The sequence below is a fragment of the Mesorhizobium sp. B2-4-13 genome (assembly GCF_006658535.1).
Classification (GTDB): domain Bacteria; phylum Pseudomonadota; class Alphaproteobacteria; order Rhizobiales; family Rhizobiaceae; genus Mesorhizobium; species Mesorhizobium australicum.
Genome location: NZ_VFVB01000017.1, coordinates 1 through 52,446, shown reverse-complemented (window position 1 = coordinate 52,446; position 52,446 = coordinate 1). Strand labels below are relative to the sequence as shown.

The following is a 52,446-nucleotide window of genomic DNA, read 5'->3' as shown; positions in this document are numbered from 1 at the left end:
AAGCAGTTTCTTCATTGTATTTCTCCTCCACTTTTGGTGTCCGGTTGCACCGATCTCTCCGGAATCCCCGTTCTGCCTGGGGAATCTCTCCCGATTACCGTCTCTCTCCCCGGGTTGCGCCTGCCGTTTGCTGGAACGCCAAGGCCTCTTGATGAAACAGATGTTCCGGAACGAAAGAACCAAAATACGTGACTGGTGAAATATTTATTCCATTTGCTCGGGAGGCGTCAAGGGAGATTCCAGAACCGGATGTGCGATTTTGGCGGACACGGGAATGCGGTGCGGAGCCGACGGCGTCTGCGCGCCGGGTCCATTCCTTGGATGCCGTCGGCGGGCGATGGCATGGCGTTCAGAAATGCCAGATGTCTCTCTGCAACAAGAGGTCGAGCGGCGCTCTCCAGACCCTGCACGACGCCGCCTGCTTCACCTGCCGTTCGACACTGAGCTTGCCGTTGAGATCGAAGAAAGCTCCAATTCGCCTTCGGGCATGGAGCTTCTTTCCCCTGGTACTGTAGTTGCGGATCGGCAGCCAGTGGCGGCTGATCGTTCGCCCATCCTGGGATAGCGCGACGCCGGTACAGAATTGTTCCGGGGTGTGCAAATGCACGATTTCACTGACTTTCTCGCTGGCCGCGTATGCTCGCTCCAGCGCCGGAATGTTGTGATGATGAACGCCAAGGACGCCGCTCGCCCACATCGTTTCATCTCCGATCAGGATGCGGCCTCCAATGGAGAGCCCCTCGCCTTCGAGCGAGCGATAGGGAGCCTTTGGGCGCCCTTCGCACCGCCACATTATCGAGGACAAGGCTGAAATTCGGTTGAAACAGCGCGATATGTCGCCGGTCGGATACATGTCCGCATCCATGAAGAACAGGCGCTCGCAACGTTGAAGCAGATCGATGATGCCGGCGGCCTTGATGCCAAATCTGTATCGATTGCCGAAGGACATCTCGGTCTGTCTCTGGGCCGTGAGCTCGATCGCTTCGATGGGGTAGCCGTCGAAAATGGAGGGTCGGTCGGTCAGCACCGTGATCCTGGCACCCGGGCAATAGTGAAGCAAGCGAAGCGCGCTGAACAGCGCGCCGCGCGCATAGAGCTCGTCGCTCCCAAAAGCGATATACCCAAACCCATCCCCGTCCATTGGGTATGTATATATTAGCGATCGGTAATGCGTCAATTTGGATGCAGGTCGGGCGCTATGCTTTAGGCCAAAGCTCGCTAGATGTTCTCGGGCAGGTAGATGTCGAACGGCAGGAAGGTCTGGCCGGGTGCGTTGGCCGCGCCCGTCTCGATGGCATGCGCCATGAGGCCGAGCAGTTCGCGGCACAAGGCAGCCAGCGGCGTGGAGATCACCATGGTCAGCACCCCATCCGCCAGGGCGGACCGCGAGACCGCCGATATCTCGTTGCAGACGACCGCCGGCATCTCGGCGGGCCTAGCCTGCCGCAGCGCCGCGACCGCGCCTTCCATGCCGCCGCCCGCGACGTAGCAGCCGACGAGGTCCGGGTGGCGGCCGAGCAGGTCGAGCAGCGTGTCCTGCGTGATCTGGTTGGCCTCGAGATTGACCAGCGTTTCCAGCAAGGTGAAGTCCGGCGCCTGCTCGCGGAAGAAGGAGCGGAAGCCGATCTCGCGCAGTTCATGGCCGTGGAAGCGGTGGCTGCCGACGAAGAGCGCGACCTTGCCCGGCCGCTTCGCCGCCTTGGAGATCATCCAGGCCGCGGTGCGGCCGACCTTGCGGTTGTCAAGGCCGACATAGCCCTCGCGAATGCCGGCCGCGAAGTCGGACAGCAGGGAAAAGACCGGCAATCCCTTGGCCTTCATCTCCTCGACGGTGACCGTCAGCGCCGGATGATCGGGCCCGACCAGGGCGACCGCCCTGCATTTGGCCGCCAGCTTGCGCGTGCGCTCGACGATTTCATCCGGCGTCAGCGAACTGGCGAAGTCGATGATGGCGACGCCGCGGAAGCGCTGCGATTGCGACACCGCGAGTTCGAGCTGCCGCGCGAACTCCGTGTAGAAGACGTCGTTGCCTCTCAAAAGCAGGAAGCCTAGCCGGTATTCCGGCAGCTCGTGGCGCATCCTCTGCTTGATCAGGCCGGCGGCATGATAGCCGATCTCGGTCGCGGTCTCGTAGACGCGGCGCGCCGTTTCCTCGCGCACCGGCAAGCGATTGTTGAGCACGCGGTCCACCGTGGCGACACTGACGCCGGAGACGCGCGCCAGATCAGTGATGGTCGGCCGTTTCGCCATGATCGTCCCCGCTCGATTGCCTGATATCGATACCTTACTTTGATAGGAAATGATAGAAACTATCTTTGTGATGTTGAGTCTATCATGGCGCGGCGTTATTTCTGGGTATCGAGCCCGTTGCCTTGGGAGGCAATCATGACCGCAGCGCCGTCCCGGCGTGACTACAGCCTGATCGGCCGCGACGCCCGGCTTGCCGTCGAGAACGGCCTGTCGGCGGCCGAGTGGTATCACACCGACATTCCCCGCAAGCAGATGAAGGAGTTGATGCAGCGCTCCGATGGCCCGGCGATCCGCGACACCGCGATCTGGCTGGCCGCACTCATCGTCAGCGGCGCCGGCGGTGCCTGGTTCTGGGGTAGCTGGTGGTGCGTGCCCTTCTTCTTCGTCTATGGCGTGCTCTACGGCTCGTCGACCGATTCACGCTGGCACGAATGCGGCCACGGAACCGCGTTCCGCACACAGTGGATGAATGACGCGGTCTATCAGATCGCCTGTTTCATGATCATGCGCAACCCGGTGACCTGGCGCTGGAGCCACACGCGCCATCACACCGACACCATCATCGTCGGCCGCGATCCCGAGATCTCGGTGATGCGGCCGCCGGACCTGGCGCGCCTCGTCCTCGGTTTTGTCGGCGTGCTCGACGCCTGGCACGCGATGTCGGACATGCTGCGCAACGCCGCAGGCAACATCAGCGCTGCGGAAAAAACCTTCATTCCCGAACAGGAGCAGCCCAAGGCGATCCATATTGCCCGCATCTGGACGGCGATCTATGCAGCGACTATCGCGCTGGCACTCTATACCGGGTCGTTCCTGCCTTTGATGCTGGTCGGCCTGCCCCGGCTCTACGGCGCCTGGCATCATGTGATGGTCGGCCTGCTGCAGCATGGCGGCCTTGCCGACAACGTCACCGATCATCGGCTGAACAGCCGTACCGTCTACATGAACCCGATCAGCCGCTTCATCTACTGGAACATGAATTACCATGTCGAGCATCACATGTTCCCGATGGTGCCCTACCATGCGCTGCCCAGGCTGCACGCGCTGATCAAGCACGATTTGCCGGCGCCGACGCCCTCGATCCTGGCCGGTTACCGCGAGATGATCCCGGCCTTCCGCCGCCAGCTGCGCAACGAGGATTATTTCCTCAAGCGCGAGCTGCCGCCGACCGCCAGGCCGTACCGCGAGGAATTCCACAACGACATCGTCGCCGCGGCGGCGGAATGACATCCGACAACTCCAGGGGAGGACTGAATGAGCGATTGGGTCGAGGCCTGTGCCGCCGGTGACATCGACGAAGAAGATGTGATGCGCTTCGATCATGGCGGGCGTACCTTCGCCATCTATCGCAGCCCTGACGACGATTATTTCGCCACCGACGGACTTTGCACGCATGAGAAGGTGCATCTCGCCGACGGGCTGGTGATGGACGACATCATCGAATGCCCCAAGCACAATGGCCGCTTCAACTACAAGACGGGCGCGGCCAGGGGCGCGCCGGCCTGCGTCAACCTCAGGACCTATCCGGTCAAGGTCGACGCCGGCAAAGTGCTGGTTCAGATCGGGTAAAGGGCATGGCGCCGGGAATGGTGATCATCGGGGCCGGCGAATGCGGCGGACGGGCAGCACTGACGCTGCGCGATCTCGGCTATGACGGGCCGGTGACGCTGGTCGGCGACGAGCCGCATCTGCCCTATGAGAGGCCACCTCTGTCCAAGGAGGCGATGGCCAGCGACGCGCCTGCAATCAAGGCGATCGCCAGCGACGAAATCCTGGCGGGAAAAGCGATCCGGCATATCCATTCCGTTCAGGCGATCGCGATCGATCGCGCGGCGCACACGGTGCGCCTGTCCGACGGCTCGGTGCTGCCCTACGACAGGCTGCTGCTGGCCACTGGCTCGACCCCACGCAAGCTGCCGATGCCTGGCCTTGGCGGACGCTGTGTCTATCTCAGGACCTTCGCCGATGCGCTGGCCATCCGCGCTCATCTCAGCGCCGGCAATCGCATCGCCGTCATCGGCGGCGGCTTCATCGGCCTCGAGCTTGCCGCGGCGGCGCGCAAGCTCGGCGCAGATGTCACCGTCATCGAGGCGCAGTCGCGCATCCTGATGCGCGGCGTTCCGGCCGAGATCGCCGAAATCATCCATGACGCGCATGTCGCCGAGGGTGTCGACGTGATCTGCGGGGAAGGCATCTCCGCCGTCGCCGACGACGGCGAGGAGGTGCGGGTGACGCTTGCCGGCGGGCGCGAGATCATTGCCGACCTCGCCGTGATCGGCATCGGCGCCGTGCCGGTGACCGGGCTGGCGGCGGAGGCCGGCCTGGCCATCGAAAACGGCATCGCGGTCGACGCAGAACTGCGCAGCAGCGATCCCGACATCTTCGCCGCCGGCGACTGCTGCTCGTTCCCGCTTGCCATCTATGGCGGCCGCCGCGTGCGGCTGGAAGCCTGGCGCAACGCGCAGGAACAGGGCGCACTGGCGGCCAGGAACATGCTGGGCGCCGGCGAGCCGCATGCCGCTGTGCCGTGGTTCTGGTCGGATCAGTATGGCCTGTCCCTGCAGATCGCGGGATTGTCCGACGAAGGCCGTAGCACCGTGCGCCGCGATCTCGGTGACGGCGCCTTCATCCTCTTTCATCTGGCCGAAGACGGCAGGCTGGTGGCGGCCAGCGGCATCGGCCCGGGCAATGCGGTGGCGCGCGACATCAGGCTGGCCGAGATGCTGATCGCGAAGCGGGCAAAACCGTCGGCGGACGCGCTGGGATCGCCTGAAGTCAAGCTGAAGGCGTTGCTGGCGGCATAGGGGTCGTGCACCTTGTGGATGTCGGCGCCGCCCCTCATCTGCCTGCCGGCATCTTCTCCCCGTAGAACGGGGAGAAGGGGCTATGGCAACCTCACCGCAATTCATCACGATTGGCGAGATCGTTGATAACAGCACATTTCTCCCCGTCACTATACGGGGAGTTGAGAAGTGGTCCGCGCAGCGGACGAAAAGCCAATTGCTTGGCTTTTCGAACGACGAACGTCCGGCAGGACAATGAGGGGCGACGCAGGCGTCGACGAGTTAATGCAAGCGCACCTGAGCCGCTAAAACAGCGCCTTCAGCTCCGGCAATTTGTCGTTGACCAGCCAGCCGTAATAATTCTCTTCCGGCAGCTTCTCCGGCTCGCCGGTGGCGCGGCGTTTTTCGTTTTCCACCTTCAGCGCATAAGCGCGCTGTTCCGGATTGCCGACATTGTAGAGCGTGGCGGTCAGGCCCGGATTGCCCGAAATGTCGAAGCCGGCGATGCTCTTATAGGCGTCGATCGACTTCCTGATCGTCGCGGCGACGTAAGGAAGCGTCAGGTCCGGATCCATGATGGTCTTGTAGACCGAATTGGGATCGGAGACGTCGAGCTTCGGCAAGCCGGAGACCTTGTGCACGAGATCGCTCATCTGCAGGGCGGTGAGCGGGTTGAGCTGGCCGAGGCCGAAGGTCTGGCCGGCATAGTAGGGCTGGAAGAAGGTGGCGCCGAACCGGTTGTCGGGGAAATCCTCGCCGCCGACGGTCTTGCCGCGAAACGAGCGGTTCCAAACCTGTTCACGGCATTCCCACAGATCGTAGCTGTCCGAAATCGCGGCGCACTTCCTGAATTCCGGCCGCTGCACGAAATCGGTAATGTCCTCGCCATCATAGGCGAAGGAGAGCTTGCTCGAGAGGTAGGAGATCGCCTTGACATAATAGGTCTGCAGCCGGTCATAGGCGTCGACATTGTAGGTGTGCTCGCCAACGATGGCGCCGACGATGTGCATCGGGTCGATGCCATAGGCGCTTGCCGCCTTCTTGATCTTGCCGCGCAGGTCGGGGTCGTTCTGCAACAGCGCGTAGACCTTGCGATACTTCGCCTGGAAGCTGGTGTTGGTCGCCTGGGTGCGGCGGCTGGAGGCGCCGGGAATGTCGGGCTGCTCGGCATTGCGGTTTCCCGGCGGCACCAATGTCGCCGCGTCGGCGGCGAACAGCGTCGCCGCCAGCGTCAAGCCGAGAATGACCAGGATGAGTTTTTTCATGCGCCGCCGCCTAGAGAATTGCCGCGCAAACTAGGTAAAGCACCTGGTCGAGTCGAGAGCGCCTCTTCATCCGGCGAGACGAAAGGTGGCCAGATGGTACCATCTGGCCACACATGGCTCCTGCCGGAGTTGTTACTCGATGCCGCGCCGGACTGCTCCGGCGTCTTCGTTCAGAGGATGAACCGCGACAGATCGGTGTTTCTGGAGAGGTCTCCGACATGCTTCTGCACATAGGCGGCGTCGATGGTGACGGCCGTGCCGTTGCGGTCGGGCGCATCGTAGGAGATCTCGTCCAGCACCCGCTCCATCACCGTCTGCAGCCGCCGCGCGCCGATATTCTCGATGCTGGCATTGAGGTCGACGGCGACGCCGGCCAGCGAATCGATGGCGTCGTCGGTGAAGGTCAGCTCGACGCCCTCGGTTTTCATCAGCGCGATATACTGCTTGATCAGGCTCGCCTCGGTCTCGGTCAGGATGCGGACGAAATCGTCCTTCTCCAGCGCACGCAGTTCGACGCGGATTGGCAGGCGGCCCTGCAATTCCGGCAACAGGTCCGACGGTTTCGAGACGTGAAACGCGCCCGAGGCGATGAACAGGATATGGTCCGTCTTCAACGGCCCGTATTTGGTCGCCACCGTGGTGCCCTCGACCAGCGGCAGCAGGTCGCGCTGCACGCCTTCGCGCGACGGGCCGCCCGAAATATCCGACCTGGCGGCAATCTTGTCGATCTCGTCGAGGAAGACGATGCCGTCATTTTCCGCTGCGTCCAGAGCCCGGCGCACCACCTCGTCCTGGTCGAGCAACTTGTCGGACTCGTCGCTGACCAGCAGGTCGTAGGACTCCTTCACCGTCGTCTTGCGCAGCTTGGTCTTCTTGCCGCCCATTGCCTTCGACAGCATGTCGTTGATGTTGAGCACGCCGATATTGGCGCCCGGCATGCCGGGAATTTCGAAGCCGGGCATGCCACCATTGCCGGTGTCGGCCACCTCGATTTCGATTTCCTTGTCGTCGAGTTCGCCGTCGCGCAGCTTCTTGCGGAAACTATCGCGCGTCGCCGGGCTCGCCGTCTTGCCGACCAACGCTTCCAGCACGCGTTCCTCGGCGTTGACGTGGGCGCGTGCCTTCACGTCCTCGCGCATCTTTTCGCGCACCAGCCCGATGGCGATTTCGACCAGATCGCGGATGATCTGCTCGACGTCGCGACCGACATAGCCGACTTCGGTGAACTTGGTCGCTTCGACCTTGACGAAAGGCGCGCCGGCCAGCCGGGCCAGGCGGCGCGAGATCTCGGTCTTGCCGACGCCGGTCGGGCCGATCATCAGGATATTCTTCGGCATCACCTCTTCGCGCATCTGGCCTTCGAGCTGCTGGCGGCGCCAGCGGTTGCGCAAGGCAATGGCCACGGCGCGCTTGGCGTCCTTCTGGCCGATGATGAAGCGGTCGAGTTCCGAAACGATTTCGCGGGGAGAAAATGTGCTCATATCACTAAATTCCACTTTGCCACTGCTTGATGGCCTCGAACGGATGCAGCAGCATGATCACGTTGAGTGTAAGATTGTCCCGGATAAGGTAGCCGGTACCCAGTTCGAAGAGGATGGCGAGGCTAACGATCACCCATATAGGTAGCCTTCGCGCCATCACAAATCCCAGCACCATGGCCAGTGTGTCGGACACCGAATTGATGATCGAGTCGCCGTAATAATCGAGCGAAATGGTGCCGGCGCGGTAGCGCTCGATGATGAACGGGCTGTTTTCGAGGATTTCCCAGCCGCCCTCGACGAGGACGGCGAATGCCAGCCGCAAGCCGATCGGCGAGCGCGGGAACAGGAACCGGGCCAGCGCATAGAACAGGAAGCCGTGGATGATGTGCGAGAAAGTGTACCAGTCCGAAATGTGCTGGGAGTTCTCCGAACTGTTCACCACGCCATGCCACAGCTTGACATAGCCGCAGGTGCAGATCGGCGGATGGCCCATCAGGTAGAGCGTGAGAGCCTGGGCGACGAGCAGGCCGGCGACGATCAGCAGCCCCATCCGCCAGCTGTCTTCGTAGGCCGAAAGGCCCTTGTCCTCGCTGGATGTGACCATGCCCTGGATTACCCCTCTTGCGCGTCTTCGGCATCGATCGCCATCAGCACGACGTCGCCATGGATCGACTGCCTGCGATCAATGGCCCGGAAACCCGCCTTTTCATAGGCGCGGATGGCCCTGAGATTGGCGGGGTCGGGATCGATGATGACACGCGGCACGCCTTCCTCGAACAGGTCTTCGACGAACTGACGCACGATGGCAGAGCCATGGCCGATGCCGATCAGTTCCGGCCGGCCGATCGAGACATCGATGCCCAGCGTGCCGAACGGCTGATCGGCATAGGGATGGCCGTCTTCCATGTGCGGGTCATAGCTCTGCAGATAGGCGATCGGCTTTCCGTCGAGCTCAACGATCAGCGGCTCGACGGAAATCGAGTCTAGGTGATCGGCAATCTCCGCGATTTCCGTCTCGGGATCGTCCCACCACTCCGCAACATGAGGCTCGGCGAGCCAGCCGGCGATCATCGGCAGGTCCTTTTTGGTCACCGGCCGAAAATCGTAGCTACTTTCTTGTTTGACCATGATCTTTTCCGAAAACCGGTTCCCACCTTGCGGGGTCATGGTCTGCTTCAGGCGGCATCGAGCGTTTCGACGACGAAATTGTTGTTGGTGTAGACGCAGATGTCGGACGCGATCTGCATCGCCCTGCGGGCGATCTCCTCGGCATCCTTGTCGGTGTCCATCAGCGCGCGCGCCGCAGCGAGCGCGTAATTGCCGCCCGAACCGATTGCCATGACGCCATGTTCGGGTTCCAGCACGTCGCCATTGCCGGTCAGCGCCAGCGAGACCGACTTGTCGGCGACCAGCATCATCGCCTCCAGCCGGCGCAGATAGCGGTCGGTGCGCCAGTCCTTGGCGAGCTCGACGCAGGCGCGCGTCAGTTGGTCGGGATATTGTTCGAGCTTGGCTTCGAGGCGTTCCAGCAGCGTGAAGGCGTCGGCGGTGGCGCCCGCGAAACCGGCAATCACATTGCCGCCCTTGCCGATGCGGCGCACTTTGCGGGCATTGCCCTTCATGATGGTCTGGCCCAGGCTGACCTGGCCGTCGCCGGCGATCACCACCTTGTTGCCCTTGCGCACCGTCACGATGGTCGTGGCGTGCATGGTCAATTCATTGGACATTTCTCTTGGCTCCGATTCGCACCATCCCTTCAAAAGGCGATTTGGCGCGGTACGAGTGACTTTGATCGGCCATATGTATGCACGGGGCCAATGATTGCAAACCGCTCGATAGCGGCCGGGATCGCAACTGGCAATCGCCGGATCATGCTGCTAGAAGGCTCTCGTTTTCAAGCCAGCGAGCGCTTGAGACCCGTGAACCGGTCACGATCTGTACCACTGGCACAAGGATAGAGTGATGGCGCCTCGTTCCGCCGATGCAAGCCGCAAGACTGGGGAAACCGACATCTCCGTGTCGGTCCATGTCGACGGCTCCGGCAAATCGGACATCGCCACCGGTGTCGGCTTCTTCGACCATATGCTGGACCAGCTTTCCCGCCATTCCCTGATCGACATGACCGTCAGGGCGACGGGCGACCTGCACATAGACGACCACCACACGGTCGAGGACACCGGCATCGCGCTCGGGCAGGCCCTGACCAAGGCGTTGGGCGAGCGGCGCGGCATCATGCGCTACGCCTCGATTGACCTTGCCATGGACGAGACGCTGACGCGCGCGGCGATCGACGTGTCGGGCCGCCCCTTCCTGGTCTGGAACGTGTCGTTCTCGTCGCCCAAGATCGGCACCTTCGACACCGAACTGGTGCGCGAATTCTTCCAGGCGCTGGCGCAGAACGCCGGCATCACGCTGCATGTCACCAACCATTATGGCGCCAACAACCATCATATCGCCGAGACCTGCTTCAAGGCGGTGGCGCGCGCGCTGCGCGCCGCGCTCGAGCGCGATCCGCGCCAGCCTGACGCGGTTCCCTCCACCAAGGGTTCTTTGAAGGGATAGCCTCATGACCGCCTATGTCGTGATGGAGCCGCCTGGCCGCAGCGAGAAAGTCGACACGACGACCTTAGTCCGCGACGGCTTCACCTGGCTCGGCCTGCTGGTGCCGCCGCTGTGGCTTGCCTGGCACCGGATGTGGGTCGAAGCGGCGCTCGCCTTTGTCGTCATGGGCGTGCTTTCAATGCTTGGCCAGAGACTTGGCCTCGGTGTGGCCGGCTCGCTTTTGTCGCTGCTCGTCTCGCTCTATGTCGGACTGGAAGGACAGGGCTTGCGCATCGCGGCACTGCGCCGCCGCGGCTGGCATGAGTGGGGCGTCGTCGAGGCCGGCTGGCTCAGCGATGCCGACATGCGCTATGCCCTTGAGGTGGAAGGGCTTTCGGATGAAGCAGCACCCGCGCCGCGCATCATTCCCGATGCCGCTTTGGCGCGCCCGGCGCAGCCCGGCATGGCGCTGGGGCTGACCCACATTCCGGGACGGCGCTGAGATGCGGGTTGCGATCATCGATTACGGTTCGGGCAATCTGCGCTCGGCCACCAAGGCCTTCGAGCGCGCCGCGCGCGAGGCCGGCATCGCGGCCGAGGTCGACCTGACGGCCGATGCCGACCGGGTGCGCACCGCGGACCGCATCGTCCTGCCCGGCGTCGGCGCTTACGCCGATTGCGCGGCCGGCCTGCGTGCCGTGGACGGCATGTGGGAGGCGGTCGAGGACGTCGCCATCGCCAAGGGCCGGCCTTTCCTGGGAATTTGCGTCGGCATGCAGCTGATGTCCGAGCGCGGCCTCGAAAAGACCGTCACCAACGGGTTCGGCTGGATATCGGGCGACGTCAAGGAGATCACGCCTTCCGATCCGGCGCTGAAGATCCCGCAGATCGGCTGGAACACGATCGAATTGAGGCATAAGCACCCATTGTTCTCCGGCATTCCGACCGGCGCGGCGGGACTGCATGCCTATTTCGTCCACTCCTACCATCTCGACGCAAAAAAGCCGGACGAGATCCTCGCGGTCGCCGACTATGGGGGCCCGGTGACGGCCACGGTCGCCCGTGACAATCTCGCCGGCACGCAGTTCCATCCTGAGAAGAGCCAGGCGCTGGGCCTGGCGCTGATCACCAATTTCCTGCGCTGGAGGCCCTGAACCATGGGCAAGAAGGGCTATTGGCTGGTAATGCTGACGGTGACAGACCCGGAAGGATATCAGCGTTACCGCGACGCCATCGGCGACGCGGTTTCGTCTTTCGGAGGCCGCTATCTTGTGCGCGGCGGACAAGTGACCAATCCCGAAGGATCGGAATTTGACAGGCAGGTGGTGGTCGAGTTCGACTCTTATGAAACCGCGCTCAGCTGCTATCGATCGCCAGCCTACCAGACAGCGTTGCAGAACAGACTGGCGGCTTCGACCGGACATTTCGCGATCGTCGAGGGTGCCTAAGTGATCCTGTTTCCAGCCATCGACCTCAAGGACGGCCAATGCGTGCGGCTGAAGCACGGCGATATGGCGACCGCGACGATCTACAATGATGACCCCGCCGCGCAGGCAAAAGCCTTTGAAGAGCAGGGCTTCGAGTGGCTGCATGTCGTCGACTTGAACGGCGCCTTCCAGGGCCAGAGCGTCAACAGCGCCGCGGTCGGAGCCATCCTGAAGGGGACCAAGAACCCGGTGCAGCTCGGCGGCGGCATTCGCACGCTGGAGCAGATCGAGGATTGGCTCGACCGTGGGCTGGCCCGCGTCATTCTCGGCACGGTGGCGGTGCGCGATCCCGATCTGGTCAGGCAGGCCTGCAAGGCATTTCCGGGCAAGGTCGCCGTCGGCATCGACGCCAAGGGCGGCAAGGTGGCGGTCGAAGGCTGGGCGGAAGCCTCGAGCCTCGGCGTCATCGAACTGGCCAGGAAATTCGAGGGCGCCGGCGTCGCCGCCATCATCTATACCGACATCGACCGCGACGGCGTGCTGACCGGCATCAACTGGGACGCCACCATCGACCTCGCCGACGCGGTGTCGATCCCGGTCATCGCCTCGGGCGGACTGGCCTCGATCGCCGACATCGTGCGCATGACCATGCCCGATGCGAAAAAACTCGAAGGCGCGATCTCGGGCCGTGCCCTCTATGACGGCCGCATCGATCCCACAGAGGCGCTGGCGATCCTGCGGGGCCGGCCGGCGATGGAGGCGCGGTCGTGAAAGTTTCGCTCATCCTGGCCTCCTATGACAGCGGCCACTATCATGGCGGCATGGGCCAGGGGCCCGACGCGCTGATATCGGGCGGGCTTGTCGATGCCCTGACCCTTGCCGGCCACGACGTCACGGTCGAGGATATCGGCAGGGTCGGCGACGGCCAGGAGCGCGAGATCGCCACGGGTTTTGCCGTCTGCAACGCCGTCTCGGGCGAGGTCCGCATGGCCCGCGACAGGGGGCGGTTCCCCATCGTGCTGGCCGGAAACTGCCTGACGTCAGCCGGCGCGGTCGCCGGCGAAGGCGCCGACGCCATCATCTGGGCAGACCAGCACGGCGACCTCAACACGCCGGAGACGTCCGTCTACGGCTTTCTCGACGGCATGGCGCTGTCGACGGTGCTCGGCCTGTGCTGGCGTCCGATGGCGGCCGCCATTCCCGGCTTCAGGCCGATCGATCCCGCGCGCTGCGTGCTCCTCAACGCCCGCGATCTCGATCCGGCGGAGGAAAACCTTCTCGAAACATTGCCTGTCATCCGGACGGAATGTCCAGGCGTGGCGCAAGCGACGGAAAAACTGAAGGCCGCCGGCGCCAACAGCGTGCACATGCATCTCGATCTCGACGTGCACGACCCCAAGGCGCTGCAGGCCAACCGCTACGTCACATCGGGCGGACCGAACCCGGAGCAGCTGCGCGACGCGGCCTGCGCCATGGCGCTTGCGGTACCGGTCGTCGGCATCACCGTTTCCGCTTACGATCCGGCCTTCGATGCCCAAGCCGATGTGCCGCCGTTGGTCGGTCAGCTGCTCAAGGATCTGCTTGCCACGATAGAGGGCCGCTGATGCTGAAAGCCCGCGTCATCCCTTGCCTCGATGTCAAGGACGGCCGTGTCGTCAAGGGCGTCAATTTCGTCGACCTCATCGACGCCGGCGATCCGGTGGAGGCCGCCAAGGCCTATGATGCCGCCGGCGCCGACGAACTCTGCTTTCTCGACATCACCGCCTCGTCGGACAATCGCGAGACCATCTTCGACGTCATCGCCCGCACCGCGGAACAATGCTTCATGCCGCTGACCGTCGGCGGCGGCGTGCGCCAGGTGGCCGACATCCGAAAATCGCTGCTGGCCGGGGCCGACAAGGTCTCGATCAACACGGCGGCGGTGAAGAACCCGGATTTCGTCGCCGAAGCGGCCGACAAGTTCGGCAACCAATGCATCGTCGTCGCCATCGACGCCAAGAAAGTCTCCGGCCCCGGCGAGGCCGACCGCTGGGAGATCTTCACCCATGGCGGGCGCGAGAAGACCGGCATCGACGCCGTGGAATTCGCGCGGAAAATGGTCGATCGCGGCGCCGGCGAGATCCTGTTGACCTCGATGGACCGCGACGGCACCAAGGCCGGCTACGACATCGCGCTGACCCGCGCGGTGTCGGACGCGGTGCGCGCGCCGGTCATCGCTTCGGGTGGCGTCGGCACGCTCGACCACATGGTCGAAGGCATTCGCGACGGCCGTGCGGGTGCTGTGCTGGCGGCGTCCATTTTCCATTTCGGCACCTACACCATCGCCGAAGCCAAGGCGCATATGGCCAAGGCCGGCCTGCCGATGCGGCTGGACTCGCTGGGCAACAGGTCCTAGAGCATGCTCCCGAAGCCGGCTTTCGGGAAAAACCCGGCTTAAACAAGAAGATAGATCGACATGGCCGAGTTTTCGCTCTCCGACCTGGAAAAAATCGTCAGCGACCGCGCCCATTCCGGCGATCCGGATTCGTGGACGGCCAAGCTTTACGCCCGGGGCATCGACAAGGCGGCGCAGAAACTCGGCGAGGAGGCGGTCGAGACCGTGATCGCCGCCGTCAAGGGCGACAAACAGGGCCTCGTTTCCGAAAGCGCCGATCTTATATATCATTGGCTTGTCGTTCTCGGCATCTCGGGTGTCCCGTTGAACGACGTGCTCAAGGAGCTCGAAGCCCGTACCGGGCGTTCGGGCATCGCCGAGAAGGCGTCGCGGCCCAAGGGCTGATCGGGAGGAAGGGCAGGTATCTCGATGGATCAGCTCGCGCCAACCGAGAAATACTCTCCGTTTCGCTTCTTCTCGGCCGAGCAATGGTCGCGGTTCCGCGCCGATACGCCGCTCACGCTGAGCGAGGACGAGTTCCGCCGCCTGCGTTCGCTCAATGACCCGGTCGACCTCGAAGAGGTCAAGCGCATCTATCTGTCCTTGTCGCGGCTTTTGTCGGCGCATGTCGAGGCGAGCCAGCTTCTGTTCCGGCAGCGCCAGGCTTTCTTCAACGCCGCCGACGTGGCCAAAACGCCTTTCATCATCGGCATTGCCGGTTCTGTCGCGGTCGGCAAATCGACCACGGCGCGCGTGCTGAAGGAATTGCTGGCGCGATGGCCGTCGAGCCCCAAGGTCGACCTCATCACCACGGACGGCTTCCTGCTGCCCAACGAGGTGCTGCGCCGCGAAAACCTGATGGAGCGCAAGGGTTTCCCCGACAGCTACGATGTCGGCGCGCTGCTGCGTTTCCTCTCGGGTATCAAGTCGGCGTTGCCCGATGTCCGCGCGCCGGTCTATTCGCACCTTACCTATGACGTCATCCCCGGCGAGTTCGTCACCATCGACCGGCCCGACATCCTGATCTTCGAAGGCATCAACGTGCTGCAGCCGGGCAAGCTGCCGCAGGACGGCAAGATCGTGCCCTTCCTGTCGGACTTCTTCGACTTCGCCATCTACATCGATGCCGACGAGAAGCTGATCCACAATTGGTATATTTCCCGCTTCATGCGGCTGCGCGAAACCGCCTTCCGCGATCCGGACTCCTTCTTCCACCGCTATTCGCAGCTGTCGGAGGATGCGGCCAAGGCGATCGCCGAGGGCCTGTGGACCAACATCAACCTGAAGAACCTGCGCGAAAACATCCTGCCGACGCGTGCCCGCGCCGACTTGATCCTGCGCAAGGGCGCCGACCACCTGATCGAGGAAGTGGCGCTGCGCAAGTTGTAGCCGGTAGACTGGGGGTGGCGGGCGCTCCACAAGCCCGCCACGCCGCTGTTTATGTGTCAGCCATTGGCGAACGGCACGGCGACATAGATCTGGGTGTCGCCACGCTCCACCAGAAGCAGCACCGATTTGCGTCCGGATTTGCCGGCTTGGGCAATCGCTTGGGTCACCTGCCTGGCGCTCTTCACCGGAGCCTGGTTGACGGCGACGATGACATCGCCCGGCTGGATGCCGGCAGTCGCTGCCGGCTTGTCGGGATTGACGCTCGCAACCACCGCGCCGTGCTCGTTCTCGGGCAGGTTCATCTGCTGGCGGATGTCCGGCGTGATATCCATCAAGCCAAGGCCGACGGCCGGCACGCGGGAACCCTGTTCGGTGCCCGGCGCGCTGGAGTCATCCGTAGACGCCGTTTTCACATCGTCGCTGTTGCGTCCGACCTCCACCGAGATCTGCATGGCCTTGCCCTTGCGCCAGACATCCAGTCTCTCCTTGGCACCCGGCGCGACGTCGGCGACGGCTCGTGACAGGTCCTTGGGATCCTTGACGTCCTGCCCGGCGAAGCCGGTGATGACGTCGCCGGTCTCGACGCCGGCCTTGGCCGCGGGCGAGCCGTCATTGACCTGCGAGACCAAGGCACCGCTGGGACGGTCCAGCCCGATGGCGCTTGCCACATCCGGGGTGACGGGCTGGATCTCGACGCCGAGATAGCCGTATTCGATGTTGCCGCCCTTCATCAGCTTGGCGACCACCTTCTCGGCCTGGTCCGACGGAATGGCGAAACCGACACCGACGCTGCCGCCATTGGGCGAATAGATCGCCGTGTTGATGCCGACGACATTCCCGTTGACGTCCACCAGCGGGCCGCCGGAATTGCCGTGATTGATCGGCGCGTCTATCTGGATAAAATCGTCGAAGGGCCCGCTATGCAGGTCGCGGCCACGCGCCGAGACGATACCGGCCGTTACCGTGGTGCCGATGCCGAACGGATTGCCGATCGCCAGCACCTGGTCGCCTGTCATGAGCTTGTCGGAGTCGCCCCATTTCACGGTTGGCAACGACTTGCCGGCGTTGATCTTCAGCACGGCGAGGTCGTTCTTGGCATCGTGACCGACCAGCTTGGCCGGGAGCTCCGTGCCGTCGTCGAGCGTGACCTTTATCGAGGAAGCGCCGTCGACGACATGGTTGTTGGTGACGATGGTGCCGTCGGCACCGACGATGAAGCCCGAACCGAGCGCTTCGGCCCGCGGCAACCGCTGTTGCGGAGGCGTCTTGGGAGCGGGCATGCCCTGATCGCCGAAGAACTGGCGGAAATAGTCGTCGAAGGGCGAGGCGCCATCGAAGGGCGACGCTTCGTTCATTGCTTCCGGCTGTCCTTTCATGACCGTGGACACGGTCACGACGGCCGGCTTGGTCGTGGCCACGATCGGCGCCAACGAACCCCTCGGGGCCGAGGTCCCGGCAACGGGGGTCTGCGTCGTTGCAACCGTGTTGCCCGTGCCGACGCCGTTCGCGCTGTCGGCGAATGAGACGACAAAGGGAGAAACCAGCAGCGCGGCGCCCAGCAGGGCGGCGACGCGATGCCTACGAAGAATGCTCAGGTTTGACATGGTCGTTCTGTCCGGGCGAGGGGTTGATCCGCGCCGCGGGTCTTCCTGGGAGAAGTGCCCGTCAGCGTGCCGACGGCCCGGGTTGCCTGCCTCGCCACGCATGGCAGCCGGCCGGATCGACAACAACTATCTAGGGCGCCGATCTGCGCGATTTAGGGTTTTAGCCCGACCTTACGAAGATTTAATTCAGAGTGCGCTTACGGATCGCAGATAGGCCGACGCGATTTCGCGCATGCGCCCGCCGTCGAAGCTCGGGCCGTGGCCGCCATGGCCGATCCTGATCGGCAGGTCGAGCAGCCGGCGCATCGTGTTGCGATAGGCCTCCCGGTCGGAATCCGGCAAATCGTCGATCAGCGTGTCGTCATAGATGGCGTCGCCGCTGAAAAACAGGCCGTCGGCCTCATCGAAAAGCGCGATCGAATCCGGCGAATGTCCGGGGAGATGCAGCACCCGAAACCGGCGGTCGCCTAGATCGACCACGTCGCCTTCGTCGAGCATACGCGTCAACGGTGCCGGCGCTATCGCATAGTCGGCCGACTTCCAGCCAGGCGCCGGCAATCTCGAAACGGCCCCCTCGAGATCGTGGAACATGTAGGCGTAAGTCGCGGCCTCATCCATGCTCTCGAATTGCGCTGCGCTCATCCTTGGCCCGGCCCGCAGCGGAAATTCGTGCAGCGAGCCGACATGGTCGAGGTGGATATGGGTGGCGACGACCAGAAGCGGCTTGCCTTCGGGCGTCCTTATCTCCGGCGCCAGCGGACAGATGCCCATCCCGGTGTCGACCAGAAGGTCGGCGTCGCGGCCGGTGAAATGCCAGATATTGGCGCGCACATAGTCGTGCACGAACGGCTCGGTCAGCATCGTCGTCCTGCCGTCGACGATGCGCCTGGAGAACCAGTTATCCATCAGGTGTGAGCCGGGCATCAGGTGTGAGCCGGGCATCAAGCGGACCCGGCATCAGACGAACGGCTTTCCGACCTTGTATTTTTCGGGCACCAGCCGCTTGAGATAGGCCATTCCGGCCTCGGACAACTGGTTGGCGTCGGGCTTCATGAAATCGTCGGGCATGTGGCGGGTCTTGCCGGCAACGTTCTTCAGCGGCACCTTCTTCAGCACTATCTTGCTGCCATCATATTGCAACGCCACCGAGCCGCCGCCCTGTTCGGCCACGCCGACGGCAAAGGCGCCTGCATCGAAGGCCTCCTGCGCATCGACCGGGCTGATGGAGCCGACATAACCGCGCGGCATGTAGCCGAGTGCGTCGACGCGGGCACGCTTGCCCGGCAGCCCCTCGGCCAATGCCCGTTCGAGCGCCGCCGGCAGGTCGCTGCCCGAGAGTTTCACGTTGCCGTGCTGGTCGCGCTCGAGCTTGTCCGCCGGCACCAGGCCTTCGACCAGTGCCTTGCCGTCGGCGGTGCTGACGCCTTCCGACACGGCGACGATGCAGCGCTTGTGGCGGTCGAGGGTGGCGCGCACGTCGTCGATGAAACCGGCGGCGGAGAACGGCCGCTCCGGGACGTAGACCAGATGCGGGCCGCTGTCGGAATCGAGCTGCCAGGCCGCCGACGCCGCGGTCAGGAAGCCGGCATGGCGGCCCATGACGATGCCGACATAGATGCCGGGAAGTGCGCGGAAATCGAGATCGACGGACAGGAAGGCGCCAGCGACGAATTCGGCCGCGGACATGAAGCCCGGCGTATGGTCGTTTTCCTCGAGATCGTTGTCGATGGTCTTCGGCGCATGGACGAAAGCGATCTTGCCGCCGGCGGCATCGGTCAGGATCTGCTGCGTGCCCGAGGTGTCGTTGCCGCCGATATAGATGAAAGCGTCGGCGCCCGCCTTCTGCAGGCCCTTCAGGATGACCTCGCAATAGGCGGCATCCGGCTTGTCGCGCGTCGACCCGAGGGCGGCGCTCGGCGTTCCGGCGATCAGCCGCAGCCGGTCCTCCGGGATCGCGGAGAGGTCGACATAGTTGCCGTCACGGATGCCGCGCACGCCGTGCAGGGAGCCCAGCACCTTGGCGCCGGGATGGCGCCTGCGGATCTCCAGCGTGGCGCCCACGACTGTCTGGTTGATGACGGCGGTCGGGCCGCCGCCCTGCGCGATAACGAAAGTTCCGGCCATGCTTGATGTCTCCCTGGAGCATGACGCCGAAAGAGGCGGATTCGGATTTCAGATCGAACGGACCTGAAATCATCCGGCTCTAGGCGATGGTTTTCAGGTCACCTTGGCCTGTCTTGCCGCATCGCGCAACGGGAGAAACGGAGGGCTGGACGATCACATGACGACGACGGGGTTTTTCTTCGAAACCCGGCTGTAGAGGTCGATAATGTCCTGGTTGATCAAGCGCACGCAGCCCGACGACATCGCCTGGCCGATGCTCCACCATTCCGGCGAGCCATGGATGCGGTAGCCGGTGTCCTTGCCGTCCTGGTAGATGTAGAGCGCACGCGCCCCGAGGGGATTGGTCAGGCCGCCGGGCTGGCCGCCCTGCCACTTCACCAGTTCCGGCTTGCGCTGGATCATTTCGGGCGGCGGCGTCCAGGTCGGCCACTCCCTGCCGTACTGGATGTTGGCGCGGCCGGACCAGCGGAAACCGTCCTTGCCGATGCCGACGCCGTAGCGGATGGCGTCGCCACCCGGCTGGACGAGATAGAGCATGCGTTCCTTGAGATGCACGACGATGGTGCCGGGCGCCTCGCCGGTCGTATCGACGACGATCTGGCGACGGAACTCCGGCTTGACCTTGAGATAGGGCACCTCGGGCACGTTGAAGCCGTTATCCGTCAAGGAGGCATACATGACGTCGGGGCTGGTGATGTTCTTGTCGACGCTGATCGAGGGCCGGATCGGCACCGAACCGGTGACCGTATCGTCGAGCTGCAGCGCCGGCAGATCGCCACCACCCGAGGTCGAGCAGCCGGCGACGCCGAGCAATGCCAAAGCGCCCGCCCCGGACAGGACGGCGCGGCGGGAAAGAAGAAGATCGGTTTCGACTGCGTCGCCGTTTCGTGGCGGCGTCGGACCTTGCGGCAACTCACGCATATACCAAACCCTACGCTGTCGGCGGGAAGCACGGTCCGGCCGGATAGTGGGCATTTTCATCATTCATGGTTGATAAAGCGTGAATGCCTTGCGCTGCTTGCGTTTGCGCCTTGCCGAGGCGCCGCTCCGCCCTCCCGCGCGGTCGCCATTAAACATCTGCAAGACGTTGAAACCGTCATCAAGCTTTTTGCCGCTGGCGCAATTGACGTCGCGGTGCCGTAAGAGTCGTGCCGGTTGCCCGGCCGGAATACGCAAAAACAAGGATTCGGCCCCTTTACATTCTTCGGGAGCCAAGGATTTATCCTCTTCTTTGAGCTCAAGGGAGACGAGCATGTCCTTCGAAAACTGGGCCGCCTTCACTGCCGCGTCGACCATCCTCCTCATCATCCCGGGCCCGACAATCCTTCTGGTCGTCTCCTATGCGCTGGGCCAGGGCTGGCGCACCGCTTTGCCGATGGCCGTCGGCGTGGCGCTCGGCGACTTCACCGCCATGACCTTGTCGATGCTGGGCATCGGCGCGCTGCTTGCCGCTTCGGCTGGTGTTTTCACCATCCTGAAACTGATCGGCGCCGGCTATCTGATTTATCTCGGCGTGAAACTGTTCCGCGCCGGCGGCACGCTGAAGGCTGAACCACGCACCGACGCGGTGTCGTCGGCCAAGATGATGGCGCATGCCTGGCTGGTCACCGCGCTCAACCCGAAAAGCATCACCTTCTTCGTCGCCTTCCTGCCGCAGTTCCTCGACCGGCACGCCGACTTCCGGACGCAGATGCTGATCTTCGAGACGACCTTCCTGGCGCTCGCCTTCGCCAACGCCTTCGGTTACGCGCTGATCGCGGCACGCGCCCGCAACGTGGTGCGCAATCCCAAGGCGATCCGCATCTTCAACCGCACCGGCGGCACGCTCCTGGTCGGCGCCGGCATCGCCACGGTGGCGATGCGTTCCGGCAATTGATGTCCTGACGCGGGTGAGGCCCGGAGGGCCTCACCATTTAACGCTGAAGCCCAGATTGCCCTCGAGGATGCGGCGTTTGTCGCCGCCGAGATTGGTGGTGTAGTCGCCGGTGGCGAAGATGCTGACCTTGTCGGTCACCTTGGCGACAATACCGCCGCCGAACTCGAACGAGGTTGACCTGCCCTCCGTCGAGATGTCGGTGGTGTCGAAGCTGACACGATCGGTGCCGCCAAAATCATGCCAGATATTGGCCTTGAGGTAGGGCTGCAGCGCTATGCCATTGACAGCGGACTCGCCCTGCAGCCGAGCCCCGATCCGGCCGGTGACGCTGCCCTCGCTATCGAAGGAAACCGACGAGAAACGATCCTTGGCATCGTCGAGCGACAGATGCTGCCAGATCAGTTGCGCCTGCGGTTCGAGCGTCCAGCCCTGCGCCAGCGCAATGCGATAGCCGCCCTCCAGCGAGGCGGTGACACCTGTTCCGCCAATGTCGATGCCGACATCGCGCGACGACGTCGCGTCGCCGCCGAAGAAGGTGGCCATGAGGACGCCGTCGAGGTACCAGCCGCCTTGGCCGATGCGGGTCCAGTAACCGCCGACGCTGGTGCCGCTGAGATCGATGCCGCCGACGGACAGATCATTCTGCCCCAGCGCCTGGCCGCGCACATCGCCCTTCATGCTGGCATAGGCGACGAACAGGCCGGCGCGATCGATCCCGCCCGACGCGGTTTCGCGTCCGAAGACGTCGAAGCCCGCCTGCAGGCCGAACAAGGTGCCGTCGAAGGACGGCGACACCGTTCCCGACCAGCCCATCTTCGCGTCCTGGCCGTAGATGCGGCCCCAGACCGGCGACAGCTCCGTGTTCGACAACAGGCTCTGTTCGCCGCGCCGCTCATGGAAGGTGCCAAGTGTCGTCATCGCCAGATGCTCGGCCACAGGCGGCACCGCGGAATAGACCGGCACCTCGACGCGATAGAGCAGGATTTCCTCCCCTGCCGCGGGCATCGGAAGATCGGGCACGGCGGTCGGGACCGGCGGGGGCGGTGGCGGTGGATCAGCCGCCGGCGCCGGCGGCGGCAGTGGCGGCGGCACGGGCACCGGATCGCTAGCCTGCACGGGCGGCGTCGGGTCGGCCGGCGGAGTGTTGATATCGCCCTCGGTCGGCGCCGGCACCGGCGGCAGCGCGGATGGCGGCGGCGGAGGTTCGGTCTCGGGCGGCACCGGTTCCGGCGCGGGTGTTGGTTCTGCCGCCGGCGGCGCCGCGGCCGGCGATGTCGGCGTTATCAGCGACGAGCGCAGATACCAGTTCTCCGCGCTGCCTGCGGTGACGCCACCCTTGAACAGATAATATTCGAAGGCGCCTGCCGCGACCGGCACGTCGAGCGCGAAGGCGCTTGAGGTGGAGGTGGCGCCGTTGACCGCCTGGACGACCATGATGCCGTCCTGCATCGTTTCGGCCCCCGCGCCGCCGACATTGACCACCGCGATGCCGGTCGAGCCGGAAGCCGTGCCGCCCGAAAGCACCAGCCTGTCCGACGCCGACGAATCATCGCCGAGCTCGGTCTGGATGAGCAGCAGGCCGCCGAGCCCGGTGTAATTGCCCGAAATCATCAGCCGGTCCGTCGCGCCGGTACTGCCATTGGTCAGGTCGATGCGGCCTGCATTGACGACGTCCGCAAGCTGGCCCGACGTAAAGGCCTGGATCGATGCGTTGAAGCCGCCGCCATAGAGCGTGCTCGCGGCATCGACATTGAGCGATCCCGTGCCGGTGCCGCTGTCTCCAAGCACGAGATTGCCGTCCAGCGTGAGCTGGGTGTCGTTGGTGGCGTCGACGGTCTCCCAGTTCTGGATCCGGCTGATGCCGTCGAGCTTGACGTTATCGAAGGTCAGCGTATCGGTGCCGAGACCGCCATTCAGCGCGTCGGCGCCGCCCAGATTGGCTTTGGTCAGGTTGCTCAGCTTTGCCGTATCGTTGTCGCCGCCGAGGTCGACGGCGCCATAGATGATGCCGCCGCCATTCCACACGAAATTGTCCGCGCCGAAGCTCATCAGCACATCGCCGCCGACGGTGCCGCCCGTGATCGTCACGCTGTCGTTGCCGCCGCTGACGCTGATGTTGCCGCCGATCGTGCCGCCGGAGAGAATGATGGTGTCCTGGTCGAAGCCGGTGACCAGGTTGCGGTCGATGATGCCGCCCGACATGTTGAAATAGTTCTTGTCGAGCTTCATGTTGACGCGGCCGATGCGGCCGTCGGTCATCACGGCACGGTCGCCGTCGTCGAAGAAATCGACGATGCGCCCGCCGGTCATGGTGAAGGTGTCCAGCCCGTCGCCCTGGTTCAGCGAACCGACCTGGCCGCCGCTCATGTTGAAGTCGTCGATGCCGGCGCCCTGCTGGACATTGCCGGCGACGGTGCCGCCGCCGATGGTGAAGAAATCCGTGCCGTCACCCTGATCGACCGTGCCGGTGATGGTGCCTGACTGCATGTTGATGCGGTCCGTGCCCGGGCCGAAGGTGACGTTACCGCTCACCTGGCCGGTGCCGCCGGCGGGAAAGTTCAGCGTGTTGTTGCCGATGGTGTCGTTGAGGCTGCCGCCCGAATCGCCACTATCGCAAGTGAAGACGTCATTGCCCGGAGACGGAACCAGCAGGCATGCCGCCAGGGCCGCGGAGTTCGGCAGCAACATAAGGGTCGTAGTTGCAAGTAAGCTAATAAACCCAGCATTGATCCGCCTGGGCTTTCGCTGCAGCAAAGAAACAGCCCTGCCAATGTGCTCCGAACCGCTGTTCGGAACCTGTATTTCAAAATGCCGCATCGCGTCCCCTCTCAGATCGCGATTTCAAGCCCCTTACCCGCGCCGCAATCAAGCCACAATTCGTCCAGTTTTACAAAGCCTATTCTGTCTCCCATGGTTGATGAACTGCAAAAATGTCTGACATGCCGCGGCGCGACTCGTGAAATGGCCGTGGCCTATGCTTTAAGATCACGCTGGACCGTGGGCATCATGCCCATCGGGCCTCGACCGGGGACTCTCGCATGGCCATCAGGGACGCATTTGGCCTGGCATTTTCGGGCGCGACGGAAGCTGGATTCGCGCCCTACGGCCAGGCCGTGCGCGAATTGCAGTGTTTCATTGGCGATCCCGTGAAATCCGTCGATCGCGCCATCGCGCAGGACCCCGGTTTTGTCATGGCGCATGTCTTCAAGGGCTACCTTTTCGGCCTTGCCACCGAACCGGAGGCGACGGCCGTGGCCAGGATCTGCCACGAGGCGGCGCTGCCGCTTGCCGCGACAACGCGTGAGCGGGCGCATGTCTCGGCCCTCGGCCACCTCGCCAACGGGCGCTGGCATCAGGCCTCCGGCATTCTGCGGGACATAGCGATCGATTTTCCGCTCGACGCCGTGGCGCTCCAGGTCGGACACCAGGTCGATTTCTTCACCGGCAACGCCCGCATGCTGCGCGACCGCATCGCCCGCGCCCTGCCGTCATGGCAGGCGGACATGCCGGGGTATCACGCCATTCTCGGCATGCAGGCCTTCGGGCTCGAAGAGATGGCTGAGTATGCGCAGGCCGAAAGGCTCGGCCGTACGGCGGTCGAGATCGAACCGCGCGATGGCTGGGCGCAACATGCGGTCGCGCATGTGATGGAGATGCAAAGCCGGCAAAGGGACGGCATCGCCTGGATGCGTACCGATCCCGAAGCCTGGACGAAGGAGAGCTTCCTCCAGGTCCACAATTGGTGGCACCTGGCGCTGTTCCACTACGATCTCGGCGAGACCGGCGAGGTGCTGGCGCTCTATGACGGGCCGATCTATGGCAGCAGATCGACGCTGGCGCTCAACATGGTCGATGCATCGGCGATCCTGTGGCGGCTTCACCTCGGCGGCGTCGACGTCGGCGACCGCTGGACGGCGCTAGCCGCCAATTGGGTGCCCAAGGCCGCTGCCTCCAACTATGCCTTCAACGACGCCCACGCGATGATGGCCTTTGTCGGCGCCGGGCTCGATGCTCCGGCCCGGACCTTGCTCGGGGCACAGCGCGAAGCGATGCGGGGCGGTGACGACAATGCCGCTTTCACGCGGGATGTCGGCCATCCCCTGACGCTTGCGATCAAGGCGTTCGGAGAGGGCAACTACGCCGAAACCATCCGACTGATCCGGCCGATCCGGACCATCGCCCATCGATTTGGCGGCAGCCACGCGCAGCGCGACGTCATCGATCTGACGCTGATAGAAGCCGCCTTGCGTGCCGGCGACGGTGCACTGGCCAGGGCGCTGACGACGGAGCGCTCGACCGTACGCCCGGACAGTCCGCTGTCGGCGCTGTTTTCGAGACGTGCCGCCGATTTGTCAGAGAATTGACCCGGAGCGGATCTTGCCTTAAAAACTGGCTCAAACATATTTTTCGGGTTCCGAAAAAAATAAGAACGTGGGAGGAAACCATGTATCTCGGCCTCGACCTGGGCACATCGGGCGTCAAGGCGCTGCTGATCGATGCCGGACAGGGCGTCATCGGCTCCGGCCATGGCACGCTTGATGTTTCTCGCCCTCATCCGGGCTGGTCCGAGCAGGATCCCCTGCACTGGATACGCGCCTGCGAAGACGCGATCGCCGAACTGAAGGCGGCACATCCCGGGCAGTTCGCCGCAATCAAGGGCATCGGCCTGTCGGGCCAGATGCATGGCGCGACCTTGCTCGATGCGGCCGATCAGGTGTTGCGGCCCTGCATCCTGTGGAACGATACGCGCAGCCATGTCGAGGCGGCGGCACTGGACGCCGATCCGCGCTTCCGCGCGCTCACCGGCAACATCGTCTTTCCCGGCTTCACCGCGCCCAAGCTCGCCTGGGTGAAGAACAACGAACCCGCTGTCTTCGCCAAGGTGGCAAAGGTGCTTTTGCCCAAGGATTTCCTGCGGCTCTGGCTGACCGGCGAGCATATTTCGGAAATGTCGGATTCGGCAGGCACGTCCTGGCTCGATGTCGGCAAGCGGCGCTGGTCTTCCGAGTTGCTTGCGGCGACCTCGCTTGAGGAAAAGCAGATGCCGTCGCTGGTTGAGGGCACGGAAAAAGCCGGCGCCCTGCGCGCCGAACTCGCGTCGCGGTGGGGCATCGCGGCCGGCACTCCGGTGGCTGGCGGGGCCGGCGACAATGCGGCTTCCGCCTGCGGCATGGGCACGGTCGGCGCCGGCAACGCTTTTGTCTCGCTCGGCACATCGGGCGTGCTGTTTGCCGCCAACGCCGCCTATCTGCCCAACCCGGCCAGCGCGGTGCACACCTTCTGCCATGCGCTGCCCAACACCTGGCACCAGATGGGCGTCATCCTGTCGGCAACCGATTCGCTCAACTGGCTGTCGGAGATCACGGGCAAGGGCGCGGGCGAACTGACATCGGAACTCGGCGAGACGCTGAAGGCGCCGACCGGCGTATCCTTCCTGCCCTATCTCTCGGGCGAGCGGACGCCACACAATGATTCCGCCATTCGCGGTTCGTTCACAGGCCTGGCGCATGAATCTGGCCGCGCAGTGCTGACACAGGCCGTGCTCGAAGGCGTCGCCTTTGCCTTCCGCGACAGCCTGGAGGCATTGAAAACCGCCGGCACGACCTTGACGCGCGTGACCGCGATCGGCGGCGGCTCGCGCTCGCGGTACTGGCTGAAGGCGATCGCCACCGCGCTGCAATTGCCGGTGGATATTCCGGCTGATGGCGATTTCGGCGCTGCGTTTGGAGCGGCCAGACTTGGCCTGATCGCCGCGACCGGCGCCGATCCGCTGGCCGTGTGCTCCGCGCCGAGGACAGATGCCACGATCGAGCCGGATGCGGCTCTTGGCGGCGCCTTCGCCGATGCCTATCACCGCTACCGCGCGCTCTATCCGGCGATCAAGGCCGTAACCGCGTGAGTTGGCGCTTGTCCCATTCCTTTCGTCCGGGCGCTGGCGCTGCCCCTCACCTGCCTGCAGGCATCCTCTCCCCGTATAGAGACGGGGAGAGGGGCGCTGTCATTGCTGGTTTCGCCAATCACCAACGTCGCAGGAAAGGCGTCGAGATTGCCGCCGGCCCCCTTCTCCCCGTCACTATACGGGGAGAAGTGCCCGGCAGGGCGATGAGGGGCGGCGCCGACTTCGCCAATCGGTCCCCTCTACAGATTGGACAAGCAACTACTGTAAGCGTGGGAGCCACTCAACTTGCCAGCAAGACCTCACTGCGCCGGCACCTTGTCGAGGAAGCCGGTGACGCTCTTCAGGCGGCCGTTCTCGATGATGCCGATGTCGGTGCCTTCGATGACGGAAGCAGTGCCCTCGGGCCCGAGATTCCAGGAGAAGCGGATCTTGTCGGCAAAGCCGTCCGGCGTGCCCTTCAGCGAGAAGCGGAAGCCGGCAAAGCGCTGCTGGACGCCGCCGATCAGCGCCGCGACGCCTTCATGGCCGTCGCCCTGCATGAGCGGATCGCGATAGCTGACGTCCTCGGTGAAGACAGCCTTGAGCAAGGCCGCCCGGCGGTCGGCATCGCTTTCGTTCCAGGCGGTGATGTAGTTCAGGGCGATCGTGTTGAGGTCGGTCATGGTCTGTCTCCTTCGTTTGACGGTTTGGACAGGACTGTTTTCGACCAGCGCCGGCGTGAAACCAATTACGCCTGAGGTAATCGGGCAAACCTATCTTGGAGAGGAAGAGAACCATGAGCAGCGGCTTTTTCGGCGATATCCAGACAATCAAATATGAAGGACCGGATTCGACCAATCCGCTGGCCTACCGTTTCTACAATCCCGACGAAGTGGTGGCCGGCAAGCGGCTGGAAGACCATCTGCGCTTTGCCGTCGCCTACTGGCATTCCTTCGCCTGGCCGGGCGGCGACCCGTTCGGCGGCCAGACCTTCGACCGTCCCTGGTTCCCCAAGGCCGGCGGGATCGACACGATGGAATTGGCGAAGCTGAAGGCGGATGTCGCCTTCGAGATGTTCTCGCTGCTCGGCGCTCCCTATTTCTGCTTTCACGACGCCGATGTGCGGCCCGAGGGCAAGGATTTTTCCGAAAGTGCGGCCCGCCTCGATGAGATCGCCGATTATTTCGCCGGCAAGATGAAGCAGACCGGCGTCAAGCTTTTGTGGGGCACGGCGAACCTGTTCTCCAACCGCCGCTTCATGTCGGGCGCGGCGACCAATCCCGATCCGGATGTGTTCGCCTACGCGGCCGCGACGGTGAAGAGCTGCATCGACGTCACCAAGCGGCTGAAGGGCGAGAACTACGTGCTGTGGGGCGGGCGCGAGGGTTATGAGACGTTGCTCAACACCGACCTTGCCCGCGAGCAGGAACAGGCCGGCCGTTTCCTGAACCTCGTCGTCGACTACAAGCACAAGATCGGCTTCAAGGGCACGATCCTGATCGAGCCGAAGCCGCAGGAGCCGACAAAACACCAGTATGACTACGACGTCGCGACCGTCTACGGCTTCCTCAAGCGCTTCGGCCTGGAGAAGGAGGTCAAGCTCAACATCGAGCAGGGCCACGCCATCCTGGCAGGCCACTCCTTCGAGCACGAACTGGCGCTGGCCAATGCACTCGGCGTCTTCGGCTCGATCGACATGAACCGCAACGACTACCAGTCGGGCTGGGACACCGACCAGTTCCCCAACAACGTGCCGGAAATGGCGCTGGCATATTACCAGGTGCTCCAGGCCGGCGGTTTCAAGACCGGCGGCACCAATTTCGACGCCAAGCTGCGCCGCCAGTCGCTCGACCCGCAGGACCTGCTGATCGGCCATATCGGCGGCATGGATTCCTGCGCGCGCGGCCTCAAGGCGGCAGCGAAGATGGTAGAGGACAAGGCGCTGTCGGGTCCGCTCGCCGAGCGCTATGCCGGCTGGAACAGCGCCGAGGCCAAGGCGATGCTGTCAGGCAAGCGGACGCTGGAAGAGATCGCCGAGCGCGTGGTGAAGAAGAAGATCGAGCCGCAGCCGCGCTCCGGCCGCCAGGAACTGCTCGAAAACATCGTCAACCGCTACGTCTGACGCTGCCTGACCGTCGGCAATCCAAGCCGGCGCACTATGCGATTCGAAAGCTTGGCGCGCGGAAACTTTCTGCGCGCCATGCTGAAATCGACGACAAGGTTTTGCCCCTTGCCGCCTCTCAATGACCTCGCTCTTGCCTTCAAACTGCCGTCACGAATCTCGTATAGATATGGCTCGTGGCGGGAGAGGAAGAAGGAGGCGAACCGATATGCAGAACGAACGTGAAATCGACGCCCTGCTCTCACCTGGCGAGGCCGGATCGATCATCGACCGGCTGATGGCAATGCCGCATCCCAGGGATGGCGCGCGCCGGTCCAACGAATGGGATCGTGCTGTTGCCAGCCGTTTCGAGACCCATCTGGCCAGACAGATGCGCTCGCAGATCGATGGCGGCAGCGACCGGCAAAACGCCGCCTGAGCCGCCTGGATTCAACCTCGGCGAAGCCTGACAGGGGCTTCGCCAAAAGCTCTTGAAAATGCTCTCGAAAAGGCCGCGGCAGACGAGAACCCCGTCCGCCCGGCGATATCCGCCATGGCGATCCGGGTGTCGACAACGAGCCGGCGCGCGGCGCCCAGGCGCAGCCTGAGATAGTAGGCGCCCGGCGTCTCGCCGATCGACTTGCGAAAGATGCTTTCCAGGGTGCGCGCCGTCACCCCGGCGCGCCTGGCCACCGCGTCGATGGTCAGCGGCTGGTCGACATGCGCTTCCATCAAGCGGATCGCTTGCGCCAGCCGCGGATCGTAGCCGTCGAGCCGGCCGAGCGAGACCAGCGGCTGGGCATCGGTCGCGGCACGCGCCTGGTCGTAGATGAAGACGCTGGCGACATCGAGCGCCACCGCCATGCCGAGCCGCGTGCGAATCAAGTGCAGCATCAGGTCGAAGGTCGGCGAGGCGCCGCCCGAGGTGAACACCGGCCCATCGATGACATAGCGGTCCGGCCGGACATCGACGCCGGGAAAAGCCGACGAAAAATCCTCCATGTCTTCCCAATGGGTGGTTGCGCTGCGGCCCTCCAGCAGGCCGGCGCGCGCTACCAGCCAGGTGCCGGCCTCGACGCCGCCGCACGCGCGGGCCGCCCGCGCTGCCCTCCGCAAACCTGAAAGCAGAGCCGACGTCGCGTAATTCTGGGTGCCGAAACCGGCGACGACGACGAGAACGTCGGTTGTCTCATTGGCGTCGAAACGGCCGCTGACCGCCACCGGCAGGCCGCAGGTGGTAACCGGCGCCTCGCCTGTCACCGAGACCAGTTTGAAGTCGAACAGGGTCTCGCCGGAAATGCGATTGGCGGCCCGCAGCGGGTCAACGGCGGAAGCGACGCACATGATCGAGGAGCCGGAAAACACCAGGAACGTCACCTTGAGGGTCTCACGTTCGGCGCGAAAGACGGACTTTTCGCTTTTGATCATGTCGCCTTCGTAAAACGCAAAGCAGCTTTGATCAAGTCGAGCGATGGTAGGGGCTGTTTCGAATGGGAGGAGAGTTTCGATGCCGCTCGCGATGAACCGTGAGGTTTTCATTACCTGTGCCGTGACTGGGTCCGGCGGCTCGCAGGATCGCTCACCCCACGTGCCGCGCTCGCCCAAGCAGATCGCCGATTCGGCGATCGACGCGGCCAAGGCCGGCGCTGCCATCGTCCATTGCCATGTGCGCGACCCCGAAACCGGCAAGCCCAGGCGCGACGTGCATCTCTACCGCGAGGTGACCGAGCGCATCCGCGCGGCGGATGTCGACGTCATCCTGAACCTCACCGCCGGCATGGGCGGCGACATGGTGTTCGGCTCGCCCGAGGCGCCGCTGCCGCTCAACGAAAAGGGCACCGACATGGGCGGCGCCACCAACCGCATGGAACATGTGCGCCAGTGCCTGCCGGAAATCTGCACGCTCGACTGCGGCACCATGAATTTCGCCGAGGCCGACTATGTCATGACCAACACGCCCGGCATGCTGCGCGCCATGGGCGGCATGATGACGGCGCTCGGCGTCAAGCCCGAGATCGAGGCCTTCGACACCGGACATCTCTGGTTCGCCAAGCAACTGGTCGAGGAAAGGGTGCTCGATCCGGACGCGCTGGTGCAGCTCTGCATGGGCGTGCCGTGGGGGGCGCCCGACGATCTCAATACCTTCATGGCGATGGTCAACAACGTGCCGTCGACATGGAACTGGTCGGCTTTCGCCATCGGCCGCAACCAGATGGCCTACGCCGCTGCCGCCGTGCTCGCCGGCGGCAACGTCCGCGTCGGCCTCGAGGACAATCTGTGGCTGGACAAGGGCGTGCTGGCGACCAATGCGCAATTGGTCGAGCGTGCCGCCTCGATCGTCACCAATCTCGGCGCCCGGATCCTGGGGCCGGAAGAAGTGCGCAAGAAGCTCAACCTGACCAAGCGAGCGCCGATCGCGGCATAAATTATTCGCAGGGAGGGTCGATATGGCTACTGTAAAATTCACCGCCATGAAGGATGGCGACAGGCAAGACTACGAGTTCCTGACCGCGCACGAGATCGACTACGCGGCCAGGACCGGCGAGCGGCTGCTGGACGCGCTGGTGCAGCTCGACGAAGGCCTGTCCGGCTACAAGATCACCCGGCTGGGTCATTCGCTGCAGGCTGCCACGCGGGCCTGGCGCGACGGCGCCGACACCGACTGGATAGCCTGCGCCGTGCTGCACGACATCGGCGACATCTACGCGCCCTACAATCACGACGAATACGCCGCTTCGATCCTTAAACCTTTCGTGCGCGAGCAATGCACCTGGGTGGTGGAAAAGCATGGCGACTTCCAGCGCCTCTATTACGCCCACCATCTCGGCGGCGATCGCCATGCGCGCGACCGCTTCGCCGGCCATGCCTATTTCGACGATTGCGACCAGTTTTGCGAACGCTGGGACCAGTCGAGCTTCGACCCTGACTATGAGACACTGCCGATCGACTTCTTCCGGCCGTTCGTGCTCGAAGTCTTCGCCCGCAAAGCCTACGACCCCTCGGTCATCCGCGCCGGCGAGCGCGTGCCTCTCGCCGATCCCGAAACCGCCAGGACAAGAACCGGAGCCTCTCAATGAGCATCATCAACAAGGCGGCCGCCATCGGCGGCGGGGTCATCGGCGCCGGCTGGGTGGCGCGGCTCCTGCTCAACGGCATCGACGTGTCGATCTTCGATCCCGATCCCGAAGCTTCGCGCAAGGTCTCGGAAGTGATGAAGGGCGCGCGCCGCGCCTATAGGCAGATGGTGCCCGGCGGCCTGCCGAAAGAGGGCAAGCTGACCTTCGCCAAGACGATCGCCGAGGCGGTCGCGGATGCCGACTTCGTCCAGGAAAGCGTGCCGGAACGGCTCGACCTCAAGCACAAGGTGCTGGCCGAGATCGACACTCACGCGCCGGCCAACGCCATCGTCGGTTCGTCGACCTCGGGCATCAAGCCGACCGACATGCAGGTGGCGATGAAGAAGCACCCGGAACGGCTGGTCGTCGGCCATCCGTTCAATCCGGTCTATCTGCTGCCGCTCGTCGAGATCGTCGGCGGCGACCAGACTTTCCCGGAAGCCATCGAAGTCGCCAAGGAAATCTATGCCTCGATCGGCATGAAGCCGGTCGTCATCCGCAAGGAGATCGAGGCTTTCGTCGGCGACCGCCTGCTCGAAGCCGCCTGGCGCGAGGCACTGTGGCTGATCAAGGACGGGATCTGCACGGTCGAGGAACTCGACGACATCATGCGCTACGGCTTCGGCCTGCGCTGGGCGCAGATGGGCATGTTCCAGGTCTATCGCGTTGCCGGCGGCGAGGCCGGCATGCGCCACTTCATGGCGCAGTTCGGGCCCTGCCTGAAATGGCCGTGGACCAAGCTGATGGACGTGCCGGAGTTCAACGACGAACTGGTCGACCTGATCGCCACCCAGTCTGACGACCAGGCGCACGGCCTGTCGATCCGCGAACTGGAAAAGATCCGCGACGACAATCTGGTCGCGATCATGGATGCGCTGTCGAAGCAGAACAAGGGCAAGGGCTGGGGCGCCGGCGCGCTGCACAAGGATTACACAAGACAGCTCGCCAAGCTGGCGGCGAAGAAGCCCGTGGCCTCAAAGGCAGCGGAAAGGGCCAGGGCCGCCAAGCCAGTGAAGAAAGCCGAAAAGCCGAAGAAAAAGAAGAAGGGCTGAGACCATGGATTTCGGTCTTTCGGAAGAGCAGAAACTCATTGTCGAGACGACGCGCGCCTTCGTCGAGAATGAGCTTTATCCGCACGAGCGCGAGGTCGAGCGCACTGGCGTGCTGCGCCGCGAGCTGATCGAGGAGATCAAGGCGAAGGCGATCGAGGCGGGCCTCTATGCCGCTAACATGCCTGCCGATGTCGGCGGCGCGGGGCTCGATACGGTGACCTGGCTGCTCTACGAGAAGGAACTGGGCCGCGCCAATTACGCACTGCATTGGACCTGCGTGGCGCGCCCCTCCAACATCCTGCTCGCCGGCACGCCGGAGCAGCGCGAAAAATATCTTTTCCCCTGCATCCGCGGCGAGAAATGGGACTGCCTGGCGATGACCGAGCCGGGCGCCGGCTCCGACCTGCGCGGCATGAAGGCGACCGCCGTGCAGGACGGCGACGACTGGGTGCTGAACGGCACCAAGCATTTTATCTCCCACGCCGATCTCGCCGATTTCGCCATCGTCTTCATGGCCTCGGGCGAAGAGGATTCACCGCGCGGAAAGCGCAAGAAGATCACCGCCTTCTTCGTCGACAAGGGCACCAAGGGATTCACGGTGCGCGACGGCTATCGCAATGTCTCGCATCGCGGCTACACCAACGCCATCCTCGAATTCGACGATTGCCGCCTGCCGGCATCCCAGGTTCTGGGCGAGGTGCACAAGGGCTTCGACGTCGCCAATTCCTGGCTCGGCGCCACGCGGCTGCAGGTCGGCGCCACCTGCCTCGGCCGTGCCGAGCGAGCGCTCGGCCATGCGGTCGAATATGCCGCGCAGCGCCAGCAGTTCGGCCAGCAGATCGGCAAATTCCAGGGCGTGTCGTTCAAGCTCGCCGACATGGCGACGGAACTCAAGGCCGCCGACCTGATGGTGTTCGAAGCCGGCTGGAAGTACGATCAGGGAACCGTCACCGACCAGGACATGGCCATGGCCAAGCTGAAGGCCACCGAAATGCTCGCCTTCGTTGCCGACGAGGCCATCCAGATCCATGGTGGCATGGGGCTGATGGACGATCTGCCGCTGGAGCGCATCTGGCGCGACGCCCGCGTCGAACGCATCTGGGAAGGCACGTCGGAGATTCAGCGACATATTATTTCGCGGGCGCTGCTGCGCCCGTTCGGGGCTTGATCGATGCATAAACTTGAACGCCTCCTGCGCCCCAAATCGATCGCCGTGTTCGGCGGCGTGCAGGCCGCCGCCGTCGTCGCGCAATCGATCAAGATGGGCTTTGCCGGCGAGATCTGGCCGGTGCACCCAACCAAGGACGAAGTGGCCGGACGCAAGGCCTACCGATCCATCGCCGATTTGCCCGGCGCGCCGGACGCCGCCTTTGTCGGCGTCAACCGGCACCTCACCATCGAGGTGGTCAAGGCGCTGGCCGAACGCGGCGCCGGCGGCGCCGTCTGCTTTGCCGCCGGCTTCCTCGAGACCGAGGCCTATGACGAGGACGGCGAAAGGCTGCAGGCCGAACTGGTGGCCGCCGCCGGCCAGATGCCGATCATCGGACCGAACTGCTACGGCCTGATCAATTATGCGGACGGCGCGCTTTTGTGGCCAGACCAGCATGGCGGCATCAGGCTGGAAGGCGGCGGCAAGGGTGTCGCCATCATCACCCAGTCGTCCAACATCGCCATCAACATGACGATGCAGAAGCGCGGCCTACCGATCGCCTTCCTGATGACCGCCGGCAACCAGGCGCAGACCGGCCTGTCCGAAATGGCGCTCGGCCTGATCGAGGACGAGCGCGTCACCGCGCTTGGCCTGCACATCGAGGCGTTCGATTCGGTAGCCGGCTTCGAGCGCCTGGCGGCAAGGGCACGTGAGCTCAAGAAGCCGATCATCGCCATGAAGGTCGGCCGCTCCGAACAGGCGCGGCAGGCAACCGTCTCGCACACCGCTTCGCTTGCCGGCTCGGACGCTGCTTCCGGCGCCTTCCTGAAGCGGCTTGGCATCGCTCGCGTCGATTCCATCCCCTCCTTCATCGAGGCGCTGAAGCTGCTGCACATCACCGGCCCGCTGCCTGGCTATACCTTGTCGTCGATGAGCTGTTCGGGCGGCGAGGCATCGGTCATGGCCGACAGCGCCGAAGGCCGATGGGTCAACTTCCCGGTCCTGAACGACACCCATCGCGCCCATGTCAAATCGACGCTAGGGCCGCTGGTCGCGGTGGCCAATCCCCTGGACTATCACACCTTCATCTGGAACAACGAGCCGGCGATGACCGCCACCTTCACCGCCATGGTGTCGGGCGGCTTCGACCTCAACATGCTGGTGCTCGACTTCCCGCGTCCCGATCGCTGCTCGGTGACCGACTGGTGGGCGACGCTGCGCGCTTTCGAATCGGCGCTGAAGACCAACAAGGCGCGTGGCGCCATCGTCTCCTCGCTGCCGGAGAACCTGCCGGAGGAATACACCGCCGAGCTGATGGCGCGCGGCATGGTGCCGCTTTTCGGCATTTCCGAAGCGATGGACGCCGCCCAGGCGGCGGCCTTCATCGGCTGGGCCTGGCGCGAGCCGCAGGCGCAGCCGGTGGATACATCGGCGTCGGGCGCGGCCGGTGGCGATCATGTTACGCCCGACGAGGCGCAAGCCAAGGCGCGGCTGATCAAGGCCGGGCTTCCAGTGCCAAAAGGCGAACGCGCCGGCAATGCGGTCGAAGCGGTGATCTCGTCCATGGCGCTCGGCTTCCCCGTCGCCCTGAAGGCGCTTGGCGTCACCCACAAATCCGAGGTGGGCGCCGTCAGGCTGAACCTCAAGGACGCCGAATCGGTCAGCACCGCGGCGCATGACCTGTTGCCGCTCGGCACCGGGCTCTATGTCGAGCGCATGGTGCGCGACGGCGTCGCCGAACTGATCGTCGGCTTCACCCGCGATCCGATGTTCGGCGCCGTGATGACGCTGGGCACTGGCGGCGTGCTGGTCGAATTGCTGCGCGACAGCGTCACGCTGATGCTGCCGGCAACGCGCGACGACATCGAGGCCGCACTGCGCGGCCTGAAACTGTTCCCGCTGCTCGAAGGCTATCGCGGCCGGCCGAAGGCCGATCTCGCGGCCGCCATCGACGCCATCGCGGGCATTGCCGGCTTCGTGCAGGAGAATGCCGGCGAGATCGAGGAACTCGACATCAATCCACTGATCGTCTGCTCCGAGGGCAAGGGCGCCTGGATCGCCGATGCATTGCTGGTGCTGGGAGAAAACAAGAATGTCTGACGTCATTTCGACCCGCCGCGAAGGCTCGATCCTCGAGGTCACGCTCGACCGCCCCAAGGCCAATGCCATCGACCTGAAAACATCGCGGCTGATGGGCGAAACCTTCAAGGCGTTCCGCGACGATCCCGACCTGCGCGTCGCCATCGTCAAGACCGCCGGCGACAAGTTCTTCTGCGCCGGCTGGGACCTGAAGGCCGCCGCGAGCGGCGACGCGGTGGACGGCGACTATGGCGTCGGCGGTTTTGCCGGGCTGCAGGAATTGCGCGACCTGAACAAGCCGGTCATCGCCTGCGTCAACGGCATGGCGGTGGGCGGCGGCTTCGAGCTGGCGCTGTCCTGCGATCTCATCTACGCCTCCGATCATTCCTCCTTCGCGCTGCCCGAAATCCGCGCCGGCACGCTGGCCGACGCGGCGACGATCAAGCTGCCGAAGCGCATCCCCTATCATGTCGCCATGGACCTTTTGCTCACCGGCCGCTGGATGGATGTCGCCGAGGCGCATCGCTGGGGCCTGGTCAACGAGGTGCTGCCCAAGGAAAAGCTCGAGGACCGCGTCTGGGAGATCGCCCGGCTGCTCGCCAGCGGCCCGCCGCTGGTGTTCGCAGCGATCAAGGAGACCGCGCGGGTGGCGGAATCGCTGACCTTCCAGGAGGCGATGAACAAGGTGACGCGCCGGCAACTGCCGACGGTCGATGCGCTCTACGGGTCGGAGGACAATATGGAAGGTTTCCGCGCGTTTGCGGAGAAGCGGGAGCCGGTTTGGAAGGGGAGATAGCTCGCCGACGATGATGTTCCGTCACACCCCCCTCTGGCCTGCCGGCCATCTCCCCCGCAAGGGGGGAGATCGGCAGCTTCGCCTGCGGTGCTTTTGTCGCGGTGCTGGCGATTGGCGAAAGCGGAAACGCCATCCGATCTCCCCCCTTGCGGGGGAGATGGCCGGCAGGCCAGAGGGGGGTGCCTGGGCTCGACCTTCGAAGTCGGTTGAGCCGGCATGACCGACTACAAAACCCTGATCGACGCCGAGACCTGGGCCTTCATCGAGCGGACGAATTCCTATTATCCGCCCGACACGATCGATTACACGATCGCGCAGCAGCGCGAGATCTACGATCGCATGTGCCGCGAGTTCTTTGCCGGCTATCCCGAGGGGGTGAATGCGGAGACCACCGCTATTGCCGGGCCGGCATGCGATATACCGATCCGCATCTACCGCAACGCAAAGCCGGATCGTGCCGCCATGGTGCTCTACCTCCATGGCGGGGGCTTCATCCTCGGCGGGCTGGACAGCCATGACGACGTCTGCGCCGAGCTTTGCGGCCGCACTGGTTATGAGGTGCTCTCGGTCGACTACCGGCTGGCACCGGAGCATCTGCATCCGGCCGCTTTCGACGATGCGATGAGCGCCTTCGAATGGGCCGCCGGAACCTACGACCGCCCGGTCTTGCTGTGCGGCGACAGCGCCGGCGGCAATCTTTGCGCCGCCGTTGCGCACGCGACACGTGGCCACGCGAAAAAGCCGGTCGGCCAGGTGCTGATCTATCCCGGTCTCGGCGGCGATCGCGCGCGCGGCTCCTATGTGACGCATGCCGAAGCGCCGATGCTGACGGTGCGCGACCTTGAATTCTACAAACACGTCCGTACCGGCGGCGTGGACCAGACTGGTGACATCACGCTGTATCCGCTGGCCGATGCCGATTTCGCCAATCTGCCGCCGACCGTGCTGATTACCGCCCAGTGCGACCCGCTGTCATCCGATGGCGAGGCTTATCGCGACCGCATCGTCGCGGCAGGCGGGCGCGCCGCCTGGTTCGAGGAGCCCGGCCTGGTGCACGGCTATCTCAGGGCCCGGCATGCCGTTGGCCGCGCCCGCGCGAGCTTCACCCGGATCGTCGACGCGGTGGCCACGCTCGGAAAGGGCGGCTTAACCTGGTAGGACGAATGGTTGTCCGCTCAGGACGCCTTGGCCAGGAAGGTCTGATAATCCGATTTCGCCTGCAGCAGGCGCAGCACGTTCTCGCGCGAACCGCGCACATGCGCGCGGGCCAGGGCGCCGGCGCGGCTGACATCGTTTGCGCAGATCGCCTCGACGATCTCGGCGTGTTCGTCGCGGGCGATCTTCCATTCATCGAGCCACAAGAGTTCGGTCCAGACATAATGCTGGCACTTGTCGAGGATGCCGCACAGCATGCCATGCAGCATGACATTGCCGCTGATCTCGGCAATGACGCGGTGGAGATCGATGCCGACCTCCAGTTCCTGGAATTTTTCCCGCGTCGTGCGATCTGGAATGGCGGCCAGCCGCTCGCACTCGGCCAGCATGGCGCGCAGCCGCGCCTTGTCCTTCTCGGTCGCAGCGGCCGCTGCGAGTTCGGTCGCGTGACCGTCGAGCAGTTCGCGGATGGCGAAGGCCTCGCGGAACATGTTGATGTCGAACTCGGTGACGGCATAGCCCTGGCGCGGCCGGCCGGTGACCAGCCCGTCGCGCTCAAGGCGATTGAATGCTTCGCGCACGGGGGTGCGGCTGACATTGAGTTTCGCCGCGATGTCGCTTTCGGTGACGCGTGAACCCGGCGGAATCTGGCCGGTCACGATCATCGCCTTGAGCGCGGAATAGACCGAGTCGCGCAGCGTGTTTTTTGGTTCCTTGGCCAAGTTCCGTTTCCAGTTCTCCGGCCGCTTTAGCCGGACATCGCCTCGTTTGTAGTCGCAGTCGGCGTAATTTGCCACGCCCCGCGGCGCCGTTCCCGCCGTCCAACCGATCGCGCCCGTCGCAGTTGACAACACCGATCTCTCGGCTACATTCTAAATTGTATACAAAATCGCATGCTAAATCAAAGCAAATGGGAACACCGGTCGGAGAACCGAAATGAACAGGACCACCAGCTTTAGAACTCTAGCGACAGCCGGGCTCATTGCCTCCGTGGCAGTGCCCGCCGTCGCCGCCGACACGATCACCGTCGCCTCATGGGGCGGCACCTATCAGGAGGCACAGACCAAGGCCTTCTTCAAGCCGACCGCCGATGCGCTCGGCATCACCATCAAGGAAGACACGACCAACGGCCTCGATGACGTACGCCTGCAGGTGACCGGCAATGCGGTGAAATGGGACATCACCGAACTCGGCGCCGACGAATGCGCGCGCGGCTCGAAGGAAGGGCTGTTCGAAAAGCTGGATTACGGCATCATCGACAAGAGCGGCATCAACCCCAAGCTGGTGCATGACGACTGGGTCGGCATTTCCTACACGTCCGTCGTGCTGATCTACCGGACCGACGTCTTCGGCGACAAGGGCCCGAAGACATGGGCCGACTTCTGGAACGTGGAAAAGTTTCCGGGACGGCGTGCGCTGAGCAGCAGCCAGGCGACGGAGACGCTGAGCGTCGCAGCACTTGCCTCCGGCCTGCCGATCGACAAGGTCTATCCCGTCGACATCGACGGCGCGCTGAAATCGGTCGACAAGATCCGTGGCCATGTCGACGCCTGGTGGACCTCCGGCGCCCAGGCCATGCAACTGGTGAAGGATGGCGAAGTCGACATGGCGAGCATCTGGAACGGCCGCGCCGGCACTTTGAAGAAGGAAGGCGCGCCGGTCAGCTTCTCCTTCGACCAGGGCGTGCTCACCGCCGATTGCATGGTCATCCCCAAGGGCGCCAAGAACAAGGACGCGGCGATGAAGGCGCTGGCGATGTTCGTCAGCCCGCAACTGCAGGCCAACCTGCCGCTCTATGTCGACAATGGGCCGGTGAACGAGAAGGCCTTCGAGACCGGCAAGATCCCGCCGGAGCGGATCAAGGACATCAACTCGGCACCCGAAAACGTCAAGAAGCAGGTGTTGCAGGATGCCGCGTTCTGGCGCGACAACCTCGTCGAGGCGACGGAAAAGTTCAACAACCTGATCCAGCAATAGCCGGAATCCTGACATTGCGGGACGGCACCAGCGCCGCCCCGCTCCTTCAGTCTCTGCTTCGGAGATAACGATCTTGTCCATTGCACCATCCGCGCTGCCGATCGGCATGCGCGCGATCGAGAAACGATTTGGCAGCGTGCCGGTGCTGCGCGACCTGAACCTCGATGTCGAGGCCGGCGAGTTCCTGACGCTGCTTGGGCCTTCGGGCTCGGGGAAGACGACGCTGCTGATGATCCTGGCCGGTTTCGTGCGAGCCAATGGCGGATCGATCAAGGTCGGCGGCGACGAGATCATCACCACGCCGCCGCACCGGCGCAATATCGGCATGGTGTTCCAGAACTATGCGCTGTTTCCGCATATGAACGTCTTCCACAACATCGCCTTTCCGCTGAAGCAGCGCGGCGTCGGTGTGACAGAGACAGCGCAGCGGGTGGAGAAGGCGCTGGAGCTGGTGAAGCTGCATGGCCTGGGCGAGCGCCGGGTGGACCAGCTTTCCGGCGGCCAGCGCCAGCGCGTGGCCCTGGCGCGCGCCATCGTCTTCGAGCCGCGCATCGTCTTGATGGACGAACCGCTGTCGGCGCTCGACAAGGGCCTGCGCGAGCATATGCAGATCGAATTGCGTGCGCTTCATCGCCGTCTCGGCATGACCACGGTCTATGTCACGCACGACCAGCGCGAAGCCATCACCATGTCGGACCGTATCGCGGTGATGAACGGTGGCCGCATCGAACAGCTCGACAGGCCCGAAACGCTTTATGCCGCGCCGAAGACGCAATTCGTAGCCGGCTTCATCGGCGAATCGAACTTCATCCCGGTCGAAAGCCGCAATGGCTCGGTCTGGTATGAGGACAGGCTGATCCAGACCGGCGCACCGACGCCGCCGGCCGGTCCGCATCTGATGGTGGTGCGGCCGGAGAAGCTGCGGCTGGTCACGGCATCCGACCCGTCGACCGGCGTCAATGTGCTCGATGCGACGGTCAGCGACATCATCTACCAGGGCGACAGTTTCGTCTGCTATGCCAGCCTGCGCGACGGCCGCCAGCTGACGCTGCGCGACTATTGCCGCAGCGATGTGCTGGCAAGGCTGCCGGCGCCCGGCCAGCCGATCACGCTCGGCCTCGATGCCAAGGACACGATCCTGGTGGCGGCCGAGGGATGAGCGCGCAGTCCGCCTTCCTGACGGAGACCGCCAGTCCGGCGGGGCAGGACCTGAACGCGCAGGCCCTGCGCGCCGATGCGCGGCGCGAGTCATTGCGGCTGCTGGCGCTGCTGGCGCCGAGCCTGTTCCTTGTCTGCGCGATCATCATCATGCCGATCGGCTGGCTGTTCTGGCTGTCGCTGTTCGACGAGACCGGCGCCTTGAGCGCCGCCAACTATGCGCGTTTCTTCGAGCAGGCCTCCTACATCAGGACCTTCATCACCACCTTCGAGGTCGCCTTCATCGTCACCGGCGCCTGCGTGCTAACAGGCTATCCCCTGGCCTACATGTTGTCGCAGCTGCCGCGCCGGGCCGCATCGATCTGCCTGATCTTCGTCATCCTGCCGTTCTGGACATCGGTGCTGGTGCGCACCTATGCCTGGCTGGTGATCCTGCAGCGCAAGGGCCTGATCAACAGCTGGCTGATCGATCTCGGCGTGATCAGCCAGCCGCTGTCGCTGGCCAACAATTTTTCGGGCGTCGTCATCGGCATGACGCATATATTGCTGCCGTTTCTGGTCTTGCCGCTCTATGCCTCGATGAAGACCATCGACACCGACTGCCTGCGCGCCGGCATGAACCTCGGCGCCGGCCCCGCCGCCACTTTCCGGCAGATCTTCTTTCCGCTGTCGGTGCCGGGTCTCGCCTCCGGCGTGGTCATCGTCTTCGTGCTGTGCCTCGGTTTCTTCGTGACGCCGGCGCTGATGGGTGGCGGCAAGGTGGTGATGTGGGCGATGCGCATGGAACAGACCACCAGCCTCTATTCCAACTGGGGCGCCGGTGCGGCGCTCGGCGTGGTGCTGCTGGTGGTCACGCTGGCGCTTCTCGGCCTGTTCCAGTGGCTACTCGGCGCGCGGGCCACCGGCGTATGGAGTTCGCGATGAGTGGAGATATCGGATTGCCGATCTCGCACCGGCAACGGCTGTGGCTCTACGCCTTCGGCGGCCTCGTGCTGCTGTTCCTGATCGCGCCGTCGGTCATCATTGTCATCATGTCGTTTTCGGACTCGACGCTGCTGCAGTTCCCGCCGCGGCAATGGTCGCTGCGCTGGTATGAAAGCTATTTCCAGTCGCTGGAATGGCGCGACGCCACCATCGTGTCGGTGAAGGTCGCGGTCATGACCGCGCTGGTGGCGACGCCGCTCGGCACTGCCGCCGCCTATGCGATCAACCGGGGCACGCTGCGCTTCAACGGCGCGATCAACGCGCTGCTCACGGCGTCGCTGATCATCCCGGTGATCCTGGTCGGCATCGGCACCTTCTTCCTCTATGCGCGCATCGGCCTCAACAACACGCTGACCGGGCTGGTCATCGCGCATACGGTGCAGGCGCTGCCGCTGGTGGTGCTGACGGTGCTGTCGGGCCTGCGCTCCTACGACATGAACCAGGAGCGGGTGGCGCGCAGCCTGGGTGCCGGGCGCGTCGCTGCCTTCTGGCAGGTGACGATGCCGCAGATCCGCTTCTCGATCGTCTCGGGCGCGCTGTTTGCCTTCATCACCTCCTTCGACGAAGTTGTCGTCTCGTTGTTCATCTCGGGCGGGGAGACCACGACACTGACGCGCCGCATGTTCAACGCGCTGCGCGACCAGATCGACCCGACCATCGCCGCCATCTCGACCTGCCTGATAGTGCTGTCTATCGCGCTGTTGTCACTGGCGCAGATCTTCGGCCGCCGGCATTGATTTCATCGGGCCCATTCGCTTCAAGGACCCATTCGCTTCAAGACACCGGGGGATACCCAGACCAGATGCGTGATTTCCAGTTTCCCGGCCGCTCGCCGGTTCGTGCCACGGAAGCGATTGCCGCGACATCGCATCCGCTCTCGACGCTTGCGGCCATCGAGATACTGCGCGCCGGCGGCAATGCCATGGATGCCGCCATCTGCGCCGCCGCCGTGCAGGGCGTGGTCGAGCCGCAATCGACGGGGATAGGCGGCGATTGCTTTGTCCTCTACTGCCCCAAGGGGCAAAGCGAAGTGCTGGCTTTCAACGGCTCGGGGCGTGCGCCGGCGGCCGCGACCGTCGACTGGTATCGCGACAAGGGTTTTAGCGAGCTTCCCAAACAGGGGCCGCATGCGGTGACCGTGCCGGGCGCCATCGACGCCTGGTGCCGGCTGCTGGAGGACCATGGCAGCAAGAGCCTGGCCGAGGTGCTGGCGCCGGCGATCCACTACGCCGAGAACGGCTATGTCGTGCACGACCGCGTCGCCTTCGACTGGGCCGAACCCGAAACCGATCTTTCCGCCGACGAGCATGCCGCGCGCATCTTCCTGCCGGGCGGCATGGCGCCGAAGGCCGGCGACGTGCACAAGCAGCCCGCGTTGGCCGCCACTCTCCGGGTGATCGCCAAACAGGGCCGCGCCGGGTTCTACGAAGGCGCGGTCGCCGACGACATGGTGCGCCGGCTCAAGGAGCTGGGCGGGCTGCACACGGCGGACGATTTCGCCGCGACCAGGGGCGACTATGTGGCGCCGGTGAGCGTCAGCTATGGCGGCCACGAGATCCACCAGATGCCGCCGAACAACCAGGGGCTGACGGCGCTTTTGATGCTGAACGTGCTGTCGGGCTTCAAGCTCGGTGGGCTCGACCCCAACGGCGCCGAGCGCCTGCACCTGGAGATCGAGGCCGGGCGGCTGGCCTATCGCGACCGCGACCGTTTCGTCGGCGACCAGGACCATGTCCCGGTGCCGGTGAGGCAGCTTCTCTCGGCCGCCTATGCCGACCGGCTGCGCGCCGAGATCGACCGCGAGCGCGCCATGACCCATTTGCCCGACGTGCAGCTGCCGGGCAGCGACACGGTCTATATCTCGATCGTCGACCGCGACCGCAACGCGGTCTCTTTCATCAACTCGACCTATTATTCGTTCGGCAGCGGCGTCGTCGGTCCCAAGACCGGCGTCGTGCTGCAGAACCGCGGCTCGAGCTTCCGCCTCGATCCGGCCCACCCCAACGCCATCGCGCCCAGCAAGCGGCCGATGCACACGATCATGCCCGGCATGGCGACCAAAAACGGCCGCGTGGTGATGCCGTTCGGCGTCATGGGCGGCGGCTACCAGCCCTTCGGCCATGTCCATCTTCTGACCAACATGATCGATTTCGGCATGGACCCGCAGCAAGCGCTCGACGCGCCGCGCGTGTTCTACAATGACGGTATGGTGGAGGCGGAGCGCAACGTGCCCGCCGAGGCGGTCGAAGGCCTGCGGCGGCGCGGCCACGCCATCACCGAGCCGCACCATCCGCTCGGCGGCGGCCAGGCGGTGCTGATCGACTGGGAAAAGGGAACGCTGACGGGGGCATCCGATCCGCGCAAGGACGGGATGGCGCTGGGGTATTGAGGAACTACCGGGCGCTGGCGCTGCCCCTCACCTGCCTGCCGGCATCCTCTCCCCGTATAGTGACGGGGAGAGGGGACACTGTCATCGACGGTTTCGCCAATCGCCCACGCTGAACAGGCGCCGAGACCGAAACTGCCCCTTTCTCCCCGTCCCTATACGGGGAGAAATGCCCGGCAGGGCAATGAGGGGCGGCGCTGACATCAGATGGACTTTCGCAAGCCATAGTCTTGAAACATAGCTGGTGACCATGACCCAAATCCACACTGACCTTTCCCACCGCCTCGTCGCCGGCGCCGACGACGCGCCGGCGATCCTGGCGCCCGACAGGCCGACGCTGACCCATGGCAGGCTGCGCGCGCTGATCGCCACCACCGCCACGCAGCTCCATGCACGCGGCATCGGCCGAGGCGACCGGGTGGCGATCGTGCTGCCCAACGGGCCGGAGATGGCGACGGCTTTCATCGCTGTCGCCGCCACAGCCCCGACGGCGCCGCTCAACCCCGCCTACCGGGCGGACGAGCTCGATTTCTACCTGACCGACATCGGCGCCAAGGCGATCCTGGTCGCCGAGAACGAGACTGGCCCCGCCGTGACTGTGGCCGAGCGCCTCGGCATTGGCGTGCTGCGGCTTGTCGTGCCGCCAGACGCGCCGGCCGGCAGCTTCACCATCGAAGGCGCGGCGGTCGGACCGCAAGCGGCGCCCGCCAAGGCCGGGGACGGCGACATCGCGCTTCTGCTGCACACCTCCGGCACGACGTCACGCCCCAAGCTGGTGCCGCTCAGCCATGCCAATGTCGCGGCCTCCGCCCGCCATATCGGCGCGACGCTCGGCCTGACGGCTAGCGATCGCTGCCTCAACATCATGCCGCTGTTCCATATCCATGGGCTGATCGCGGCGGTGCTGTCGTCGCTGGCATCGGGCGGCAGCATCTACTGCACGCCAGGCTTCAACGCGCTGCGCTTCTTCCAGTGGCTGAGTGACGCGAAGCCGAGCTGGTACACGGCCGTGCCGACCATGCACCAGGCGATCCTGGCGCGCGCGGCGCGTAACCCGGAAGCATTGGCGGCGGCGCGCCTGCGTTTCATCCGCTCGTCCTCGGCCTCGCTGCCGGCGCAGGTGATGGCCGAGCTCGAGGCGACTTTCGGCTGCCCGGTCATCGAAGCCTATGGGATGACCGAGGCCGCGCACCAGATGGCGTCGAACCGGCTGCCGCCCGGCCTGCGCAAGCCGGGCAGCGTCGGTGCCGCCGGCGGACCCGAAGTCGCCGTGATGGCGCCGGACGGCCGGCTGATGCAGGCCGGCGAAACGGGCGAGATCGTCATTCGCGGCCCCAATGTCACCTCAGGCTACGAGAAGAACCCGGACGCCAACGCCACGGCCTTCGCGCATGGCTGGTTCCACACCGGCGACCAGGGCGTGCTCGACGATGACGGCTACCTCAGGGTAACCGGCCGGCTGAAGGAGATCATCAACCGCGGCGGCGAGAAGATCTCGCCGCTCGAAGTCGACAATGTGCTGATGGACCATCCGGCGGTGGCGCAGGTCGTCACCTTCGCCATGCCGCATGACAAGCTCGGCGAGGAGGTGGCGGCGGCCGTGGTGCTGCGCGAAGGCATGAGCGCCAGCGAGGGCGATATCCGCGCCCACGCCGCGATGCGGCTCGCCGACTTCAAGGTGCCGCGCAAGGTGCTGATCCTGGAGGAGATCCCCAAGGGGGCGACCGGCAAGCTGCAGCGCATCGGGCTCGCCGCCAAGCTCGGGCTCTGATCATGAAGATCACCATTTTCGGCGCCGGCGCCATCGGCGGCTATGTCGCGGCCAAGCTGGCCATCGCCGGCCGCACCGAGCTGTCGATCGTCGCCCGCGGCGCGCATCTCGACGCGATCAAGGCCAATGGCCTGCGCCTGATGGAGGACGGGCGGGAAACGACCGCCCCCGTCAAGGCCGCCGCCAAGGCGGAAGAGCTCGGCACGCAGGACTACGTCGTGCTGGCGCTGAAGGCGCATTCCGTCGCGCCCGCGCTCGACCAGATTGCCCCGCTGCTTGGGGACCACACAGCGGTCGTCACCATGCAGAACGGCGTTCCCTGGTGGTATTTCCACAAAAACGGCGGCGCGCTCGAAGGCACCAGACTGCAGCAGGTCGACCCCGGCGGCACGATCTGGGACCGGCTCGGCCCGCGGCGTGTCATCGGTTCGGTGGTCTACCCCGCCGTCGAGGTCGATGCGCCCGGCCTGATCCGCCATGTCGAAGGAAAACGCTTCTCGCTCGGCGAACCCTCGGGCGAGAAGAGCGAACGGGTCACGCTCCTGGCCGGGGAGATGGTCAAGGCCGGGCTGCAGGCGCCGGTGCGCGACGACATACGCGCAGAGATCTGGATAAAACTGTGGGGCAATCTCTCCTTCAACCCGATCTCGGCGCTGACCGGCTCGACGCTTGCCGCGATCGTCGCCGACGAGGGCACCCGCATGCTCGCCCGCGCCATGATGCTGGAAGCGCAAGCGATCGGCGAAAGCCTCGGCGTGCGCTTCCCCATAGACGTCGACCGCCGCATCAAGGGCGCCGGCGACGTCGGCGAGCACAAGACCTCGATGTTGCAGGACCTGGAACGCGGCAGGCCCATGGAGATCGACGCGCTGGTAGGCGCCGTGCAGGAGCTTGGGCGACTGACGGGCAAGCCGACGCCGGCGATCGATGGGGTGCTGGCGTTGGTGAAGAGGCTGGCGGTGGAGCGGGGGTGTTATAGGCTGGGAAGCTGAACCGGAGCTGCCCGAAAAGCCCCAGCGGTTTCGATCGATTGTTTGATTTCATAAGGCCGATGCATCGTAAGCGAGGGCGGACGAGCGGACGCGCAGGCCCCAATGATTGAAACGGTGGCAAAACATAAAAGCTGCGTGAGGGGAGCCGACAGTTTGTCTAGAGTAACGCTTCGATTCGTCAGGCGGTTACTTGGGTATCCATGGATTTTGTCGAGCTTCATCGTTGGTTTGCGCCGATCAGCAAAGATCAGGAACTCAATGCTGACTACGGGGCGCATTGGGGCGCGCGGCTATCCGGCTGGATGGATTGGTCGGGTCTGCTGCAACTGCGCCGCGTCGTTATTCTCGCGGAAGCCGCCAGCGGCAAATCCGAGGAGTTCCGAAATCAGGCACGGCAGTTATCGACCCAAGGTAAGCCGTCATTTTACCTGCGTATTGAGGAACTCGCCGATCAGGGTTTTGAAGCCGCCCTCGGCTGGGACGAGGCGCAAAAATACGAGGCATGGCGGACTGGCTCTACCGAAGGCTGGTTCTTTCTCGATTCAATCGACGAAGCACGGCTCAATCGGAAGAGCTTCGAAAGCGCCCTCAAGCGGTTTGCCCGGGAAAGCGGTCCGGCTCTTGAACGTGCCAATATCTTCATCTCGTGCCGCGTGACTGATTGGCGGAACAATGATGACCGCCGTGCGATCCGAGAATGGCTTCCGGCCCATCGGAGGGCAGAAACTGCGGCCGACAGGGACAACGAAGCCAAACTTCTGAATCCGCTTTTCGACGAACGCAAAACAACTGAACAAACAGAAAAGCCCGTAAAAGCGCCGTATGAACTGCTGGTCGTGCAGATCGTGCCTCTTGACTCAAAACAGTCGGCCTTGCTCGCGTCTGCAGCAGGCGTTGCTGATTCCGAGACATTCGCCGTTGCTATAGTAAAAGCTGGGCTGGATGCTTTCCGGCAGCGCCCCGGCGACGTGCTCGATCTCGCCTCTTATTGGGACACACACAAAGCGTTCGGCAGCCTAGCAGCGATGGTCGATTATGGGATTGAAAGGAAGCTGACAGAGCACGATCCTCACCGTACAGACAACGATGTGCTGGCTCCAGCCAAGGCTCGACAGGGTGCCGAAAGTCTGGCCGCAGCGTTAACCCTCGGCAAATCCTTCACCTTGCGCGCGCCGGGCGGGGAAACCGATCCTAGCCTAATGGCGGCCGCCATCGAGCCGGCGCGCATGCTCGATAAATGGAGCGATGCGGAGCGTAACGCGCTGCTGCGGCGAGGGATTTTTGCGCCTTCAACCTTCGGCAGGATACGATTCCACCATCGAGGGACACAGGAATATCTCGCCGCACGATGGCTGGATCGTCTGCTGGAAGATGGATGTCCGCGCGCTGAAGTGTGGAACCTGATTTTTGTCGAACGTTATGGCGTTGAGACGCTTGTGCCATCGCTGCGGCCAGCCGCTGCTTGGCTAGCGTTGTGGCATGCCGACTTCGGCGATGAGATCATCCGCCGCGAGCCTATTGTGCTGATGAAGCATGGCGATCCGCGCTCACTCACCATCGACTCCCGCCGCCAAATCTTGGCGGCGCTTGCGAAGCTGCATGCGGAAGGCGAGATTCCGGACACCAGTTTGGACTCCCGAAACTTTGCCATGTTCGCCGACGCCCGCTTAGCCACCGACATCATCAAGGCTTGGGAGGTAAACAGCCACGACGACTTTCGCTTTATCCTGCTACGCTTGATAAGCGATGGGGCAATTCCCGGTTGTGAAGTGCTGTTGCGTGAAGCTGCGAGCGCCGAGGGATCAAGAAATCATCGCCGTATCGCTGCCATTGAGGCGATGAAGGCGAGCGGCGATCACGCAGGGTGCCGACAGGCCGCCCGTGAAGCGTTGGCCCATCCTGGCGCGCTCAGCGCCTACATGGCAGCTGGGATTGCGCAAGCGCTTTATCCGAATTTTCTCACAACGGATGACTTGCTGCGGCTCGTCGTTGAAGCAAAACCGCCGCACTCAGATACGGGCGAAGGGTTCGCTCGTGCTATCGCTGGGCTCTACCAATTAGCAACAACGCCACAGGATCGAGCCAAAATCGTGGAGAGGATTGGCGATCTCTGCCTGATGCCGCCACTTGTCGAGTCCTATAGTCGGGTATCGGTGAAGCATGGCTACCTTGCCGATCACCTTCGGCCGATCGCTGCAGCCGAAATCAAAGTACTTGGCGACAAGGCGCCCAGCCAGGCTCTCGTCCGATTGCTGATGGCGATTGAGCGGGCTGACCGCAGCTATTCCGTCGAAACGGACGAGCCGCCCCTCCGTGAATTGGTACAAGCGAATCCGAGACTCAACCGCGCCCTGTTGTGGGCCGATGTTGCTGACACCCGCTCCTTGCCGGCTGAGCGTCCGGTTGACCGGCACTGGCGGATCTATTTTGGATCGGGCAACAAATTATGGGGGGCGTCGGAACAGGACCTTGAATGGCTGTTTGATGACGCCCTCATGCTGCCTGAAATCGATGACCGGCGCGTCGCGTTGAGTCTCATCGTCCCACTGATCAAAAGCACGGGGCGGGAAACGATAGAACAAGAACGCCTACAAACGATCGCAGCGACCGCACCTGCGCTTGCAGAGGACCTGGCTGCTTACAATGCGCCGCTGGTGGAACGTGAGGAGGACAGGAAGTATCGAGCGGAGCGCGAATCTTACAAACGGGAGCGGAGCGAGCAGCAAGAGGGCGCCAAAGCTTCCTGGGTGAAGTTTGCGGACTCCTTGCGTGCCGATCCGGGCCAACTCTCGGCGCCGGCGAATCTGGTGTCGTGGCAGGCCGGCATACACCGGCTCAAACACCTTACCCATTGGCTGCAACGGAAGACCGGTCTTGCCGATCATGACGCCCCACGCGAGTGGCGCCTTTTGGAGGAGGGATTTGGTCGCCCGGTCGCGGAAGCATATCGCGATGGGATGATGACGCTCTGGCGCTCCATTGAACCGAAGCGCCCCCAGCGCGAGGCCGGAGGCGCCGTTACGCATCAATGGACGCATACTTTGGCCTTCGCCGGTATTGGGATTGCCGCGCGAGAGGAACCCGATTGGCCTTTGGCGCTCACCACCGGGGATGCCGAACGCATTGCCCGGCATGCGTGCTTTACCGAACAAGGATATCCGGAGTGGCTTGACAATCTCCTCCTCGCTCATCCAAAGGCGGCGTTATCTGCCGTTGCGCGTGAACTTGGCCGCGAATGGCGCTCAGCCGAACTGGGCAGGACCGACTTCCTCTATCACTATGGATCGGCCGAGGCGCTGGTCTTCCAGCCGCTCCAAACGTTGATACTTAAAACCATCGCGCGACACGAGGCTGGTCGCGTGGAAACCATCGAGAGGATGATCGTCATCCTTCGCAAGTTTGCTCTGGACGAGCGATTGCGCCTAAGCTTGCTGAAGTCAATTAATGCCAGGTTCGCCCTAAGCGTCTCCGCTGCGAAGGAAGACTTTGCGACCGCTAATCTTGGTCTCTTGTTCGTCATCGATCCGGACTGGGCCGCCGGCCACCTCGACGAATGGATCGGGTCGGACGAACCTGCCTCTGGCCAAACACGTGTCGCCCGGGTGCTCGCAGCCCTGTTTGATGGCCATCATCGGGGATTAGTGGTGTCGGCACTGGACCGCGCCAGCGTTGCCATGCTCGCGCGGCTGTTGAGATTTTCCTATCGACATATCCGGCCGAAGGATGACGTCTATCATGTTGGATCATTCTCGCCGGATGTGCGCTTTAATGCTGAGAGCGCCCGCAACACGATCCTGTCAAAATTGTTGGACCGTCCCGGGCCTGATGCATTTTGGTGCGTGCGACGACTTCCTGAACAGGACCCGGCTTTTACGGATCATGCCGAGCGATTTCGTGAATTGGCACATGCAAAGGCGGAGAAAGACTGCGAGCCGCCCGCTTGGAACACCGTTGAAGTCCGGCAATTTGAACGAACACACACGGCTCCGATCAAGACAGGTGCTGATCTGATGCACGTTGTGATGTCGGTTCTCGGTGATATCAGCTTCCAATTGAAAAAAGGGGACGTCAGTTCACGGCCCTTGCTAGAGCGGGCGAAGGACGAAGACGAGGCACGCAACTGGCTAACTGAACAGTTGATCCTACGGGCGAAGGGGCAGTTTCATGCTTATCGGGAAGCGGAAGTTGCCCTGAGTGATCGACCGGATATCGTCATCGCGTCGACATCGGCCCAATGCGAAGTCGCTATAGAGGTCAAACATGGCGGTATGGGCTGGACAATGCGTCAACTCGATCACGCCCTGCGTACTCAACTCGCCGAGGACTACCTCAAGCCTATAACGCGCCGCCATGGGATTCTTATTGTCACCAATCACACGTCGCGAATTTGGATCGACCCGCAAACGAATGAACGGCACGGTTTTGAAAAATTGATTTCGATACTCGCTGCAACAGCCAGCGGCATCATTGAAAATAGCAGCGGCGCTATCGAGGTGGCATGTGTCGGGGTCGACGCCACTGCGTCTGGAGTTTGAGCGGCTGGGGTTGGGATGACATCTTCGACCCACACGAGCCAGCGCCCGACCACAGCTTCGATCAGGCGTCTGGTGTAGGGTAAATACTTGGTCGCGGATGCCCATTTGGACGATCTGGCCGAGAACCATCACAGCGACGCGGACGAACCTCGACCACCGGCACTGCCTCAAACCAATTCCTGCCCCCTCACCCCTTCCCCAC

49 protein-coding genes are annotated in these 52,446 nt (G+C 63.9%); 33 read left to right on the top strand and 16 right to left on the bottom strand.

Translation table 11 applies throughout. The features are described from left to right. Positions 1-192 (top strand): hypothetical protein (locus FJ936_RS30745; RefSeq protein WP_210245837.1); only part of this gene is annotated, 192 nt, incomplete at its 5' end. Positions 193-349: 157 nt separating this feature from the next. Here the strand turns inward: FJ936_RS30745 and FJ936_RS29955 are convergent. Together FJ936_RS29955 and FJ936_RS29950 are read right to left on the bottom strand one after the other, a co-directional pair. Next, complete coding sequence (locus FJ936_RS29955; protein ID WP_224622821.1) at positions 350-1,027, bottom strand: hypothetical protein; 678 nt, start codon at positions 1,025-1,027, stop codon at positions 350-352. A 191-nt stretch (positions 1,028-1,218) separates the two neighbouring features. Further along, a complete protein-coding gene (locus tag FJ936_RS29950; RefSeq protein ID WP_015314572.1) occupies positions 1,219-2,250 on the bottom strand; it encodes a LacI family DNA-binding transcriptional regulator in 1,032 nt (343 codons plus the stop codon). Positions 2,251-2,385: 135 nt separating this feature from the next. Here FJ936_RS29950 and FJ936_RS29945 point away from each other — a divergent pair, with 135 nt between their 5' ends. From FJ936_RS29945 to FJ936_RS29935, 3 genes are read left to right on the top strand one after another with little or no spacing between them, the layout of a single operon-like run. Next, a complete protein-coding gene (locus tag FJ936_RS29945) occupies positions 2,386-3,477 on the top strand; it encodes a fatty acid desaturase family protein (protein ID WP_015314573.1) in 1,092 nt (363 codons plus the stop codon). A gap of 27 nt (positions 3,478-3,504) precedes the next feature. Further along, a complete protein-coding gene (locus FJ936_RS29940) occupies positions 3,505-3,819 on the top strand; it encodes a MocE family 2Fe-2S type ferredoxin (RefSeq protein ID WP_141907458.1) in 315 nt (104 codons plus the stop codon). 17 nt (positions 3,820-3,836) lie between these two features. Continuing rightward, a complete protein-coding gene (locus FJ936_RS29935) occupies positions 3,837-5,054 on the top strand; it encodes an FAD-dependent oxidoreductase (protein WP_246680610.1) in 1,218 nt (405 codons plus the stop codon). A 284-nt stretch (positions 5,055-5,338) separates the two neighbouring features. On the opposite strand, the gene FJ936_RS29930 is transcribed toward FJ936_RS29935, so the two are convergent. The 5 genes from FJ936_RS29930 to hslV all read right to left on the bottom strand — a co-directional run bounded on the left by FJ936_RS29930 (position 5,339) and on the right by hslV (position 9,506). Further along, positions 5,339-6,298, bottom strand: a complete 960-nt coding sequence (locus FJ936_RS29930) for a DUF1402 family protein (protein WP_140711844.1) — start codon at positions 6,296-6,298, stop codon at positions 5,339-5,341. 170 nt (positions 6,299-6,468) lie between these two features. After that, positions 6,469-7,779: an ATP-dependent protease ATPase subunit HslU gene (hslU, locus tag FJ936_RS29925; protein ID WP_015314577.1), complete on the bottom strand. Its 1,311-nt coding sequence runs from the start codon at positions 7,777-7,779 to the stop codon at positions 6,469-6,471. A gap of 4 nt (positions 7,780-7,783) precedes the next feature. Further along, the gene (locus FJ936_RS29920; protein WP_140792020.1) at positions 7,784-8,383 is read right to left on the bottom strand and encodes a DUF2585 domain-containing protein; all 600 of its coding nucleotides are present in this window, start codon (positions 8,381-8,383) and stop codon (positions 7,784-7,786) included. Between the two features lie 8 nt (positions 8,384-8,391). Then, positions 8,392-8,907, bottom strand: coding sequence for a GNAT family N-acetyltransferase (locus tag FJ936_RS29915; protein WP_140792018.1), 516 nt, complete (start codon positions 8,905-8,907; stop codon positions 8,392-8,394). Between the two features lie 47 nt (positions 8,908-8,954). Next, positions 8,955-9,506, bottom strand: a complete 552-nt coding sequence (gene hslV / locus FJ936_RS29910) for an ATP-dependent protease subunit HslV (protein ID WP_015314580.1) — start codon at positions 9,504-9,506, stop codon at positions 8,955-8,957. A 235-nt stretch (positions 9,507-9,741) separates the two neighbouring features. Here hslV and hisB point away from each other — a divergent pair, with 235 nt between their 5' ends. The 9 genes from hisB to coaA are packed head-to-tail and all read left to right on the top strand — an operon-like array spanning position 9,742 to position 15,510. Then, positions 9,742-10,341: an imidazoleglycerol-phosphate dehydratase HisB gene (gene hisB, locus FJ936_RS29905; RefSeq protein ID WP_140792016.1), complete on the top strand. Its 600-nt coding sequence runs from the start codon at positions 9,742-9,744 to the stop codon at positions 10,339-10,341. Between the two features lie 4 nt (positions 10,342-10,345). Beyond that, positions 10,346-10,822, top strand: a complete 477-nt coding sequence (locus tag FJ936_RS29900) for a DUF2628 domain-containing protein (RefSeq protein WP_140792014.1) — start codon at positions 10,346-10,348, stop codon at positions 10,820-10,822. A 1-nt stretch (position 10,823) separates the two neighbouring features. Beyond that, positions 10,824-11,474 (top strand): imidazole glycerol phosphate synthase subunit HisH, encoded by a 651-nt coding sequence (gene hisH, locus FJ936_RS29895; protein ID WP_140792012.1) that lies wholly within the window; start codon positions 10,824-10,826, stop codon positions 11,472-11,474. Positions 11,475-11,477: 3 nt separating this feature from the next. Further along, on the top strand, positions 11,478-11,768 hold the full coding sequence (locus FJ936_RS29890; protein ID WP_140792010.1) for a DUF1330 domain-containing protein: 291 nt from the start codon (positions 11,478-11,480) through the stop codon (positions 11,766-11,768). Further along, on the top strand, positions 11,769-12,518 hold the full coding sequence (hisA, locus tag FJ936_RS29885) for a 1-(5-phosphoribosyl)-5-[(5-phosphoribosylamino)methylideneamino]imidazole-4-carboxamide isomerase (RefSeq protein ID WP_140792008.1): 750 nt from the start codon (positions 11,769-11,771) through the stop codon (positions 12,516-12,518). Next, positions 12,515-13,351: an arginase family protein gene (locus FJ936_RS29880; RefSeq protein WP_140792006.1), complete on the top strand. Its 837-nt coding sequence runs from the start codon at positions 12,515-12,517 to the stop codon at positions 13,349-13,351. The genes hisA and FJ936_RS29880 overlap by 4 nt, the downstream gene beginning before the upstream one ends. Next, on the top strand, positions 13,348-14,142 hold the full coding sequence (gene hisF, locus FJ936_RS29875) for an imidazole glycerol phosphate synthase subunit HisF (protein ID WP_181763208.1): 795 nt from the start codon (positions 13,348-13,350) through the stop codon (positions 14,140-14,142). Before FJ936_RS29880 ends, hisF begins: the two co-directional genes overlap by 4 nt. A 60-nt stretch (positions 14,143-14,202) precedes the next feature. Then, positions 14,203-14,526, top strand: coding sequence for a phosphoribosyl-ATP diphosphatase (locus tag FJ936_RS29870; RefSeq protein ID WP_015314588.1), 324 nt, complete (start codon positions 14,203-14,205; stop codon positions 14,524-14,526). 24 nt (positions 14,527-14,550) lie between these two features. Then, positions 14,551-15,510, top strand: coding sequence for a type I pantothenate kinase (gene coaA, locus FJ936_RS29865; RefSeq protein ID WP_140660227.1), 960 nt, complete (start codon positions 14,551-14,553; stop codon positions 15,508-15,510). A 56-nt stretch (positions 15,511-15,566) separates the two neighbouring features. On the opposite strand, the gene FJ936_RS29860 is transcribed toward coaA, so the two are convergent. The 5 genes from FJ936_RS29860 to FJ936_RS29840 form a co-directional block, all read right to left on the bottom strand. After that, positions 15,567-17,114 carry a DegQ family serine endoprotease gene (locus tag FJ936_RS29860; protein ID WP_140792002.1) on the bottom strand — a complete coding sequence of 516 codons (1,548 nt, stop codon included), beginning with the start codon at positions 17,112-17,114 and terminating at the stop codon, positions 15,567-15,569. A 186-nt stretch (positions 17,115-17,300) separates the two neighbouring features. Continuing rightward, positions 17,301-18,020: an MBL fold metallo-hydrolase gene (locus tag FJ936_RS29855; RefSeq protein WP_140792028.1), complete on the bottom strand. Its 720-nt coding sequence runs from the start codon at positions 18,018-18,020 to the stop codon at positions 17,301-17,303. Positions 18,021-18,071: 51 nt separating this feature from the next. Next, positions 18,072-19,238 carry a diphosphate--fructose-6-phosphate 1-phosphotransferase gene (locus tag FJ936_RS29850; RefSeq protein WP_140792000.1) on the bottom strand — a complete coding sequence of 389 codons (1,167 nt, stop codon included), beginning with the start codon at positions 19,236-19,238 and terminating at the stop codon, positions 18,072-18,074. Between the two features lie 153 nt (positions 19,239-19,391). Beyond that, positions 19,392-20,159, bottom strand: coding sequence for a L,D-transpeptidase (locus FJ936_RS29845; protein ID WP_140620583.1), 768 nt, complete (start codon positions 20,157-20,159; stop codon positions 19,392-19,394). 63 nt (positions 20,160-20,222) lie between these two features. Then, positions 20,223-20,492, bottom strand: a complete 270-nt coding sequence (locus tag FJ936_RS29840) for a hypothetical protein (protein WP_140719350.1) — start codon at positions 20,490-20,492, stop codon at positions 20,223-20,225. Here FJ936_RS29840 and FJ936_RS29835 point away from each other — a divergent pair. Beyond that, the gene (locus FJ936_RS29835; RefSeq protein ID WP_140660230.1) at positions 20,491-21,114 is read left to right on the top strand and encodes a LysE family translocator; all 624 of its coding nucleotides are present in this window, start codon (positions 20,491-20,493) and stop codon (positions 21,112-21,114) included. The genes FJ936_RS29840 and FJ936_RS29835 overlap by 2 nt on opposite strands. A gap of 30 nt (positions 21,115-21,144) precedes the next feature. Here FJ936_RS29835 and FJ936_RS29830 read toward each other — a convergent pair whose 3' ends face one another. Beyond that, positions 21,145-23,931: an autotransporter outer membrane beta-barrel domain-containing protein gene (locus tag FJ936_RS29830; protein WP_141907455.1), complete on the bottom strand. Its 2,787-nt coding sequence runs from the start codon at positions 23,929-23,931 to the stop codon at positions 21,145-21,147. A gap of 221 nt (positions 23,932-24,152) precedes the next feature. Here FJ936_RS29830 and FJ936_RS29825 point away from each other — a divergent pair, with 221 nt between their 5' ends. Beyond that, the gene (locus FJ936_RS29825) at positions 24,153-25,478 is read left to right on the top strand and encodes a tetratricopeptide repeat protein (RefSeq protein ID WP_140719354.1); all 1,326 of its coding nucleotides are present in this window, start codon (positions 24,153-24,155) and stop codon (positions 25,476-25,478) included. An 80-nt stretch (positions 25,479-25,558) separates the two neighbouring features. After that, a complete protein-coding gene (gene xylB, locus FJ936_RS29820; RefSeq protein WP_141907454.1) occupies positions 25,559-27,013 on the top strand; it encodes a xylulokinase in 1,455 nt (484 codons plus the stop codon). 299 nt (positions 27,014-27,312) lie between these two features. On the opposite strand, the gene FJ936_RS29810 is transcribed toward xylB, so the two are convergent. Next, the gene (locus FJ936_RS29810; RefSeq protein WP_140620574.1) at positions 27,313-27,675 is read right to left on the bottom strand and encodes a nuclear transport factor 2 family protein; all 363 of its coding nucleotides are present in this window, start codon (positions 27,673-27,675) and stop codon (positions 27,313-27,315) included. Between the two features lie 113 nt (positions 27,676-27,788). On the opposite strand from FJ936_RS29810, the gene xylA reads away from it, so the two are divergent. Together xylA and FJ936_RS29800 are read left to right on the top strand one after the other, a co-directional pair. Then, complete coding sequence (gene xylA / locus FJ936_RS29805; protein ID WP_015314599.1) at positions 27,789-29,114, top strand: xylose isomerase; 1,326 nt, start codon at positions 27,789-27,791, stop codon at positions 29,112-29,114. 208 nt (positions 29,115-29,322) lie between these two features. Next, the gene (locus FJ936_RS29800) at positions 29,323-29,532 is read left to right on the top strand and encodes a hypothetical protein (protein ID WP_015314600.1); all 210 of its coding nucleotides are present in this window, start codon (positions 29,323-29,325) and stop codon (positions 29,530-29,532) included. An 11-nt stretch (positions 29,533-29,543) separates the two neighbouring features. On the opposite strand, the gene FJ936_RS29795 is transcribed toward FJ936_RS29800, so the two are convergent. Next, on the bottom strand, positions 29,544-30,521 hold the full coding sequence (locus FJ936_RS29795) for a GlxA family transcriptional regulator (RefSeq protein ID WP_141907453.1): 978 nt from the start codon (positions 30,519-30,521) through the stop codon (positions 29,544-29,546). Positions 30,522-30,600: 79 nt separating this feature from the next. Here FJ936_RS29795 and FJ936_RS29790 point away from each other — a divergent pair, with 79 nt between their 5' ends. From FJ936_RS29790 to FJ936_RS29755, 7 genes are all read left to right on the top strand, one after another. Further along, positions 30,601-31,518: a 3-keto-5-aminohexanoate cleavage protein gene (locus FJ936_RS29790; RefSeq protein ID WP_140875929.1), complete on the top strand. Its 918-nt coding sequence runs from the start codon at positions 30,601-30,603 to the stop codon at positions 31,516-31,518. Between the two features lie 22 nt (positions 31,519-31,540). Continuing rightward, complete coding sequence (locus FJ936_RS29785) at positions 31,541-32,170, top strand: HD domain-containing protein (protein ID WP_140875931.1); 630 nt, start codon at positions 31,541-31,543, stop codon at positions 32,168-32,170. After that, on the top strand, positions 32,167-33,261 hold the full coding sequence (locus FJ936_RS29780; RefSeq protein WP_140620568.1) for a carnitine 3-dehydrogenase: 1,095 nt from the start codon (positions 32,167-32,169) through the stop codon (positions 33,259-33,261). Before FJ936_RS29785 ends, FJ936_RS29780 begins: the two co-directional genes overlap by 4 nt. A gap of 4 nt (positions 33,262-33,265) precedes the next feature. Then, positions 33,266-34,429 carry an acyl-CoA dehydrogenase gene (locus tag FJ936_RS29775; RefSeq protein WP_023772121.1) on the top strand — a complete coding sequence of 388 codons (1,164 nt, stop codon included), beginning with the start codon at positions 33,266-33,268 and terminating at the stop codon, positions 34,427-34,429. A gap of 3 nt (positions 34,430-34,432) precedes the next feature. Continuing rightward, the gene (locus tag FJ936_RS29770) at positions 34,433-36,511 is read left to right on the top strand and encodes an acetate--CoA ligase family protein (protein ID WP_141907452.1); all 2,079 of its coding nucleotides are present in this window, start codon (positions 34,433-34,435) and stop codon (positions 36,509-36,511) included. Beyond that, complete coding sequence (locus tag FJ936_RS29765; protein ID WP_141907451.1) at positions 36,504-37,286, top strand: carnitinyl-CoA dehydratase; 783 nt, start codon at positions 36,504-36,506, stop codon at positions 37,284-37,286. The genes FJ936_RS29770 and FJ936_RS29765 overlap by 8 nt, the downstream gene beginning before the upstream one ends. A gap of 216 nt (positions 37,287-37,502) precedes the next feature. Then, positions 37,503-38,444 carry an alpha/beta hydrolase gene (locus tag FJ936_RS29755; protein WP_141907450.1) on the top strand — a complete coding sequence of 314 codons (942 nt, stop codon included), beginning with the start codon at positions 37,503-37,505 and terminating at the stop codon, positions 38,442-38,444. Positions 38,445-38,461: 17 nt separating this feature from the next. Here the strand turns inward: FJ936_RS29755 and FJ936_RS29750 are convergent, their stop codons facing one another. Further along, positions 38,462-39,163 (bottom strand): GntR family transcriptional regulator, encoded by a 702-nt coding sequence (locus tag FJ936_RS29750; RefSeq protein WP_181174469.1) that lies wholly within the window; start codon positions 39,161-39,163, stop codon positions 38,462-38,464. A 214-nt stretch (positions 39,164-39,377) separates the two neighbouring features. Here FJ936_RS29750 and FJ936_RS29745 point away from each other — a divergent pair, with 214 nt between their 5' ends. From FJ936_RS29745 to FJ936_RS29705, 8 genes are all read left to right on the top strand, one after another. Further along, positions 39,378-40,418, top strand: coding sequence for an ABC transporter substrate-binding protein (locus FJ936_RS29745; RefSeq protein ID WP_141907449.1), 1,041 nt, complete (start codon positions 39,378-39,380; stop codon positions 40,416-40,418). Positions 40,419-40,491: 73 nt separating this feature from the next. Then, positions 40,492-41,577, top strand: coding sequence for an ABC transporter ATP-binding protein (locus tag FJ936_RS29740; RefSeq protein WP_140620556.1), 1,086 nt, complete (start codon positions 40,492-40,494; stop codon positions 41,575-41,577). Next, positions 41,574-42,500 (top strand): ABC transporter permease, encoded by a 927-nt coding sequence (locus FJ936_RS29735; protein WP_141907448.1) that lies wholly within the window; start codon positions 41,574-41,576, stop codon positions 42,498-42,500. Before FJ936_RS29740 ends, FJ936_RS29735 begins: the two co-directional genes overlap by 4 nt. After that, complete coding sequence (locus FJ936_RS29730; RefSeq protein ID WP_141907447.1) at positions 42,497-43,297, top strand: ABC transporter permease; 801 nt, start codon at positions 42,497-42,499, stop codon at positions 43,295-43,297. The genes FJ936_RS29735 and FJ936_RS29730 overlap by 4 nt, the downstream gene beginning before the upstream one ends. A gap of 65 nt (positions 43,298-43,362) precedes the next feature. Continuing rightward, complete coding sequence (ggt, locus tag FJ936_RS29725; RefSeq protein ID WP_141907446.1) at positions 43,363-44,949, top strand: gamma-glutamyltransferase; 1,587 nt, start codon at positions 43,363-43,365, stop codon at positions 44,947-44,949. A gap of 247 nt (positions 44,950-45,196) precedes the next feature. Then, positions 45,197-46,717, top strand: a complete 1,521-nt coding sequence (locus tag FJ936_RS29715; RefSeq protein ID WP_181174504.1) for an acyl--CoA ligase — start codon at positions 45,197-45,199, stop codon at positions 46,715-46,717. A gap of 2 nt (positions 46,718-46,719) precedes the next feature. Beyond that, the gene (locus FJ936_RS29710) at positions 46,720-47,709 is read left to right on the top strand and encodes a 2-dehydropantoate 2-reductase (RefSeq protein ID WP_141907445.1); all 990 of its coding nucleotides are present in this window, start codon (positions 46,720-46,722) and stop codon (positions 47,707-47,709) included. 200 nt (positions 47,710-47,909) lie between these two features. Then, positions 47,910-52,244, top strand: coding sequence for a hypothetical protein (locus FJ936_RS29705; protein ID WP_141907444.1), 4,335 nt, complete (start codon positions 47,910-47,912; stop codon positions 52,242-52,244). The last annotated feature ends 202 nt before the right edge of the window (positions 52,245-52,446 follow it).

Coding starts and splice junctions, on each gene's coding strand:
- FJ936_RS29950 (WP_015314572.1), bottom strand. CDS start 2,250: ATGGCGAAACGGCCGACCATCACTGATCTGGCGCGCGTCTCCGGCGTC.
- FJ936_RS29945 (WP_015314573.1), top strand. CDS start 2,386: ATGACCGCAGCGCCGTCCCGGCGTGACTACAGCCTGATCGGCCGCGAC.
- FJ936_RS29940 (WP_141907458.1), top strand. CDS start 3,505: ATGAGCGATTGGGTCGAGGCCTGTGCCGCCGGTGACATCGACGAAGAA.
- FJ936_RS29935 (WP_246680610.1), top strand. CDS start 3,837: ATGGTGATCATCGGGGCCGGCGAATGCGGCGGACGGGCAGCACTGACG.
- FJ936_RS29930 (WP_140711844.1), bottom strand. CDS start 6,298: ATGAAAAAACTCATCCTGGTCATTCTCGGCTTGACGCTGGCGGCGACG.
- hslU (WP_015314577.1), bottom strand. CDS start 7,779: ATGAGCACATTTTCTCCCCGCGAAATCGTTTCGGAACTCGACCGCTTC.
- FJ936_RS29920 (WP_140792020.1), bottom strand. CDS start 8,383: ATGGTCACATCCAGCGAGGACAAGGGCCTTTCGGCCTACGAAGACAGC.
- FJ936_RS29915 (WP_140792018.1), bottom strand. CDS start 8,907: ATGGTCAAACAAGAAAGTAGCTACGATTTTCGGCCGGTGACCAAAAAG.
- hslV (WP_015314580.1), bottom strand. CDS start 9,506: ATGTCCAATGAATTGACCATGCACGCCACGACCATCGTGACGGTGCGC.
- hisB (WP_140792016.1), top strand. CDS start 9,742: ATGGCGCCTCGTTCCGCCGATGCAAGCCGCAAGACTGGGGAAACCGAC.
- FJ936_RS29900 (WP_140792014.1), top strand. CDS start 10,346: ATGACCGCCTATGTCGTGATGGAGCCGCCTGGCCGCAGCGAGAAAGTC.
- hisH (WP_140792012.1), top strand. CDS start 10,824: ATGCGGGTTGCGATCATCGATTACGGTTCGGGCAATCTGCGCTCGGCC.
- FJ936_RS29890 (WP_140792010.1), top strand. CDS start 11,478: ATGGGCAAGAAGGGCTATTGGCTGGTAATGCTGACGGTGACAGACCCG.
- FJ936_RS29870 (WP_015314588.1), top strand. CDS start 14,203: ATGGCCGAGTTTTCGCTCTCCGACCTGGAAAAAATCGTCAGCGACCGC.
- coaA (WP_140660227.1), top strand. CDS start 14,551: ATGGATCAGCTCGCGCCAACCGAGAAATACTCTCCGTTTCGCTTCTTC.
- FJ936_RS29860 (WP_140792002.1), bottom strand. CDS start 17,114: ATGTCAAACCTGAGCATTCTTCGTAGGCATCGCGTCGCCGCCCTGCTG.
- FJ936_RS29855 (WP_140792028.1), bottom strand. CDS start 18,020: ATGGATAACTGGTTCTCCAGGCGCATCGTCGACGGCAGGACGACGATG.
- FJ936_RS29850 (WP_140792000.1), bottom strand. CDS start 19,238: ATGGCCGGAACTTTCGTTATCGCGCAGGGCGGCGGCCCGACCGCCGTC.
- FJ936_RS29845 (WP_140620583.1), bottom strand. CDS start 20,159: ATGCGTGAGTTGCCGCAAGGTCCGACGCCGCCACGAAACGGCGACGCA.
- FJ936_RS29835 (WP_140660230.1), top strand. CDS start 20,491: ATGTCCTTCGAAAACTGGGCCGCCTTCACTGCCGCGTCGACCATCCTC.
- FJ936_RS29840 (WP_140719350.1), bottom strand. CDS start 20,492: ATGCTCGTCTCCCTTGAGCTCAAAGAAGAGGATAAATCCTTGGCTCCC.
- FJ936_RS29830 (WP_141907455.1), bottom strand. CDS start 23,931: ATGCGGCATTTTGAAATACAGGTTCCGAACAGCGGTTCGGAGCACATT.
- FJ936_RS29825 (WP_140719354.1), top strand. CDS start 24,153: ATGGCCATCAGGGACGCATTTGGCCTGGCATTTTCGGGCGCGACGGAA.
- xylB (WP_141907454.1), top strand. CDS start 25,559: ATGTATCTCGGCCTCGACCTGGGCACATCGGGCGTCAAGGCGCTGCTG.
- FJ936_RS29810 (WP_140620574.1), bottom strand. CDS start 27,675: ATGACCGACCTCAACACGATCGCCCTGAACTACATCACCGCCTGGAAC.
- xylA (WP_015314599.1), top strand. CDS start 27,789: ATGAGCAGCGGCTTTTTCGGCGATATCCAGACAATCAAATATGAAGGA.
- FJ936_RS29800 (WP_015314600.1), top strand. CDS start 29,323: ATGCAGAACGAACGTGAAATCGACGCCCTGCTCTCACCTGGCGAGGCC.
- FJ936_RS29795 (WP_141907453.1), bottom strand. CDS start 30,521: ATGATCAAAAGCGAAAAGTCCGTCTTTCGCGCCGAACGTGAGACCCTC.
- FJ936_RS29790 (WP_140875929.1), top strand. CDS start 30,601: ATGCCGCTCGCGATGAACCGTGAGGTTTTCATTACCTGTGCCGTGACT.
- FJ936_RS29785 (WP_140875931.1), top strand. CDS start 31,541: ATGGCTACTGTAAAATTCACCGCCATGAAGGATGGCGACAGGCAAGAC.
- FJ936_RS29780 (WP_140620568.1), top strand. CDS start 32,167: ATGAGCATCATCAACAAGGCGGCCGCCATCGGCGGCGGGGTCATCGGC.
- FJ936_RS29775 (WP_023772121.1), top strand. CDS start 33,266: ATGGATTTCGGTCTTTCGGAAGAGCAGAAACTCATTGTCGAGACGACG.
- FJ936_RS29770 (WP_141907452.1), top strand. CDS start 34,433: ATGCATAAACTTGAACGCCTCCTGCGCCCCAAATCGATCGCCGTGTTC.
- FJ936_RS29765 (WP_141907451.1), top strand. CDS start 36,504: ATGTCTGACGTCATTTCGACCCGCCGCGAAGGCTCGATCCTCGAGGTC.
- FJ936_RS29755 (WP_141907450.1), top strand. CDS start 37,503: ATGACCGACTACAAAACCCTGATCGACGCCGAGACCTGGGCCTTCATC.
- FJ936_RS29745 (WP_141907449.1), top strand. CDS start 39,378: ATGAACAGGACCACCAGCTTTAGAACTCTAGCGACAGCCGGGCTCATT.
- FJ936_RS29735 (WP_141907448.1), top strand. CDS start 41,574: ATGAGCGCGCAGTCCGCCTTCCTGACGGAGACCGCCAGTCCGGCGGGG.
- FJ936_RS29730 (WP_141907447.1), top strand. CDS start 42,497: ATGAGTGGAGATATCGGATTGCCGATCTCGCACCGGCAACGGCTGTGG.
- ggt (WP_141907446.1), top strand. CDS start 43,363: ATGCGTGATTTCCAGTTTCCCGGCCGCTCGCCGGTTCGTGCCACGGAA.
- FJ936_RS29715 (WP_181174504.1), top strand. CDS start 45,197: ATGACCCAAATCCACACTGACCTTTCCCACCGCCTCGTCGCCGGCGCC.
- FJ936_RS29710 (WP_141907445.1), top strand. CDS start 46,720: ATGAAGATCACCATTTTCGGCGCCGGCGCCATCGGCGGCTATGTCGCG.
- FJ936_RS29705 (WP_141907444.1), top strand. CDS start 47,910: ATGGATTTTGTCGAGCTTCATCGTTGGTTTGCGCCGATCAGCAAAGAT.